This is a genomic window from Bordetella genomosp. 13 (genome assembly GCF_007679965.1).
Taxonomy (GTDB): domain Bacteria; phylum Pseudomonadota; class Gammaproteobacteria; order Burkholderiales; family Burkholderiaceae_B; genus Bordetella.
Genome location: NZ_VEHL01000001.1, coordinates 224,819 through 280,562, shown reverse-complemented (window position 1 = coordinate 280,562; position 55,744 = coordinate 224,819). Strand labels below are relative to the sequence as shown.

The 55,744-nt window shown below is 69.0% G+C and carries 51 protein-coding genes (1 of these 51 only partly in view); 16 read left to right on the top strand and 35 right to left on the bottom strand.

Translation table 11 applies throughout. The features are described 5' to 3' along the window. Nucleotides 1–17 precede the first annotated feature (17 nt). A complete protein-coding gene (locus FS845_RS01310; protein ID WP_144630178.1) occupies nt 18–941 on the top strand; it encodes a c-type cytochrome in 924 nt (307 codons plus the stop codon). Nucleotides 942–1,034: 93 nt separating this feature from the next. On the opposite strand, the gene FS845_RS01305 is transcribed toward FS845_RS01310, so the two are convergent. From FS845_RS01305 to FS845_RS01290, 4 genes are all read right to left on the bottom strand, one after another. Next, nucleotides 1,035–2,558, bottom strand: a complete 1,524-nt coding sequence (locus FS845_RS01305) for a 3-hydroxyacyl-CoA dehydrogenase (protein WP_144630176.1) — start codon at nt 2,556–2,558, stop codon at nt 1,035–1,037. A gap of 51 nt (nt 2,559–2,609) precedes the next feature. Further along, nucleotides 2,610–3,836, bottom strand: coding sequence for a CaiB/BaiF CoA transferase family protein (locus FS845_RS01300; RefSeq protein ID WP_144630174.1), 1,227 nt, complete (start codon nt 3,834–3,836; stop codon nt 2,610–2,612). A gap of 166 nt (nt 3,837–4,002) precedes the next feature. Then, nucleotides 4,003–5,151: an acyl-CoA dehydrogenase family protein gene (locus tag FS845_RS01295; protein ID WP_144630172.1), complete on the bottom strand. Its 1,149-nt coding sequence runs from the start codon at nt 5,149–5,151 to the stop codon at nt 4,003–4,005. Nucleotides 5,152–5,195: 44 nt separating this feature from the next. Continuing rightward, nucleotides 5,196–5,810 carry a TetR/AcrR family transcriptional regulator gene (locus FS845_RS01290; protein WP_144630170.1) on the bottom strand — a complete coding sequence of 205 codons (615 nt, stop codon included), beginning with the start codon at nt 5,808–5,810 and terminating at the stop codon, nt 5,196–5,198. 148 nt (nt 5,811–5,958) lie between these two features. Between FS845_RS01290 and FS845_RS01285 the strand changes: the two genes are divergently transcribed. Both FS845_RS01285 and FS845_RS01280 read left to right on the top strand, forming a co-directional pair. Beyond that, complete coding sequence (locus FS845_RS01285) at nt 5,959–6,951, top strand: NAD(P)H-dependent flavin oxidoreductase (RefSeq protein WP_144630168.1); 993 nt, start codon at nt 5,959–5,961, stop codon at nt 6,949–6,951. Beyond that, nucleotides 6,948–7,724 carry an enoyl-CoA hydratase-related protein gene (locus FS845_RS01280; protein ID WP_260986095.1) on the top strand — a complete coding sequence of 259 codons (777 nt, stop codon included), beginning with the start codon at nt 6,948–6,950 and terminating at the stop codon, nt 7,722–7,724. Before FS845_RS01285 ends, FS845_RS01280 begins: the two co-directional genes overlap by 4 nt. A gap of 66 nt (nt 7,725–7,790) precedes the next feature. Here FS845_RS01280 and FS845_RS01275 read toward each other — a convergent pair whose 3' ends face one another. Beyond that, complete coding sequence (locus tag FS845_RS01275; RefSeq protein WP_144630166.1) at nt 7,791–8,624, bottom strand: enoyl-CoA hydratase/isomerase family protein; 834 nt, start codon at nt 8,622–8,624, stop codon at nt 7,791–7,793. 142 nt (nt 8,625–8,766) lie between these two features. Here FS845_RS01275 and FS845_RS01270 point away from each other — a divergent pair, with 142 nt between their 5' ends. After that, entirely contained in the window at nt 8,767–9,621 is an 855-nt protein-coding gene (locus tag FS845_RS01270; protein WP_144630164.1) for an NAD(P)H-hydrate dehydratase, read from the top strand. Nucleotides 9,622–10,051: 430 nt separating this feature from the next. Further along, the gene (locus FS845_RS01265) at nt 10,052–10,285 is read left to right on the top strand and encodes a hypothetical protein (protein WP_144630162.1); all 234 of its coding nucleotides are present in this window, start codon (nt 10,052–10,054) and stop codon (nt 10,283–10,285) included. 481 nt (nt 10,286–10,766) lie between these two features. On the opposite strand, the gene FS845_RS01260 is transcribed toward FS845_RS01265, so the two are convergent. From FS845_RS01260 to FS845_RS01240, 5 genes are all read right to left on the bottom strand, one after another. Then, on the bottom strand, nt 10,767–11,537 hold the full coding sequence (locus FS845_RS01260) for a glycosyltransferase (protein WP_144630160.1): 771 nt from the start codon (nt 11,535–11,537) through the stop codon (nt 10,767–10,769). Further along, entirely contained in the window at nt 11,534–12,118 is a 585-nt protein-coding gene (locus tag FS845_RS01255; RefSeq protein ID WP_144630158.1) for a class I SAM-dependent methyltransferase, read from the bottom strand. The genes FS845_RS01260 and FS845_RS01255 overlap by 4 nt, the downstream gene beginning before the upstream one ends. Further along, nucleotides 12,115–12,873: a PIG-L deacetylase family protein gene (locus FS845_RS01250; protein ID WP_144630156.1), complete on the bottom strand. Its 759-nt coding sequence runs from the start codon at nt 12,871–12,873 to the stop codon at nt 12,115–12,117. The genes FS845_RS01255 and FS845_RS01250 overlap by 4 nt, the downstream gene beginning before the upstream one ends. After that, nucleotides 12,861–13,904 carry an acyl-CoA dehydrogenase family protein gene (locus FS845_RS01245; RefSeq protein WP_260986094.1) on the bottom strand — a complete coding sequence of 348 codons (1,044 nt, stop codon included), beginning with the start codon at nt 13,902–13,904 and terminating at the stop codon, nt 12,861–12,863. The genes FS845_RS01250 and FS845_RS01245 overlap by 13 nt, the downstream gene beginning before the upstream one ends. A gap of 95 nt (nt 13,905–13,999) precedes the next feature. Further along, entirely contained in the window at nt 14,000–14,893 is an 894-nt protein-coding gene (locus tag FS845_RS01240) for a hypothetical protein (RefSeq protein WP_144630154.1), read from the bottom strand. Between the two features lie 451 nt (nt 14,894–15,344). Between FS845_RS01240 and FS845_RS01235 the strand changes: the two genes are divergently transcribed. The 3 genes from FS845_RS01235 to FS845_RS01225 all read left to right on the top strand — a co-directional run bounded on the left by FS845_RS01235 (nt 15,345) and on the right by FS845_RS01225 (nt 18,618). Next, on the top strand, nt 15,345–16,367 hold the full coding sequence (locus FS845_RS01235; protein ID WP_144630152.1) for a succinylglutamate desuccinylase/aspartoacylase family protein: 1,023 nt from the start codon (nt 15,345–15,347) through the stop codon (nt 16,365–16,367). Nucleotides 16,368–16,511: 144 nt separating this feature from the next. Then, complete coding sequence (locus FS845_RS01230) at nt 16,512–17,408, top strand: alpha/beta hydrolase (protein WP_144630150.1); 897 nt, start codon at nt 16,512–16,514, stop codon at nt 17,406–17,408. Nucleotides 17,409–17,490: 82 nt separating this feature from the next. Beyond that, nucleotides 17,491–18,618: a M20 family metallopeptidase gene (locus FS845_RS01225; RefSeq protein WP_144630148.1), complete on the top strand. Its 1,128-nt coding sequence runs from the start codon at nt 17,491–17,493 to the stop codon at nt 18,616–18,618. Between the two features lie 45 nt (nt 18,619–18,663). Here the strand turns inward: FS845_RS01225 and FS845_RS01220 are convergent, their stop codons facing one another. From FS845_RS01220 to FS845_RS01150, 15 genes are all read right to left on the bottom strand, one after another. After that, on the bottom strand, nt 18,664–20,742 hold the full coding sequence (locus FS845_RS01220; RefSeq protein WP_144630146.1) for a UvrD-helicase domain-containing protein: 2,079 nt from the start codon (nt 20,740–20,742) through the stop codon (nt 18,664–18,666). A gap of 13 nt (nt 20,743–20,755) precedes the next feature. Beyond that, complete coding sequence (locus tag FS845_RS01215; RefSeq protein WP_144630144.1) at nt 20,756–22,846, bottom strand: primosomal protein N'; 2,091 nt, start codon at nt 22,844–22,846, stop codon at nt 20,756–20,758. 349 nt (nt 22,847–23,195) lie between these two features. Next, nucleotides 23,196–24,272 (bottom strand): uroporphyrinogen decarboxylase, encoded by a 1,077-nt coding sequence (hemE, locus tag FS845_RS01210; RefSeq protein ID WP_144630142.1) that lies wholly within the window; start codon nt 24,270–24,272, stop codon nt 23,196–23,198. Nucleotides 24,273–24,334: 62 nt separating this feature from the next. Further along, on the bottom strand, nt 24,335–25,240 hold the full coding sequence (locus tag FS845_RS26740) for a helix-turn-helix domain-containing protein (RefSeq protein WP_260986093.1): 906 nt from the start codon (nt 25,238–25,240) through the stop codon (nt 24,335–24,337). Nucleotides 25,241–25,430: 190 nt separating this feature from the next. After that, nucleotides 25,431–25,856: a F0F1 ATP synthase subunit epsilon gene (locus FS845_RS01200; RefSeq protein ID WP_144630140.1), complete on the bottom strand. Its 426-nt coding sequence runs from the start codon at nt 25,854–25,856 to the stop codon at nt 25,431–25,433. 21 nt (nt 25,857–25,877) lie between these two features. Beyond that, nucleotides 25,878–27,278, bottom strand: a complete 1,401-nt coding sequence (gene atpD / locus FS845_RS01195) for a F0F1 ATP synthase subunit beta (RefSeq protein WP_144630138.1) — start codon at nt 27,276–27,278, stop codon at nt 25,878–25,880. Between the two features lie 42 nt (nt 27,279–27,320). Then, nucleotides 27,321–28,217, bottom strand: a complete 897-nt coding sequence (gene atpG / locus FS845_RS01190; RefSeq protein WP_144630136.1) for a F0F1 ATP synthase subunit gamma — start codon at nt 28,215–28,217, stop codon at nt 27,321–27,323. A 105-nt stretch (nt 28,218–28,322) separates the two neighbouring features. Further along, nucleotides 28,323–29,864 carry a F0F1 ATP synthase subunit alpha gene (gene atpA, locus FS845_RS01185; RefSeq protein WP_144630134.1) on the bottom strand — a complete coding sequence of 514 codons (1,542 nt, stop codon included), beginning with the start codon at nt 29,862–29,864 and terminating at the stop codon, nt 28,323–28,325. A 43-nt stretch (nt 29,865–29,907) separates the two neighbouring features. Further along, complete coding sequence (locus tag FS845_RS01180) at nt 29,908–30,447, bottom strand: F0F1 ATP synthase subunit delta (protein WP_144630132.1); 540 nt, start codon at nt 30,445–30,447, stop codon at nt 29,908–29,910. A 12-nt stretch (nt 30,448–30,459) separates the two neighbouring features. Beyond that, complete coding sequence (locus FS845_RS01175) at nt 30,460–30,930, bottom strand: F0F1 ATP synthase subunit B (RefSeq protein WP_144630130.1); 471 nt, start codon at nt 30,928–30,930, stop codon at nt 30,460–30,462. A gap of 131 nt (nt 30,931–31,061) precedes the next feature. Then, a complete protein-coding gene (gene atpE / locus FS845_RS01170) occupies nt 31,062–31,304 on the bottom strand; it encodes a F0F1 ATP synthase subunit C (protein WP_003815363.1) in 243 nt (80 codons plus the stop codon). A gap of 137 nt (nt 31,305–31,441) precedes the next feature. Next, nucleotides 31,442–32,323: a F0F1 ATP synthase subunit A gene (gene atpB / locus FS845_RS01165; protein WP_144630128.1), complete on the bottom strand. Its 882-nt coding sequence runs from the start codon at nt 32,321–32,323 to the stop codon at nt 31,442–31,444. A gap of 68 nt (nt 32,324–32,391) precedes the next feature. Continuing rightward, on the bottom strand, nt 32,392–32,808 hold the full coding sequence (locus FS845_RS01160; protein ID WP_144630126.1) for an ATP synthase subunit I: 417 nt from the start codon (nt 32,806–32,808) through the stop codon (nt 32,392–32,394). Nucleotides 32,809–33,163: 355 nt separating this feature from the next. Further along, a complete protein-coding gene (locus tag FS845_RS01155; protein ID WP_144630124.1) occupies nt 33,164–34,702 on the bottom strand; it encodes a DUF1254 domain-containing protein in 1,539 nt (512 codons plus the stop codon). A gap of 284 nt (nt 34,703–34,986) precedes the next feature. Continuing rightward, nucleotides 34,987–35,763, bottom strand: a complete 777-nt coding sequence (locus FS845_RS01150; protein ID WP_144630122.1) for an enoyl-CoA hydratase — start codon at nt 35,761–35,763, stop codon at nt 34,987–34,989. Nucleotides 35,764–35,796: 33 nt separating this feature from the next. On the opposite strand from FS845_RS01150, the gene FS845_RS01145 reads away from it, so the two are divergent. Continuing rightward, nucleotides 35,797–37,593: a M61 family metallopeptidase gene (locus FS845_RS01145; protein ID WP_144630120.1), complete on the top strand. Its 1,797-nt coding sequence runs from the start codon at nt 35,797–35,799 to the stop codon at nt 37,591–37,593. Nucleotides 37,594–37,640: 47 nt separating this feature from the next. Here the strand turns inward: FS845_RS01145 and FS845_RS01140 are convergent, their stop codons facing one another. After that, nucleotides 37,641–38,534 carry an NAD(P)/FAD-dependent oxidoreductase gene (locus FS845_RS01140; RefSeq protein WP_144630118.1) on the bottom strand — a complete coding sequence of 298 codons (894 nt, stop codon included), beginning with the start codon at nt 38,532–38,534 and terminating at the stop codon, nt 37,641–37,643. A gap of 271 nt (nt 38,535–38,805) precedes the next feature. Here FS845_RS01140 and folB point away from each other — a divergent pair, with 271 nt between their 5' ends. After that, nucleotides 38,806–39,165, top strand: a complete 360-nt coding sequence (folB, locus tag FS845_RS01135) for a dihydroneopterin aldolase (RefSeq protein WP_066410603.1) — start codon at nt 38,806–38,808, stop codon at nt 39,163–39,165. Between the two features lie 12 nt (nt 39,166–39,177). Then, the gene (gene ttcA, locus FS845_RS01130) at nt 39,178–40,188 is read left to right on the top strand and encodes a tRNA 2-thiocytidine(32) synthetase TtcA (RefSeq protein ID WP_144630116.1); all 1,011 of its coding nucleotides are present in this window, start codon (nt 39,178–39,180) and stop codon (nt 40,186–40,188) included. Between the two features lie 163 nt (nt 40,189–40,351). On the opposite strand, the gene FS845_RS01125 is transcribed toward ttcA, so the two are convergent. Genes FS845_RS01125 through apaG form a run of 5 tightly spaced genes read right to left on the bottom strand, consistent with a single transcriptional unit; the run spans nt 40,352 to nt 45,105 of the window. Next, nucleotides 40,352–41,317 (bottom strand): D-2-hydroxyacid dehydrogenase family protein, encoded by a 966-nt coding sequence (locus tag FS845_RS01125; RefSeq protein ID WP_144630114.1) that lies wholly within the window; start codon nt 41,315–41,317, stop codon nt 40,352–40,354. A 46-nt stretch (nt 41,318–41,363) separates the two neighbouring features. Beyond that, complete coding sequence (locus FS845_RS01120; protein WP_144630112.1) at nt 41,364–42,167, bottom strand: DsbC family protein; 804 nt, start codon at nt 42,165–42,167, stop codon at nt 41,364–41,366. A gap of 38 nt (nt 42,168–42,205) precedes the next feature. Further along, on the bottom strand, nt 42,206–43,375 hold the full coding sequence (locus FS845_RS01115; RefSeq protein WP_144630110.1) for a UbiH/UbiF family hydroxylase: 1,170 nt from the start codon (nt 43,373–43,375) through the stop codon (nt 42,206–42,208). After that, nucleotides 43,372–44,682: a murein transglycosylase A gene (locus tag FS845_RS01110; protein WP_144630108.1), complete on the bottom strand. Its 1,311-nt coding sequence runs from the start codon at nt 44,680–44,682 to the stop codon at nt 43,372–43,374. Before FS845_RS01110 ends, FS845_RS01115 begins: the two co-directional genes overlap by 4 nt. Before the next feature lie 48 nt (nt 44,683–44,730). After that, nucleotides 44,731–45,105, bottom strand: a complete 375-nt coding sequence (gene apaG, locus FS845_RS01105) for a Co2+/Mg2+ efflux protein ApaG (protein WP_144630106.1) — start codon at nt 45,103–45,105, stop codon at nt 44,731–44,733. A gap of 145 nt (nt 45,106–45,250) precedes the next feature. Between apaG and rpe the strand changes: the two genes are divergently transcribed. From rpe to FS845_RS01080, 5 genes are all read left to right on the top strand, one after another. Further along, on the top strand, nt 45,251–45,955 hold the full coding sequence (rpe, locus tag FS845_RS01100; RefSeq protein ID WP_409929242.1) for a ribulose-phosphate 3-epimerase: 705 nt from the start codon (nt 45,251–45,253) through the stop codon (nt 45,953–45,955). Between the two features lie 47 nt (nt 45,956–46,002). Further along, entirely contained in the window at nt 46,003–46,713 is a 711-nt protein-coding gene (locus FS845_RS01095; protein WP_144630102.1) for a phosphoglycolate phosphatase, read from the top strand. Between the two features lie 35 nt (nt 46,714–46,748). Continuing rightward, complete coding sequence (locus tag FS845_RS01090) at nt 46,749–49,493, top strand: excinuclease ABC subunit UvrA (RefSeq protein ID WP_144630100.1); 2,745 nt, start codon at nt 46,749–46,751, stop codon at nt 49,491–49,493. A gap of 263 nt (nt 49,494–49,756) precedes the next feature. Next, entirely contained in the window at nt 49,757–51,277 is a 1,521-nt protein-coding gene (locus FS845_RS01085) for an anthranilate synthase component I family protein (protein WP_144630098.1), read from the top strand. A 160-nt stretch (nt 51,278–51,437) separates the two neighbouring features. Beyond that, the gene (locus FS845_RS01080; protein ID WP_144630096.1) at nt 51,438–52,772 is read left to right on the top strand and encodes a PQQ-dependent sugar dehydrogenase; all 1,335 of its coding nucleotides are present in this window, start codon (nt 51,438–51,440) and stop codon (nt 52,770–52,772) included. A gap of 88 nt (nt 52,773–52,860) precedes the next feature. On the opposite strand, the gene FS845_RS01075 is transcribed toward FS845_RS01080, so the two are convergent. The 4 genes from FS845_RS01075 to FS845_RS01060 all read right to left on the bottom strand — a co-directional run. Further along, nucleotides 52,861–53,142, bottom strand: coding sequence for a peptidylprolyl isomerase (locus FS845_RS01075; protein WP_144630094.1), 282 nt, complete (start codon nt 53,140–53,142; stop codon nt 52,861–52,863). Between the two features lie 214 nt (nt 53,143–53,356). Next, a complete protein-coding gene (locus tag FS845_RS01070) occupies nt 53,357–54,355 on the bottom strand; it encodes a Bug family tripartite tricarboxylate transporter substrate binding protein (RefSeq protein WP_144630092.1) in 999 nt (332 codons plus the stop codon). 53 nt (nt 54,356–54,408) lie between these two features. Continuing rightward, entirely contained in the window at nt 54,409–55,227 is an 819-nt protein-coding gene (locus FS845_RS01065) for a citryl-CoA lyase (protein ID WP_144630090.1), read from the bottom strand. A gap of 2 nt (nt 55,228–55,229) precedes the next feature. Further along, nucleotides 55,230–55,744, bottom strand: partial view of a CaiB/BaiF CoA transferase family protein gene (locus FS845_RS01060; RefSeq protein WP_144630088.1) — the end only. 700 nt of this gene lie beyond the right edge of the window; the window shows 515 of its 1,215 coding nt (coding positions 701–1,215); its start codon lies beyond the right edge, outside the window; its stop codon occupies nt 55,230–55,232.

The following is a 55,744-nucleotide window of genomic DNA, read 5'->3' as shown; positions in this document are numbered from 1 at the left end:
GTTACGCAGGAAAGGCTATGAGCAACGAGCAACAGGCAGAACATCAAGAACACGCATCCCTGATCAAAACGCCCAAGCAGTTGGCGGTCACGATCATCCTGTCTTTCATCGTCCCCATTGCAGTCATTCTTCTGTTGGTGAACTACGTCACCTCCGCCGACAAGGTGGGTGCGGGTTCCGACACGATGACTCCCAAGGCCATCGAGAAGCGCATCATGCCGGTCGCCGGCTTCGAGCTGGTCGATGCCAACGCGCCCAAGGTCTTCAAGACGGGCGAGCAAGTCTTCCAATCCACCTGTACCGCCTGCCACACGTCGGGCGCTGCCGGCGCGCCGAAGCTGGGCGACAAGGCCGCGTGGGCGCCGTTCATCAAGACGGGCTTCGACGAGATGCTGAAGGTCGCCATCCACGGCAAGGGCGCGATGCCGGCCAAGGGCGGCAATCCCGGCCTGGACGACTTCGAGATCGCGCGCGCCGTGACCTACATGGCGAACAAGTCGGGCGGCGATTTCCCCGAGCCGAAGGAACCGGAGAAGAAGGAAGAGAAGACGGCTGAAGCGCCGGCTGCGGCTGAAGCGCCTGCAGCCGCAGCGCCTGCCGCAGCGCCTGCCGCAGCCGCCGCGCCGCAGCAGGCCCAGGCCCCTGCCCCGCAGCAACAGGCGCAAGCCCCCGCCGCCGGCCAGCAGCAAGCCGCCGTCAACCCGGCCGGCGAGAAGCTCTACAAAACCACCTGTTTCGCCTGTCACGGCACGGGTGCCGCCGGCGCCCCCAAGCTGGGCGACAAGGCCGCCTGGGCGCCCTATGTGGCCACCGGCCTGGACACCATGGTGAAGGTCGCCACGCAAGGCAAGGGCGCGATGCCGCCCAAGGGCGGCGCCATGAACGCCTCGGACGCCGACTTCCGCGCGGCCGTCGAGTACATGTACAACGCGGCCAAGTAGGCCAGGCTGCGCGGGGCTCCACTTCACCTCTGACGCAAAAAGCAGAACAGCCGGCCCATGGCCGGCTGTTCGCATTGCCGCGCAGCGCCTTGCCTACGCCCGCGCCGCGTCCCGCAGCGACAGGCCCAGCTGCACGCGCCGCTGCAGCCACAGGCTGGGGCGGTAGCGCATGTCGCCGGTGACGCGCTGCATGTTGCGCAGGATCTCCAGGATGCGCGCGCTGCCCAGCTCGTCGCCCAGCGTCAGCGGGCCGGCCGGATAGCCCAGGCCCAGGGTCACCGCCAGGTCGATGTCTTCCGGCGTGGCGATACCCTGCTGCGCGATGTCGCACGCGACGTTGACGATGCTGGCCACGATGCGCTGCGCGACGAAGCCGGCGGAATCCTGCACCACGCTGACCGGCGCCCCATCGGACGCGCACAGCGCGTGCGCCGCGTCGCGCCACTCGGGCGCCGTGGCCGGCGACACCATCAGCGTGCGGCGGCGCGTGGGCTCGAAGGCGTGCAGCGTGTCCAGGCCCACCGTGCGCGCGGCATCCAGGCCCTGCTCGGTCACGCTGGTGGAGACGTCTTCGCCGAACGGCGTGACGATGATCAGCGCGTCGGCCGGCGGCTTGGCCGCGGCCACGGGCTCGACGCCCAGCTTGCGCAGCAGCTCGGCCGCTCGCGCATGGCCGTCGGCGTGCCGGGGGCTGATCCAGGCCTTCAGGCCGGCCTTGGCCGCCGGCACGGTCGGCTCGGCGGGCACCTGCTTCTGGCCGTCCTTGTAGACATAGAAGCCCTCGCCCGCCTTGCGTCCCACCAGGCCGCCGGCCAGGCGCACCGTGGTGATGGGCGAAGGACGGAAGCGCGGCTCGTCGAAGAACTGGCGATAGATGGATTCCATCACCGGATGCGACACGTCCAGCGCGGTCAGGTCCAGCAGCTCGAACGGGCCCATGCGGAAACCCGCCTGCTCGCGCATGATGGCGTCGATCTGGCTGAATGTGGCCACGCCTTCCTGCGCGGTGCGCAGGCCGTCGATGTTCATGCCGCGGCCGGCATGGTTGACGATGAAGCCGGGCATGTCCTTGGCGCGCACGGGCGTGTGGCCCATGCGGCGCGCCAGTTCGGCCAGCGCGTCGCCGGCGGCCGGATCGGTGCGCAGGCCGTCGATCACCTCGACCACCTTCATCAGCGGCACGGGGTTGAAGAAGTGGAAGCCCGCCACGCGCTGCGGCTGCTTGCACGCGGCGGCGATGGCGGTGATGGACAGCGACGAGGTGTTGGATGCCAGGATGCAGTCGGCAGCGACGATGCCTTCGAGCTTGGCGAACAGCTCGCGCTTGACGTCCAGGCGCTCGACGATGGCCTCGATCACCAACTGGCAATCAGCCATGGCTTCCAGGCCCGGGGCCGCCACGACGCGCTCGAGCGCGGCCTGGGCATGCGCCTCGCTGAGCTTGCCCTTCTGCGTCAGCTTGTCCCAGGTCTGGCGCAGGGACTCGCGCGCGGCCGCGATGGCGTCGGCACTGGTGTCGTACAGCCGCACCGTCACGCCCGCCTGCGCGGCGATCTGGGCGATGCCGCGCCCCATGGCGCCGGCGCCCACGACGCCGATCGTATGCATGTCCTTCATCGTATGGCTCCTCGTCTTCTCAATGGTTGGATGGCCGCGGGCGCGGCGGCTTCAGCCGCCTTGCGCCAGCGCCTGGATATCGGCGTCGGACAGGCCGAGGCGCTCTTGCAGCACCTGCCGCGTGTGCTGGCCCAGCAAGGGCGGCGCGTGGCGATACTGCACCGGGCTGCCGGAGAACTTCAGCGGGCTGGCGGCGATGGGCACCTTGCCCGCGGTGGGATGCGGCAGTTCCAGCCGCATGTTGCGCGCCAGCACGTGCGGGTCCTGGTAGACCTGGTCCAGCGTGTTGATGGGGCCGGCCGGCACATTGGCGGCTTCCAGTTCGGCCAGCCAATGGTCGCGTTCGCCGGTGGCCATGCGCTCGGCCAGCAGCGGCACCAGCGTGTCGCGGTTCTGCACGCGCTGCGGGTTGGTGGCGTAGCGCGGATCGGCGGACAGCTCGGGCAGGCCGATGACGCGGCAGTAGTTGCGGAACTGGCTGTCGTTGCCGACGGCCACGATGAGGTGGCCGTCGCGCGCGGCGAACACCTGGTACGGCACCAGGTTCTGGTGCGCGTTGCCGGCACGGCGCGGAGCATTGCCCGACGTCATGAAATTAAGGTTCTGGTTGGCCATCATGGCCACCTGGCAATCGAGCAGCGCCATGTCCAGGTGCTGGCCCAGGCCGCTGCGCGCGCGCTCGTGCAGCGCGGCCAGGATGCCCACGGTGGAGTACATGCCGGTCATCAGGTCTGCCACGGCCACGCCGGCCTTCTGCGGGCCGCCGCCGGGCAGGTCGTCGCGCTCGCCGGTGATGCTCATCAGGCCGCCCATGCCCTGGATCATGAAGTCGTAGCCGGGGCGGCTGGCGTACGGGCCGGTCTGGCCGAAGCCGGTGATCGAGCAGTAGATCAGGCGCGGATTGATCTTGCTCAGGCTGTCATAGTCCAGGCCGTACTTGCGCAGGCCGCCCACCTTGAAGTTCTCGACCAGCACGTCGCTCTGCGCCGCCAGTTCGCGCACCAGCTCGGCGCCGCGCGGCGTGGCGATGTCCAGCGCCACCGACAGCTTGTTGCGGTTGGCCGAGAGGTAATAGGCGGCCTCGGTGGTGTTGTTGCCGTGCTCGTCCTTCAGGTACGGAGGGCCCCACTCGCGCGTATCGTCGCCCGCGCCGGGCCGCTCGATCTTGGTGACCTCGGCGCCCAGGTCCGCCAGGTTCTGGGTGCACCAGGGTCCGGCGAGCACGCGGGTCAGGTCCAGCACGCGAATGCCGGTCAGGGGAGCGGAGCGTTGCGACATGGTTCAGGCAATGTGTAAGAAGGGTAATCGGGCATATTAGCCCCGCGCGCCGCGGGGCATATTCCGTTTTGCGCACGTTCTTGTGCCACGCGGACACAAGCAGGACACGGGCAGGACAGGAACGGGCCGCGAGCGCCGCACGACGGCCCGCATACGGCGCGCCGCGTCAGCGATGCGCCTTCAGCAGCTCGCGCGCGATCACCACCTGCTGCACCTGCGACGTGCCCTCGTAGATGCGGAACAGGCGCACGTCGCGGTAGAAGCGTTCGACGGCATACTCGGCCATGTAGCCCGCGCCGCCGTGGATCTGCACCGCGCGGTCGGCCACGCGGCCCACCATCTCGCTGGCATAGAGCTTGCAGCAGGCGGCTTCCAGCGTGGTGTTCTCGCCGCGGTCGCGCTTGCGCGCGGCGTCCAGCACCATGCAGCGCGCGGCATACAGCTCGGTCTGGCTGTCGGCCAGCATGGCCTGCACCAGCTGGAAGTCGGCGATGGGCTGGCCGAACTGCTTGCGCTCCAGCGCATAGCGGGCCGCGTCGCGCACCAGGCGTTCGGCGATGCCCACGCAGAGGGCCGAAATGTGCAGGCGGCCCTTGTCCAGCACGCGCATGGCGGTACGGAAACCCGTGCCTTCCTTGCCGCCCAGCAGGCTGGACGCGGGCACGCGGCAGTCGTCGAACACCACGTCGCAGGTCAGCGCGCCGGCCTGCCCCATCTTCTTGTCGGGCTTGCCCAGCGTCAGGCCTGGCGTGCCGGCCTCGACCAGGAAGCACGAGATGGCATCGGCGCCGCGTTCCTGCGACGTGCGCGCCATGACCGAGAACAGGCCCGCGATGGGCGCATTGGTGATGAAGCGCTTGGTGCCGTTCAACACGTAGTGATCGCCGTCGCGCACGGCGCTGGTGCGCAGCGACATGGCGTCCGAGCCGGCCTCGGGCTCGGTCAGCGCGAACGAGCCGATCAGCTCGCCGCTGGCCAAGAGCGGCAGGTAGTGGTTGCGCTGCTCGTCGGTGCCGCTCATCACGATGGACTGCGAGCCGATGCCGATGTTGGTGCCCGCCAGCGAACGGAACGCGGGCGAGGTCTGGCCCAGCTCGAACACCACGCGCACTTCCTCTTCCATGTTCAGGCCCAGGCCGCCGAAATCGGGCGAGATGGACAGGCCGAACAGACCCAGTTCGCGCATCTCCCGGACGATGTCCTCGGGCATGACGCCGGTGGACGCCAGCTCGTCCTCGGCGGGCACCAGGCGTTCGTCGACGAAGCGGCGCACCGCGTCCAGCAGCAGGGTCAGGGTTTCGTTGTCCAGGGCCATCGCGATTCCAGGCGTAGAAAGAGAGAGAAGAGTAAAAGGCCGCGTCAGGGACGCAGGCCGTGCGTGATCAGGTCGAAATAGCCGTCGGCGATGCGCGTGGCGCTGTCGCCCTGGCCGGGCTTGTACCAGCGCACCATCCAATTGAGCATGGACAGCACCGCGCGGCCCGTGGCGGCCACGTCGACAGCGCGGAAATGGCCTTGCGCCAGGCCTTGCGACAGCAGCTCGCGCAGCAGGGCCTCGTAGCCGTCGCGCAGGAGCGCGGCATCGGCGCGCTCGGGCAGCGCCATGCCGGAATAGCCGATCAGCATGGTGACGAATTGGGCATGGTGGCGCTCGAAGAACCCCGCGTGGGCCTGCATGAACGCCCGCAGCCTGGGCAGGCCCGGCTCGGCCTGCGCGACGGCGGCCCGCACGGCGGCCGACAGCCCCTGCAGGGTCTCCAGGATGATGGCGTCGTAGATGTCCTGCTTGGTGGGGTAGTAGTGGTAGATGGCCGCCTTGGAAACGCCCAGTCCGCCCGCCAGGTCGGCGATCGAGCTGTTCTCGTACCCGCTCTGCGCGAACAGCCCCGCGGCCGCGGCCAGGATGCGTTCGCGCGGGGCTTCCAGCGTGGGCGGACGGCCGCGGCGGGCGGGAGGATTGGACGGTTGTGCCATGGACGGAAATCGCGCGTTTCGCGCATTGACAGGGCGACGGGGCCTGCCGTTAAATTTGTGGAGCGATTTAATTACCGGACGACCGGTAGATAATTATAGGACGGCCTGCCGCATTCGGACAATCCCCCGTCCCCGTCGAGGAGCTTGCATGCAATCACCCGCCGTATCCGCCCGCCCCGCCGCCGTCACCGAGCTGTACGCCCAGCTGACGCTGCCCGTGGTGTGCTCGCCCATGTTCATCGTGTCCAACCCCAAGCTGGTGCTGGCGCAATGCGCGGCCGGGGTCCTGGGATCCTTTCCCGCCCTGAATGCCCGCCCTCAGAGCCTGCTGGACGAATGGCTGGACGAGATCGACGCGGGCCTGCAGTCGCTGCGCGAGGCCGAGCCGCGCCGCAAGGTCGCGCCCTACGCGGTGAACCAGATCATCCACACGTCGAACGACCGGCTGGAGCACGACCTGCAATCGTGCGAACGCCACAAGGTGCCCTACATCATCACCAGCCTGCGCGCGCCGGGCGACGTGGTGGCGGGCATCCATGCCTGGGGCGGCAAGGTGTTCCACGACGTGACCACCCTGCGCCATGCCGAAAAGGCGCTGGAGGCGGGCGTCGATGGCCTGATCCTGGTCAGCGCCGGCGCGGGCGGCCATGCGGGCACGCTGAACCCGCTGGCGCTGGTGTCCGAGGTGCGCCGCTTCTACGACGGCCCGCTGATCCTGTCGGGCGCCATCGCCACGGGCGATGCCGTCCTGGCCGCGCAGGCCATGGGCGCGGACTTCGCCTACATCGGCACGCGCTTCATCGCCAGCGCCGAGGCCAACGCGGCCGAGGGCTACAAGCAGGCCATCGTCGACGCCGGCGCGTCGGACATCCTGTACACGCCTTTCTTCACCGGCATCCCGGGCAACTACCTGAAATCCAGCATCGTCGCGGCCGGGCTGGACCCGGCCGCCCTGCCCGCCCCCGAGGCCGGCGCCTCGAACTTCGGCACCTCGCGCACCAAGCCCTGGAAAGACATCTGGGGCGCGGGCCAGGGCGTGGGCGCCATCGACAGCGTGCTGCCGGCCGGCGAGATCGTGGCGCGGCTACATGCCGAATACACGGCCGCGCGGGCGCGCCTGGACGCCGGAGCCTTCCGGTGAGCACGCCGCGTCACGAGCCGGACCCGGATACCGGCATCGCCGTCACGCGCGACGGCGCGGTGCTGACGCTGACCATCGACCGCCCGGAACGCCGCAACGCCCTGCACGTGGCCGCCTATGCCGAACTGGCTGCGCAGTTGCGGCGGGCCACCGACGACGACGGCCTGGCGGCCGTGATCCTGACCGGCGCCGGCGCGCACTTCACGGCGGGCAACGACCTGCGCGACTTCCAGGCGCAGGCGGACCGGCCGGCGGGCGACAGCGCGGGACTGGCCTTCCTGCGCGCGCTCATCGACCTGGACGTGCCGGTGATCGCGGCGGTGGAAGGCTATGCGATCGGCATCGGCGTGACGCTGCTGCAGCACTGCGATTTCGTGCACGCGGCCGAGAACGCCACCTTGCGCATGCCGTTCGCGGCGCTTGGCCTGTGCCCGGAAGGCGGGTCGAGCCTGCTGATGGCGCGGCTGGCGGGCGCGCGCAAGGCGGCCGAATGGCTGCTGCTGGGCCGCGCCTTCGACGCCCGCGAGGCCTGCGAGGCGGGCCTGGTCACCAGCGTGACGCCCGCGGGCGGCGCATTGGCGGCGGCGCGGGCCACCGCCGCGCAACTGGCGGCCTTGCCCGCGGGCGCGCTGCGCACCAGCAAGGCGCTGATGCGGCGCGCCGACCGCGCCGCGCTGCACGATACGCTGTCGGTGGAGGCCGACGCCTTCCGCCAGCGGCTGGGCACGCCGGAAGCCCAGCAGGCCTTCGCGCGGTTCTTCGCGAAATCGTAGTTCGACCGAAGGCCGCGGCGTGGCACCGGGACGCGGCAGCGCCACGGCAAGCGCGGCCGCGCGCCTCTAGAACGGCGCGTTCGACGTGAAGTTCGGCGGCCGGCGTTCGCGCAGCGACTGCAAGCCCTCGCGCACGTCCGGTCCCGAGAACCCCATGAATTCCAGCGCCAGCGAGGTATCGAAGCTGGGGCCCGCCTGCCGCAGCCAGTTGTTCAGCGCGTATTTTGTCCAGCGGATGGCCGTCTGCGATCCCGTGGCCAGCCGCGCGGCCACCTCGAAGGCGCGCGGCAGCAGGTCGTCCTCCTCCACGCACAGCGACACCAGGCCGATGCGTTCGGCCTCCACGCCGCTGACCGTCTCGCACAGCAGCAGGTAGTACTTGGCCTTGGCCATGCCGCACAGCAGCGGCCACACGATGGCCGCGTGGTCGCCGGCCGCCACGCCCAGGCGGGTGTGGCCATCGATGATGCGCGCGTCGCGCGTGGCGATGGAGATGTCGGCCAGCAGGCCCGCCACCAGCCCCGCCCCCACCGCCGCGCCGTGCATGGCCGACACGATGGGCTTGCTGCAGTTGATCACGTTGTAGACCAGGTCGCGGGCCTCGCGCCACACGCGCGCCCGCACCTCGAAATCGTCCGCCATCTGCTCGACCAGGTCCAGGTCGCCGCCGCCGGAGAAGCCCTTGCCCTCGCCGCGCAGCACCACGGTGCGCGTGTCGGGATCGGTATCGATGTCGCGCCAGATGTCGGCCAGCTCGCGATGCATGCGGTCGTCGGCGGTCGACAGGCGGCCCGGCTGATGCTGCGGCGACCCCATGATGACCTCGAGCACGCCATGCGGATGCCGGCGCAGCTTGAGCGATTGGTAGTGGGCGTAGTGATCCAGTTCGGGGTTGAGCATGGTGGTCTCCTCATGGGTTCTGCGGCGCCAGGGCGCGGCGTTCTTTCGCGGGACCCTGCGCGCGGATGCGCGATGCCGGGGCCTCCTCACATCAGGCACTATAGAGGCATCGCCACCGCCCGCCTGCCCGGCTTATCAGCCAATGAACACTACCCCGGTCCCCATCGTGCGCGAGCACCTGTCCGCCCTGTTCGCCCCGCGCGCGCCCGACTCGCACAAGGGCACACACGGCACGCTGGCGGTTCTGGGCGGCGGCCCCGGCATGGCCGGCGCGGCGCTGCTGGCGGCGCGCGCCGCGCTGCGCACCGGCGCCGGCAAGGTGTTCGTGGGTTTCGCGCAGGAGGCCGCGCCGCTGGCCTGCGATCCCCTGCAGCTGGAATTGATGCTGCGCGACGCGCGCGGCCTGCTGGCCGACGCCGGCCTGGGCATCACTACCTGGGTGGCCGGCTGCGGCCTGGGCACGGGCCCCGTGGCCGTGCAACTGCTGGCAGCCCTGTTCGCGCAGCGCGGCCAGGCCCCGATGGTACTGGATGCCGATGCCCTCAATCTGCTGGCGCAGGGCGCGCTGCGGCCCGACTGGGGACTCGCCCCCGTGGTGCTGACGCCCCACCCGGCCGAAGCCGCGCGCCTGTTGGGCAACACCACCGCGCGGATACAGGCCGACCGGCCGGCGGCGGCGCGCGAACTGGCCCTACGCCATGGCGCGTGGATCGTCCTGAAAGGCGCGGGCACGCTGGTTTGCAGCCCGCATGGCGATTGCGCCATCAACACCACCGGCAATCCCGGCCTGGCCACCGCCGGCACGGGCGACGTGCTGGCGGGCATCGCGGGCAGCCTGATCGCGCAGGGTATCGCACTCGAGCAGGCCGTGCGGGGCGCCGTCTGGCTGCACGGCGCGGCCGCCGATGCCCTGGTCGGAGCAGGCATCGGCCCGATCGGACTGACCGCCGGCGAGCTGGCCGATGCGGCGCGGCGCTTGCGCAACGCGGGCGGCTGAGGGGCCGCAGTCGCCTTCGACGGCCCCGGCGCTATCTCGATGCCGTCGCCGTCCGCATGGTGGCGCAGCCGAGGGGGCTGCGTGTCGCGGTGCATCTCGGCAGGTCGCCCGCCTGGAAGGGGTTGGAGGCGCCGAAACCTGCAGCGCTCCGCGACCAGAGCGAGATGGCGTCAGTGTGTGTCGCCATGATGTCGGCGCATGCCGATACGGGTACGGGCCACCGCACGCCTCGGGCAAGCCATTGAATTCACACGGAATGTGGATAGACCAGCGGCTGTCTGGCGGATGTGCCCGCTCTACGGATTTCGATCTCCTGCCAAGCAAAAAGTGCGTTTAAACCACAACTAGGGTTTTCCCCTAAATTTCGCTTGCGTCTGGTCTAGGGTTATCCCTATAATCGTTTCTACTGATAGACCAACTGGAGTCCACCATGAGCGACCTGAGCCTGAACACCAATAGCCGTCTGACCGATGCGCTGGAACGTGACCTGCTGCGCGGCGCAATGGAAAACCCTTCGTCCCTGCGTGCCCAAAACGTGCTGAAGTCCGCCGTTTCGGGTGTTGCCCGCGCGATCGGCAATCTGTTCGCCTTCTTCGACGAAGTTCAAGAAACGATGAACCGTGCACGCGCCCAAAACGCGCGCTTCACGGGTTCGCACTGGTAAGCCGTCCTGACGCGAGTGCCCGGCGGCGACCGATCTCCCGCCTTTCGGGCCACACACGTCACAGCGGTCATGCGGCCCGGCCTCACCCGCGCCGCCCGCCGTGTCCTCGCGCGCAACATTGCCCGGACGCGGCGCCCGTAGTCGTGCAGTAGTTGTCGTGTTGTAGCAGTGCAGTTGTTGTTGAACCGTAAGCAATGCCGTAGTTGTCGTATGCAGTGGCAGTACCGTAGTTGTGGTGTTTTTGCAGTAACGATGCAGTTGTTGTTGAGCAGTTGGCAATACCGCAGTTGTTGTTGAACCATAGGCAGTGCCGTAGTTGTCGTATGCAGTGGCAATACCGTTGTGCAGTCGTTGTTTTTTGCGGTACCTGAGTTGTTGCAGTAACGCACTCAGCAGTTGCAGTGCGCAGTAAGGCAGACGCCCTTGGGCCCTTGTTCAGGCCCTGGGGCGTTTGTTTTTGCACGCGGGAAATGTCGCAGCGCTAGCCCGACAGGCAGACCACCTCGTCCATCGGGCCTTCCAGGCTGCGAGCCCCGCCGGGGACGTCGCCAGGCAGCTCGCTGTGCACGTCGCGGACGGCGCTGCGCATGCCCCCTTCCCACGCCCGCCGCAGCGTCGTGGCGAAACCGCCCGTGACGCGCGAATACGCGCGCGCGCTGGTCGTCACGCGGGGCCGGGCCGACCAGGCGATCACCGCGCCCGCCTCTTCGAAGCGATCCACCAGCGCCTGGTCCTCGCTGCAGGCCAGGGCCTGGAAACCGCCGATGCGCAGATAGGCCTGCGCGTCCATGCCCAGGTTGGCGCCATGCACGTGCCGGTGCCCGTCCCGGTCCTGGTAGGCCGCGAGGAAGCCCGCCCGCGCCGCCTCGGCGTGCATGCCATGGCTGTCCCAGTCCATCACTCCCACCGTGCCGCAGACCACTTCGGCCTGCAACGCCAACTGATCCGCCAGCCACGACGCGGACACCTCGGTATCCGCGTCCGTGAAGGCCAGCCAGCGCGCGCCCGCAGCGATCAGGTGCGCCGCGCCGGCGGCGCGCGCGACGCCCACGTTGCGATGCTGGCCATGCAGGCACGTGACGCCCCACGCGCCCGCCCGCTGCGCGGTGCCGTCGTCGCAGGCATCGAGCACCACCACGATCTTCACCGGCTCTCCATTCAAGCCGGGATGGCGTGCCGCGACCAAGACCGACGCGAGACAGCGGTCGATGTAATCCTCTTCGTTGTGCGCGGGAATGCAGATGCCGATCATGTGGCGGATTCTCCCGGCTTGCGCCAGACGTCGAGCCTGAAGCGTGCATCCTCGTGCGTGACGATGCGTCCGAAGCCGGACAAGGCATCGACCCGGGCATGGATGCGCGAGGTGGACTGGCGGCGGTCGTGGAAATCTTCCGTGTAGTGGCACATGGCCCAGTCCGCGCCAGGCGCCAGCGAGCGCAGGCAGTGGCACAGGAAGAGGTCCAGCACCTGGTCGCTCAGGTAGTAGGCCAGTTCCGACACGACCAGCAGGTCGACGGCGCCCCGCGTCGCCGCCGGCCACTGATGCGGCAGCTGCAGCACTTCGGCGGTCACATGCTGGACGTCCTCCTCCTCGATCCACTTGCAGCATCGGGCGATGGCGGCGGGCGATCCGTCGACCGCCTGCACTCGCTCGCATCGCCCGGCCAGGCGGCGCGCCGCCTCGCCCTCGCCGCATCCCAGATCCAGCGCCAGGCCATAGCGCTCGCGCGGCAGGCAGGCCATCAGCACGTCGAGCTTGCGGCGTTCGTACCAATCGGTGCGCAGCTTCCACGGATCGGAGGCGCTGCGATACATGGCGTCGAAGTCGGTCATCGCAACAGCACCTCGTAGGGTCGCAGCATGCGCGCCAACGCGAACGCCGGCAGGATGGGCGCGCTGCCCGTGGTGGGATCCGGCTCCAGCTGGCTGCGGAACTGCCGCACGGCGCGCCGCTTGGCCTGCAGGTCCGAATCGTCCAGGGCCAGCGCCACCGCTGCCTGCCACGGAAAGCTGTCGTCCCGGGGATCGGCCCAGTGCCATCCCCAGATCGGCGCTTCGAAACCGCGGCATCCCCGGCCCTGCGCGGCGGCCAGTCCCGCACGGCCTGCCGCCTCGTGGTCGGGATGGCCGTCCAGTCGCCATGGCACGATCACCATGTCGCCGGGCGCGAAGCACTCGGCCAGGCGCTCGGCCAGTTCGTGTTCGCGGGCGTTCGCTTCGCCATCGGGCACGGCCAGCCGGCTGCGCGTGGCGGGCACGCCGAGTTGCGCCAGGGCCTGCTCGCTTTCGTGGGTACGTATCCCGGCCAGTTGCGCCGCCGTCCACAGCCGCGACTGGGGATGGCTGGCCTCGCCATCCGTCACGGCGATGACGTGAATCCCGGCGCCCAGCCGATGCATCTGGCGGATGAGGCCGCCACAGGCCAGGATTTCGTCGTCGGGATGCGGCGCCACGACGTGCACCGTGCGGCTGTCCGCCAGCAAGTCGACCGCATCGACGGCGGGCAGGGGATGGGATTGCAGCCAGGCCTGCCAGCAGGCCTCGGACGTGCCTTCGCCGAAGATCAATCGGGGAATCACAGCGTCCATGCATGCTCCAGGGGTTGCGCGGCGATTGCCTTGCCGTGCGCGGCGAGATCGCGTTCGGCGTGGCTTTGACGGATGTAGACGGGCAGGTCCGCGAACAGCCGCGCCAGGCACGCGTCCTTGCACAACGGGCCGGCGCCGAAGGCGCGCGGCGCGCGCTCGAGTACCACCTGCACGGCGGCTTCGACCGCCAGCCGAGCCCGCTGCACGGCACGCATGCAAGCATCGTCGGGGGTGGCATCGATCTGCGCGGCGGCCTCGCGCATCAGGCTGGCGGCCTGCGCCAGCGCCACGTCCAGTGCCCCCAGGTGGGTCTGTGTGTACACATCGTCGGGACGCCGCTGGGCAAGTCCATGCACGCGCGCGGCGATGCCCGAGGCGCCGCCATGCCAGCAGGCCGCCACGCCGGCGGCGCCATGCATGAAACCCGGTCGCTGCACGTAGGCGTGCGGCGCGCCCACCGGCACCGCGCGGGCGCCGTCGAACACCACGTCCACGCTGGCCGTGCCCGCCATGCCGACGGCGTGCCAGCCCTGGGACGTCACGCGCACGCCGGGTTGCGCCATGTCCACCGCGGCCAGGCACGGCTCGCCTTCATCGTTCCAGCCGCTGACGACGGCATGCGACACCCACTGCGCCGCGGAGCACCACGCCTTCGTGCCGTGCAGGTGCACCTTGCCTGCCCCGGCGGGACGGATGTCCAGTCGCCGATCGGGCGGCTCCGCGCACCACACTGCCCAGGTCTGGCCGGGGCCGACGGATGCGTCACCCTCTAATTCATGCAGGATGGCCAGGGCGTCGGCATGGCTTTCCAGCAGCTTGGACAGCACCAGATCGTGCGCGCCCACGGCGGCCAGGATGCGCCAGCGCGCTTGCGTGTCTCCCGAGCCGGGATGCGGCAGCGCGCCCCAGCCAGCGTGCACCAATTGCTTCAATGCCGCGCCGGCGTGCTCGCTGCCGGCCAGTCCTTCCAGGCAATCCGTCAGTCTCGTCGTCTCGCGCTCGCCGGGCGTCGCGCCGTCCTTGTCGGCCATGATCATCGTTGTCGAGGAGTCCGAGGAAACAGCCGGCCCGGCGGGCGGCCGTCATCCGGCCGCCCGAGGAGCGAACTGCGATGGTGTGATGCGACTTACCGGTCGCGCGCGCGGCCACCCCAGGTGGCGGCCAGGCTGGCAACGAAGGCGCCGATCAGCAGCGAGGCAAATGCCCACATGGCGAACGCCGCGGCGGCCTTGCGGGCGGTATCGGCGGCTTCGCGGGCCGTCTGCTCGGCCTTGTCCGCCGCCTCGCGAGCCTGCTGGGCCAACTGGTCGACGCGTTGCTGCGCCGTCGCCTCGTCCACGCCCGCGCGGCGCGCCACCAGCTTCACCAGGTAGGCGCGATCCTGTTCCGACAGCTTGCCTTGCGTCAGGCTGTTGGCCAGGATGCGGCCGACTTCCCGGCGCGGATCGCCATTGGTTTCCGGCGGCGCGGCATCACCCGGACGCAACAGCGTGTCGGTGAAGTAGTCCAGCGAAAAACCGGACGTGTCCGGCCCCCCTGCACGCTGGGCCATGGAGACGGCCGCATTGCCCGCGGAACCGGCGACGGCGCCCGTGGCGCGGCCCGCCGTGTTCAGCAGCGACCCGGCCGCCGCGCCCAGCATCATCACGGCCAGCACGGCGCTCAGCGCCCAGACCAGGAAGCCGTGCGCGGTGTCGCGGAAGTAGATTTCGTCGGCGGCCGCGTCGGTCCAACGCGTGCGCAGCCGGCCGGCGACATAACCCGCCACGCCGTAGGCGATGATCTGCGTGACCAGCAGCCATACGATGGTGCCGATCGCCAGCGCGCCGCCCGAGGCGCCTTCCTGTTTCCACGGCGACATGGCCAGGAAGCCCAGGCCCGACCCGCCGACCAGCAGCATGGTCGATAACGCCGCGGCGATCACCGCTCCGGCGATGACTGCGCCCCAGGACACGGCCGAGCCGTTCGATGCCACGGCAGCCGGCGCATAGGCGGCCGTGGGCGTTGTGGTGCTCTGCATGATGTTCTCCTTGCGGTTAGGCGTCTGGGCCCGCTCAGTGCCAGAACAAGGCGAGCAGGATGATCACGGGAATCGGCACACCCAGCATCCATAGAAGAATCGATCGCATAACCCCTCCTTCGCTTTGCATGAAACTCATTGACGGCCACCGGTCGGCAGCCGCTTCCGGCGCCACCGACAAGACGGTGTCCCCGGATTGCCGGCTTTCAGCAAACGGCGTGCCTGGCCCGCGTAGCGGGAGAAATCACCGGCAGCGGCCGGCAGCTCGGTCCATCGATGGTGTGCAGGCCTGGAAGCGCCCGAACTGGATATCGACGCCGCCCCTGCGCGGCGCGATCCGGCGGGCATGACGCCGCCTGCGCCGCATTGCCGTTGCGGCAGGGCATCGCCGCCTCCTAGAATGGCTCCATCCATAAAAAACGGCGCGCTCGCCTGCCACGGCCCTCGGGCCATGCATGCGGCGAGCGTCCCGCCCTCGGCCGCCTATCGCGGCCCAATCCCTGGCACTCCCGGAGCCGCCATGTCCACCCCCCGCCCTTTCGAATTGGCCTGTCCCGACCTGACAGCCGAACGCACCGGCAATACCGATACCCCCGGCGTCTGGCATTTCGACTCGGGCGCGCCCGGCCGGCACGTGCTGATCACCGCGCTGATCCACGGCAATGAACTGTGCGGCGCCTGGGCCCTGAAGACGTTCCTGGCCAGCGGCCTGCGCCCCGCCCGGGGCAAGCTCACCATGGCCTTCTGCAACCTCGCCGCCTTCGACCGCTTCGATCCCGAGAATTACCTGCGCTCGCGCCTGGTCGAGGAGGACATGAACCGCGTCTGGAGCGCAGAGAAGCTGGCCGATCCGTCCACGCACGAACGCCGCCGCGCCGCCGAACTGCGCCCGTGGGTGGACCAGGCGGACTGGCTGCTGGACCTGCACTCCATGAGCAATTCCGACGTGCCGCTGCAGCTGACCGGCCTGTTGCCGCGCAACATCGAACTGGGCCTGCAGTTGGGCACGCCTTCCAAGATCATCGCGGACGCCGGCCACGCGGCGGGCGTGCGCATGCGCGACTACGGCCGTTTCGGCGAGCCCGGCGACAACGGCACGCGCTCGTTGCTGATCGAATGCGGCTTCCACGGCGCCCCCGCGGCGCGCGACGTGGCCATCGACCAGATGGCGCGCTTCCTGGCCGCCTCGGGCGCGTTCGACCGCGCCGAGCTGCCCGCCGGCTGGTTCATGCCCGACGCGCCGTCGCAACAGGCCCTGGAAGTCACGCACGCCATCGCGCGCAAGAACGAGAATTTCCGCTTCGCCCAGCCATGGCAAGGCCTGGAATGCCTGCCCTCGGCCGGGACCCTGATCGGATGGAATGACGACGAGGAAGTCGTCACGCCATACGACAACTGCGTGCTGATCATGCCGTCGCTGGGACAGCCCCGGCCCGGCGTGACGGTGGTGCGGCTGGCGCGGGCCATTGCGTAACGGCCGAAGCGGCGCCGTGCGAATTGGCCGGGCCGCGGTCGGCCGGGCCGCGATCGGCCGGGCCGCGCTCGGCTCCCCATGGCCCGGTAAACTCTCTGCACGCCGGCCGGCATGCGCGCCGGCGACCCTGCTTCCATAAGACCAATGAACCCTCTGGATCTTTCCAACGCCGACCGCATCGCCCTCGAACTGGGCCATGCGGGCCGCAATGCCATCGCCTACGTGGACGAGGACCGTAACTCGGATCGTCCGTTCACGCTGCATACCTACCGCCCCTACGGCTACACCCCCGACCGCCCGGTTGTGATCGTGCAGCACGGCGTGCTGCGCAACGGCGCCGACTACCGCGACTACTGGATCGAGACCGCCGACCGGCACAAGGTGCTGATCGTCGCGCCGACCTTCTCCGAAGCCATCTGGCCCGGCGTGGACGCCTACAACAACGGCCGCGTGTTCAGCGCGGGCGGCAATCCCCGCCACGTCGACGGCTGGGCCTACGCGCTGCCGGCCCGCGTGCTGGCCGACCTGCGCGCGGGCGAGATCAGCGATTGCAAGGCGGTCTATCTGTTCGGCCACGCCGGCGGCGGGCAATTCGTGCACCGCCTGCTCAGCAGCCAATCGTCCGAGCCCTACCATGCCGTGGCGGTGGGCAACCCCGGCTGGTACAGCCTGCCCACGCTGGAGCTGCCGTTTCCGGAGGGCCTGGGCAAAGTGGGACTGACCGACGCGCACGTCGAGCGCCTGCTGGCCTATCCCCTGCTGATCCTGGCGGGCGACCAGGACATCGCGACCGAAGGGCCGTACCTGCCGGCCGAGCCGGCTGCGCTGCGCCAGGGCGCGCACCGCTATGCGCGCGCTCATCACTACCTGGAAGCCGGCCGCGCCGAGGCCGTGCGCCGTGGCGTGCCGTGCAACTGGACGCTGCAAAGCGTGCCTGGCATCGGCCACGATGGCCGCGCCATGTCGGCCGTGTGCGCCAGCCTGTGGTTCGATGGCGGCATGCCGGACGCCCAGACGCTGGCCCGCCTGGCCGCCGGCTGACTTCATCCCGAACCGCCCCGCCCGGATGGGGTCATCAGCGTTCACCAGGGCGATGGCGCGGTCACAGACCAAAAGGCACACAATGAGCACGCTACCCGACACCGCCCGCCTGATCGACGGCATCCAGGAATGGATGCGCTGTGAGTCCCCCACCAACTCGCCCGCGGGCGTCACCGCCATGGCCGAGATGGTGGCCGCCTTCGCCACCAGCCTGGGCCTGCGCGTGGAACTGACGCCGCTGGGCCCGCGCACCGGTCCGCTGCTGTACGCGACCAACCGTGCCGCGGGCGACGAGCGTCCCGGCATCCTGGTCCTGGCGCACCTGGACACGGTGCACCCCATCGGCACGCTGGACCAGAACCCGATCCGCATCGAGGGCGACAGGCTGTACGGCCCCGGTGGCTACGACATGAAGGCGGGCCTGTACCTGGCGCTGTCGGCGATGACGGGTCTGGCCGAGCCCGGCGCCACGCGGCTGCCGGTGGACTTCCTGATGGTGCCGGACGAAGAGACCGGCAGCCACGCCTCGCGCGAGCACACCGAGCGCCACGCCCGCCATGCCAAGTACGGACTGGTGTGCGAACCGGCCCGCGCCAACGGCGGCAAGTGCGTCACCGCGCGCAAGGGCACCGGCATGCTGCGCCTGGGCGTGAAAGGCCGCGCCGCGCATGCCGGCGTGCAGCACCAGCTGGGCCGCAGCGCCATCCGTGAGATGGCGCACCAGGTACTGGCGCTGGAAGCCATGACCGACTACGAACGCGGCGTCACCGTCAGCGTGGGCACGATCGAAGGCGGCACCACCACCAACACGGTGCCGGCGCTGTGCAACTGCGTGGTCGATTTCCGCGTGCCCGACATGGGCGCCGCCGAGGACGTGCTGCGCCGCATGCGCGAGCTGTGCGCCGTGGGGCCGGACATGGAGCTGGACATCGACGTCGAGCTGAATCGCCCGCCCATGGTGAAGGACGCCGCGGTCACCGCGCTGCTTGACCTGGCCCGCGGCTATGCGCAGCAGGCGGGCTTCGTGCTGGAAGACGCGCCGATGACCGGCGGCGGCAGCGACGCCAATTTCACCTCGGCCTTCGTGCCCACGCTGGACGGCCTGGGCGCGGACGGCGACGGCGCTCACACGATGCACGAGCACATCCTGGTGTCCACGCTGGAAATGCGCGTGCAGTTCTGGAATCTGCTGCTGCGCGAACTGGCATGACCGGACAGGCGGGCGGTTGGACGCGCGTCCTGCCCCGCCGTCAGGTCAGGACGGCTTGTTCAACAGCGCCTTGAGCATGCCCAGGCGTTCCTTGGGGCTCATGGCGCGCGTGGTGTCGTCTTCCTGCGGCTTGGCCTGCTCCAGGCCCATTTCCTCGATGAAGCGCGAGGGTTCGCAGACGCGGTCCTCTCTTGCACGGCGACGGCGGCGGCACCAGCTCAGGTGCAGGGTGCGCTGGGCGCGCGTGATGCCCACGTACATCAGGCGGCGCTCTTCCTGGATGCGCGTGGCCAGCGTCTCGGCCGCCCGCTCGGGGTCGCCCGTATCGTCGTCTTCCTTGCCCAGGTGCGGCAGCAGGCCTTCCTCGACACCCGCCAGGTACACGTGCGGATACTCCAGGCCCTTGGAGGCATGCAGCGTCGACAGCTTCACCGCGTCGGGCTCTTCCTCGTCGCCGCGTTCCAGCATGGTGACCAGCGCCACGTGCTGCACCAGGTCGACCAGCGCCATGTCGTCTTCCTCGGCCTTGCGCTTGAGCCAGCTGACCAGTTCCAGCACGTTCTGCCAGCGCGTCTGCGCGGGCTTTTCGTCGAACATGTCGTACAGGTAGCGCTCGTACTGGATGGCCGACAGCAGGTCGTCCAGCAACGGACCGGCCGGTTCCCGCGGACGGGCCTCCGCCACCGTGGCGGCCGGCTTGCCGGCGCGCCATTGCATGCGCTGCACGAACTCGGCGAAGGTGCGCAGCGGCTCGAGCTGGCGCGGCTGCAGCAGCGATTCCAGGCCCGTTTCGCCCACCGCATTGAGCAATGAGATGTGCCGTTGCGCTGCGTAGGTGCCGAGGGTCTGCAGCGTGCCCTGCCCGATGCCGCGCTTGGGCGTGGTGGCCGCGCGGATGAAGGCGGGATCGTCCTCCTCGTTGGCCAACAGGCGCAGGTAGGCCAGGATGTCGCGCACCTCGGCCTTGTCGAAGAAGCTCTGCCCGCCCGAGATGGTGTACGGAATCTTCAGGTTGCGCAGCGCCTGTTCCAGCACGCGCGCCTGGTGATTGCTGCGATACAGGATCGCGAAATCCTTCCAGTTGTTCTTGCGCTCGAATCGAGACGCCGAGATCTTCATGCCGATGGACTCGGCCTCGTGCTCGTCGCCATCCATGGGCGAGATCGTGATGGGCTCGCCCCAGCCCAGGTCGGACCACAGCTTCTTCTCGAACAGCTTGGGATTGCGTTCGATGACGCTGTTGGCCGCGGCCAGGATGCGCTGCACCGAGCGGTAGTTCTGCTCCAGCTTGATCAGCTTGAGCTGCGGATAATCGCTGGGCAGCTTGGCCAGGTTCTCGATGGTGGCGCCGCGCCAGGCGTAGATGGCCTGGTCGTCGTCGCCCACCGCCGTGAACATGGCGCGGTCGCCCGTCAGCAGACGCACCAGGCGATACTGGCACACGTTGGTGTCCTGGTATTCGTCGACCAACAGGTAGCGCACGCGGTTCTGCCAGCGCGTACGCACGGTCTCGTTGCTGGCCAGGATCTCGGCGGGGATGCGGATCAGGTCGTCGAAGTCGACCGCCTGGTAGGCGGTAAGCGTGGCCGCATAGCTGCGAAACACGATGGCCGCCTCGACTTCGGTGGGCGTCTTGGCCAGCCTGGCCGCCTCGTCGGGATCGATCAGTCCGTTCTTCCACAGCGAGATGATGGACTGCACCTCGCGCAGGCGGCCACGGTCGGTGGTCTGCAGCAGCTCCTGGATGATGGCCATCGCGTCGTCGGCGTCCAGGATGGAGAACTGCGGCTTCAGCCCCGCGCTGGCGGCCTCTTCGCGCAGGAAGCGCACGCCCAGCGCATGGAAGGTGCTGATGGTCAGGCCGCGCGCCAGCTTGCCGTCGACCAGGGTCTTCACGCGCTCGGCCATCTCGCGCGCGGCCTTGTTGGTGAAGGTGAGCGCGACGACGTTGCGGCCCATGTAGCCGCAGTCGCGCAGCAGATAGGCGATCTTCTGGGTGATGACGCGCGTCTTGCCGCTGCCCGCGCCGGCCAGCACCAGGCACGGACCGTCCAGGTACAGCACCGCCGCCCGCTGCGCGGGATTCAGGCCGGCCGGGACGGAGTTGGGCTCAGGGGCTGACATCGCGGATAGGCACCTAGATTTCCAGAGGATCGACTTCGAGCTGCCAGCGCACGCGCGACTCGGCGGCCACGTGCGGCAGCCAGGCAGACCACGCCGTCAGGAAGGCCTGCAGCGCGGGACGGCTGGTGCTTTCGACCAGCAGTTGGGCCCGTTCGACGTGGGCCACCCGCACCACGCGCAACGGTACGGGATCGTACCGCGTCACGAGGTCCAGCGCAGGCAGGCTGGCCTCGTCGGCCACGTCGCGGGCACGCTGCAGGAACGCCAGCGCCTGGGCCAGCTCGCGCGCCTCGGCCGTCAGCAGGGCCTGGTAGGCGAAGGGCGGCAGGCCGGTTTCCTCGCGCTCCTGCAGCGAGTGCCGCGCGAAGCCGGCGTAGTCGTGGCGCACCAGCGCCTGGTAGACCGGCTGCTCGGGATAGCCCGTCTGGATGATGACCTCGCCGCCCGCGGTGTGGCGCCCCGCGCGCCCGGCCACCTGCATCAGTTGGGCGAACAGGCGTTCGGGGGCGCGGAAGTCCTGCGCGAACAGCATGGAGTCGGCGTTCAGCACCCCGACCAGCCCCAGCCGCGCGAAATCATGGCCCTTGGACACCATCTGCGTGCCCACCAGGATGTCGACCTCGCCGGCATGCACGGCCGCGAACAGCGCCTGCGCGCTGCCCTTGCGGCGCGTGCTGTCCGCATCGATGCGTGAGATGCGCGCCTGGGGAAAGAGTTCGGCCAGGTGTTCCTCGACGCGCTGCGTGCCCCGCCCCATGGGATTGAGGTCCTGGTCGCCGCATTCGGGGCAGGCGCGCGGCACCACGGCCTGGTAGCCGCAATGATGGCAATGCAGCCGATAGCCGCCCGCGCCGCCGCCGCGATGCAGCACCGTGAACGCGGAGCAGCGCGGGCAATTGCTGACCCACGCGCAGGAATTGCAATGCAGCACCGGCGCATAGCCGCGCCGGTTCAGGAACACCAGCGCCTGCTCGCCGCGCGCGATGCGTTCGCCGATGGCATCGACCAGTTGCGGGGACAGGCCCTGCTTCAGCTGCAGCCGCCGCGTATCCACCAGGCGGATGCGCGGCAGGCTGCTGGCGCGCGCGCGATTGGCCAGCGCCAGGCGCAGGTAACGGCCGCGTTCGGCGTGATGCCAGGTTTCGAGGGCCGGCGTGGCCGAGCCGAGCACCACGGGGATGTCCAGATCGCGCGCGCGCCACACCGCCAGGTCGCGCGCCGAATACCGCAGGCCCTCCTGCTGCTTGTAGGAAGGATCGTGCTCTTCGTCGACCACGATCAACCCCAGCTCGGGCATGGGCGCGAAGATGGCCATGCGCGTGCCCAGCAGCATGCGGGCCTGCCCGCGCTGCGCGGCGGCCCAGGCCTGGATGCGTTCGCCGTCGGCCAGGCCGCTGTGCAGCACGGCCACGGCTTCGGCGCCGATGATGGATTCGAGCCGCGCGCGCAGGGCGTTTTCCAGCTGCGGCGTCAGGTTGATCTCGGGGACCAGCAGCAGCACCTGGCGGCCCGCCGCCAGCACGCGCTGCGCGGCGCGCAGGTAGACCTCGGTCTTGCCACTGCCCGTGACGCCGTGCAGCAGCACGGGCTTGAACGCTTGCAGCGCGCAGATGGCATCCACGGCGGTCTGCTGCTCGTCGTTCAGCGCGGGCGCCTGGTCGGGCACGGCGGCGGCGGTACCGCGCGGCTTGCGCGCGTCGCGCCGCGCCACCGGCCCCAAGCCCGAGCGCTTGCCCTGATAGGCCGATGGCTTGCGCAACGGCGGGGGCAGCACGGGCAACATCACTTCGCCCAGCGGACGCTGGTAATAGTCGGCCGCGAAGCGCGCCAGCTTCAGCCAGCGCGCGGAAAACGGCGGCAGATCGCGCAGCACCTGCTCGACGTCGCGCACCTGGGCCGCGTCGATCGAGGGGGCGTCGGGCAGCTCGACCACCACGCCCACCAGCTTGCGCCGGCCAAACGGCACGATCACGCGCAGGCCGACCTCGATCGCCTCCATGCATCGGTAATCGAACGGCCCCGGCAATGGCACATCCAGCGCCACGCGCACCCAGGAGGGTGCGGGCGCCAGGGCAGCGGGATCAGTAAGTACCGGTACGGTCATAAGGGTGAGATCGGCGACGGCAGGCGGCAGAACTTAAAGTGAATTCTGGATGTCTCGGCTAAACGGCTGACCGGGCTTGGCGAACGATTTCGCGGCACGGTCGACCGGAAGGCCTGTGGATAACATTGGGGAAAACATGCCGCGCCGCACTAAACTTAAGCAACACTTGTTGCTAGCACGTTTACAGCCCTTCTTGCAAATCCCATATTTACATTGAAAAAACAATGGGTTATGGAAATTTTCAAGAATGCGCTATAGGTTCCACGGGTAAACCTAAGCGAGGGAAGATTTGTGCACAACTCGGTGCCTGGAGCACGCATCAATGGCCGCCCAGCAATGAAGCGAGCACTTACTGTGCGTGGTAGCGCCGGCTGTATGCATGCACTTCATCCACCAGTTCGCCTACGACATCAGGCGGAGTGTATTGGGAGATTCCGTGGCCCAGGTTGAAGACATGGCCACCCTGCTTGACCGCACCGAAAGCATCCAGCGCGCGCCGCGCCTCGGCCCGGACGGCTTGCGCGCCACCGAACAGCGTCATGGGATCGAGGTTGCCCTGCAGCGCCACGGCATCCGCCACGCGCTGGCGTGCCTGCCTCAGGTTGACGGTCCAGTCCAGGCCGACCGCATTGCAGCCGCAGGCGGCGATGTCTTCCAGCCAGATGCCCCCGCCCTTGGTGAATACGATGACGGGCACTTCCTTGCCTTCGTGCTGGCGCTTCAGGCCCGCCACGACCTTGCGGGTGTACGCCAGCGAGAACTGCTGGAACAGCCCATCGGCCAGCACGCCGCCCCAGCTGTCGAACAGCATGACGGCCTGGGCGCCCGCCTCGATCTGCGCGTTCAGGTATTGACGGGTGGCCTCGGCGTTGACCTCGAGCATGCGGTGCAGCAGGTCGGGACGCGCGTACAGCATGGACTTGATCTGGCGGTAATCGTCGCTGCCACGGCCTTCGACCATGTAGCAGGCGATGGTCCAGGGGCTGCCGGCAAAGCCGATCAGCGGCACCTTGCCGTCCAGTGCGCGGCGGATGCTGGTGACGGCGTCGAACACGTAGCGCAGCGAATCCATGTCGGGCACGGCCAGGCGCGCCACGTCGTCTTCGTTGCGGACCGGGCGGGCGAAACGCGGGCCCTCTCCCGCCACGAAATCCAGCCCCAGGCCCATGGCATGCGGCACGGTGAGGATGTCGGAGAACAGGATGGCGGCATCGAGGTCGTAGCGCTGCAGCGGCTGCAGCGTGACCTCGGTGGCGTAGGCCGGGTTCTGGGCAAGCCCCATGAAAGATCCGGCGCGCGCGCGCGTGGCGTTGTACTCGGGCAGGTACCGGCCCGCCTGGCGCATCAGCCAGATGGGCGTGTAGGGCACCGGCTGGCGCAGCAGCGCGCGCAGGAACACATCGTTTTTCAGTGCGGGGAAGGACACGGCAAGCCTTTGGATTCTGAATCGGTGATTTTACTGCCCTGGCGCGGGACGCCCGCGGCGTCCTAGGCATCGGTACGTTCGCGATACGGCGCGGCTTCGATGCGGTACTTGCGCATCAGCGCCCAGAATGCCCGCCGGTGCTTGCTGGACGCCCGCGCCGCCTGCGCCACGTTGCCCTGATGGCGTTGCAACGCCTGTCGAAGGTAGTCGCGCTCGAAGCCTTCGACGACGCGCGCCTTGGCCTGCCGGAAGGGCTCATGCGGAGCCTCGTCCGGCGGTCGATCGAGGTCGGCGTCGTCGTCGTCGTGCTCCGTGGACGGGCGCGAGACCGTACGCTGCGATTCGGCATGCGCGTCCTCCGCGAACCGCCGTGACCCGATATGTCCGCGCGGACCACGCCCCGCGACAGGCGGCTGCCCGGCGTGCCGGGACGACGGATGCGCCGCCTCGCTGCCGCGCAGGTAGGCTGGCATGGCCTCTTGCACCATGCCGCGCGGGCACGTCGCGCCCTCGAACGCGCTCAAGTCGGCATAGGACGCCGCATGTGACGCAGTCTTGCGCCGAACCGCCATGCGCAGCAACCGCGCCCGCAGCTCCTCGGCGCACAGGGGCACCCGCAGAAAGTCGGCCACGCCCAGCGCCAGCAGATCGGCCAGCGCGGGCGCCCTGACCTCGTGCGCAAGCACGATGATGGGCGTGCGCAACACGCCCTGGGCGCGCAGCAAGGCCAGCCGCGCCCACGGCAGAGTGGCGGGCTCGACGGGCAGCAGGCAGGCGTCGTAGCGCTGCAAGGGCAGCGCCGCGGCGGCGATGAGCGTGGCCGGATCGGCCTCGGGCCCCGCCCCGTCGACCAAGGCATGGGGATGCAGGCTCAGCCGTTCACCGGACAACGCCGGCCGCGCCCAGGCCGGGACGCCGGCAACGCCCTGGGGTCCCACCAGCACGGCACATTCGAAACGTTCGCGCATGTCGCATTTCCTGGAAGCAAGATCAGGAACGCAGCTTACGGACTGCCGGCCGCGCGCGAAATTCGTAATTCACGCACTGCGGGAACTACGTACGCCGACACGAGACGGACGCCGAAATGAAAAAAGGAGCGTACGGATACGCTCCTTTTCCTGCTGGACGTCAGGACGGGCTTGCGCCCGCCGGGCCGTCTCAGTGACGCGTGGCGGGCGCGCGCATCTTGCGCGCGGCGGCCACTTCGGCGGTCAGCGCGGCCAGTTCGGCCTCGACCACGGCGATGTCCGCCTTGTCCTTGGCATTGCGCAGGGCCTCTTCGGCCTTTTCGCGCGCCGCCACGGCACGGGCTTCATCCAGGTCCGCGGCGCGGATGGCGGTGTCGGACAGCACGGTGACGCTGCCCGGCTGCACTTCCAGGATGCCGCCGGCCACGAAGATGTTCTCTTCGCTGTTGTCCGGACGCACGATCTTGACCGTGCCCGGACGAATGCGCGAGATCAGCGGCGTGTGGCCGGGCAGGATGCCCAGCTCGCCCGACTCGCCAGGCAGCGCCACGAACTTTGCCTCACCGGCGAAGATCGATTCTTCCGCGCTGACGACGTCCACTTTCAGGGTAGCCATATCGGATCCTTATAACGGCGCTTATTGCAGCTTCTTGGCCTTCTCGAAGGCCTCGTCGATCGTGCCGACCATGTAGAAAGCCTGCTCGGGCAGCGAATCGCATTCGCCGTTGACGATCATCTTGAAGCCGCGGATGGTTTCGGCCAGCGGCACGTACTTGCCCGGCGAACCCGTGAACACTTCGGCGACGTGGAACGGCTGCGACAGGAAGCGCTGGATCTTGCGCGCGCGGGCCACGGCCTGCTTGTCTTCCGGCGACAGTTCGTCCATGCCCAGAATCGCGATGATGTCGCGCAGTTCCTTGTAGCGCTGCAGCGTCTGCTGCACGCCACGAGCCACCTGGTAGTGCTCTTCGCCGACGACTTGCGGGTCGAGCTGGCGGCTGGACGAATCCAGCGGATCCACGGCGGGATAGATGCCCAGGGCGGCGATGTCACGCGACAGCACCACGGTCGAGTCCAGATGCTGGAAGGTCGTGGCGGGCGACGGGTCGGTCAAGTCGTCCGCAGGGACGTACACGGCCTGGATCGAGGTGATCGAGCCGGTCTTGGTCGACGTGATGCGCTCTTGCAGCTTGCCCATTTCCTCGGCCAGCGTGGGCTGGTAGCCCACGGCCGACGGCATGCGGCCCAGCAGTGCCGACACTTCGGTACCGGCCAGGGTGTAGCGGTAGATGTTGTCGACGAAGAACAGGATGTCGCGGCCTTCGTCGCGGAACTTTTCGGCCATCGTCAGGCCGGTCAGCGCCACGCGCAGGCGGTTGCCCGGGGGTTCGTTCATCTGACCGAACACCATGGCGACCTTGTCCAGAACGTTCGACTCTTCCATTTCATGGTAGAAGTCGTTGCCTTCGCGGGTACGCTCGCCCACGCCGGCGAACACCGACAAGCCGCTGTGCTGCTTGGCGATGTTGTTGATCAGTTCCATCATGTTGACGGTCTTGCCCACGCCGGCGCCGCCGAACAGGCCGACCTTGCCGCCCTTGGCGAACGGGCACACCAGGTCGATAACCTTGATGCCGGTTTCGAGCAGCTCGACCGACGGCGACAGTTCGTCGAAGGCGGGAGCGGCCTGGTGGATGGCGCGCTTTTCTTCCGAGGCGATGGGGCCGGCTTCGTCGATGGGACGACCCAGCACGTCCATGATGCGACCCAGGGTGCCCGTGCCCACCGGCACCGAGATCGGCGCGCCGGTGCCGGCCACGGCCATGCCGCGGCGCAGGCCGTCGCTGGAGCCCAGCGCGATCGTGCGGACCACGCCGTCGCCCAGCTGCTGCTGGACTTCGAACGTCAGGCCCTGCTCCGCGAACGAGGAACCCTCGTCGGCCAGCGTGAGCGCTTCGTAGATCTTGGGCATCTGATCGCGGGGGAACTGAATGTCCACCACGGCGCCGATGCACTGAACGATGGTTCCGTTGCTCATGTCGATTCCTTGCTTGATAGCTTGTGACGGGTTGCGGCCTGCTTAGACAGCGGCCGCGCCCCCTACGATTTCCGAAATTTCCTTGGTGATCGCCGCCTGACGGGTCTTGTTGTAGACCAGTTGCAGCTCACCGATGACCTTCTTGGCGTTGTCCGACGCCGCCTTCATGGCGACCATGCGGGCGGACTGCTCGGACGCCATGTTCTCGGCCACGGCCTGGTACAACAGGCCTTCGACGTAGCGCTGCAGCAGCGCGTCGATCACGCTCTTGGCGTCGGGCTCGTAGATGTAGTCCCAGCTGTATTCCGATTTGATCTGCACGTCCGCGTCGGCGCCGCCCTGGAAGGGGTCTTCCAGGGAGTCGTTCAGCGGCAGCAGGCGCAGGAACACGGGTTCCTGGCGCATCGTGTTGATGAAACGCGTCGTCGCGAGGTACAGCGCGTCGATGCGGCCCTCGAGGTAGTCGTCCAGCTGCACCTTGATGGCGCCCAGCAGGCGGTCCATGTCGGGCTGATCGCCCAGGTGGACTTCCTGCGAGACCAGCTTGGCGCCGATACGCGTCAACAGGCCCAGACCCTTGTTGCCGAAGGCCGTGGTCTGCACCGCAACGCCCTTCTGCTGGAATTCCTTGAGCTTGGCCAGGGTGACGCGGCTGACGTTGGTGTTCAGACCGCCGCACAGGCCCTTGTCCGTCGTGACCATCACCACGCCCACGGCCTTGACTTCACGCTCGACCAGGTAGGGGTGGGAGTACTCGGGATTGGCCTGCATCAGGTGCGCCGCGATCTCGCGCACCTTGGTGGCGTACGGACGGCCAGCGCGCATCCGTTCCTGCGCCTTGCGCATCTTGGACGCGGCGACCATTTCCATCGCCTTGGTGATCTTGCGCGTGTTCTGCACGCTCTTGATCTTGGTTCGGATTTCCTTGATTCCGGGCATTGCGCTTTCCTGTTGATTCGGCCGGGACCGGCTTGCGCCGGGCTGATTCCGGTCTGACCCTCGCGGGGAGCGAACGAACGCTCTCCCGCCTAGATCAGACGTGCCTTAAAAAGCACCGTGCTTCTTGAACTCCTGGACCACCGAGGCCAGCGTGGCTTCGTCGTCCTTGGACAGTTCCTTCGTGTCTTCCACGCGCTGGATCAGGTCGGCGTGCTTGGCCTTCAGATGATCCTTCAGGGCCTTCTCGAAGGACAGCACCTGCGGCACGTCCACGTCGTCCAGGTAGCCGTTGTTGACGGCGTACAGCGACACGGCCAGTTCCCAGACCTGCAGGGGCTGGTACTGCGGCTGCTTCAGCAGTTCGACCACGCGCTTGCCGCGCTCGAGCTGGCGGCGGGTGGCGTCGTCGAGGTCGGAAGCGAACTGCGCGAACGCGGCCAGTTCACGGTACTGGGCCAGATCGGTACGGATACCGCCGGACAGCTTCTTGACGACCTTGGTCTGGGCGGCACCGCCCACGCGGGACACCGAGATACCGGCGTTGATGGCGGGACGCACACCCGCGTTGAACAGGTCGGTTTCCAGGAAGATCTGGCCGTCGGTGATCGAGATCACGTTGGTCGGCACGAAGGCGGACACGTCGCCGGCCTGCGTTTCGATGATCGGCAGGGCCGTCAGCGAACCGGTCTTGCCCTTGACGGCGCCGTTGGTGAACTTCTCGACGTACTCTTCGTTGACGCGGGCCGCACGTTCCAGCAGGCGCGAGTGCAGGTAGAACACGTCGCCCGGGTAGGCTTCGCGGCCCGGCGGACGGCGCAGCAGCAGCGAGACTTGACGGTAGGCCCAGGCCTGCTTGGTCAGGTCGTCGTACACGATCAGGGCGTCTTCGCCGCGATCGCGGAAGTATTCGCCCATCGTGCAGCCAGCGTAGGCGGCCAGGTACTGCATGGCGGCCGAGTCGGAGGCCGAGGCGGCCACGACGATGGTGTATTCCAGCGCGCCGTGCTCTTCGAGCTTGCGCACGACGTTGTTGATCGTCGATGCCTTCTGGCCGATGGCGACGTACACGCAGGTAACGTTCTTGCCCTTCTGGCTGATGATGGTGTCGACGGCAACGGCGGTCTTGCCGGTCTGGCGGTCGCCGATGATCAGCTCGCGCTGGCCACGGCCGATCGGCACCATGGAGTCGATGGCCTTGACGCCGGTCTGCAGCGGCTGCGACACCGAGCGGCGGGCGATCACGCCCGGCGCGACCTTTTCGATGATGTCGGTCTGCTTGGCGTTGATCGGGCCCTTGCCGTCGATCGGGTCGCCCAGCGTGTTGACCACGCGGCCACGCAGTTCGGGGCCGACGGGCACTTCGAGAATGCGGCCGGTCGTCTTGACCGAGTCGCCTTCCGACACGCCCGTGTAGTCGCCCAGAATCACGGCGCCGACGGAGTCGCGCTCGAGGTTCAGGGCCAGGCCGAACACGTTGTTGGGGAATTCGAGCATTTCGCCCTGCATCACGTCCGACAGGCCGTGGATGCGGGTGATGCCGTCCGTCACGGACACGACGGTGCCCTGGGTGCGAACGTCAGTGGAAGCGCCCAGGCCCTCGATGCGGCTCTTGAGCAGTTCGCTGATCTCGGAGGGATTGAGTTGCATATTGACTCCTGGAATCCTGATTGGGTCTGGCGTGCCGGCTGCGTCAGGCGGCCAGCTTGTCGCGCATGCGAGCCAGCTGGGCTTGAACGGAAGTATCGAGCACCTGGTCTCCGACGGCCACGCGCACGCCGCCGATCAGCGAGGGATCGACGATGACGTGCGGGCGCAGCTTGAGACCGAATTTGACTTCGAGCGCGGCGACCAGATCAGCGACCTGGGCCTCGTTGAGTTCGAACGCGCTGGTGATCTCCGCCTGCGCCGTGCCTTCGTGACGATTCTTCAGCGCGGTGAACTGGCTGGCGATGACCGGCAGCAGCAGCAGGCGGTCGTTCTGGACCAGCAGTTCGATGAAATTGCGCGCGGCCTGCGGCAGGCGGGTCTTGACCAGCCCGACGAAGACGTCGGCGCGTTGCGCATCACCCAGACGCGGGTCGGCCAGAGCCTCGCGCACATCGGGGTTGCCGGCGATCTGGGCGAGTTCGTCTACCAGATCGGCCCAGCCCGCGAGCCCGGCCTGGTCGTCGCGAGCCGCGGCGAACAGGGCCTCGGCGTACGGACGGGCGACAGTGGAAAGTTCAGCCATCTTGGCGTTCCCTTAGAGCTGCGCCTTGAGCTGGTTCAGCAGCTCGGCGTGGGCTTGGGCATTGACCTCGCGCTTGAGGATCTGCTCGGCACCCTTGACGGCCAGGGCGGCGACGTCGTCGCGCAGTGCATCGCGGGCGCGTTGCACTTCCTGGGCGGCATCCTGCGCGGCTTGCGCCACGATGCGGGCACGCTCGGCCTCGGCTTCGCGACGGGCTTGCTCGATCACCGAGGCGGCCTGTTTTTCGGCCTCGACGATGCGGGCATGGTTCTCGGACTTGGCAGAAGCCTCGATGAGGCTGGCGCGCGCCTGAGCCTGGGCCAGATCGGCTTTGCCCTTTTCAGCAGCAGCCAGGCCATCGGCGATTTTCTGGCGGCGCTCGTCCATCGCCTTCGTCAGGGGCGGCCACACGAATTTCATCGTGAACCAGCCCAGAACGAAGAACACGAGCATCTGGAAGAAGATTGTCGCGTTCAGATTCACGGTCGTTCCTTAGACACCTTGCTCGGTCCGCCGAAGGCGGACCCGGAGCTTTCGATACTTTGCCGGTGGCGATGCCGTTGCCTGCATCACCACCGGCGGGGAGCCCGCTGCGCCAGGCAGCGGACGATGCCTTAGCCGACGAACGGGTTGGCGAAGGCGAACAGCATGGCGATACCCACACCGATCAGGAACGCCGCGTCGATCAGACCGGCCAGCAGGAACATCTTGGTCTGCAGGGCGTTCATCAGTTCGGGCTGACGAGCCGAAGCTTCCAGGTACTTGCCGCCCATCAGTGCGATGCCGATGCAAGCGCCGATGGCGCCCAGACCGATGATGAGACCGCAAGCGAGAGCAACGAAAGCAACGTTGGTCATGACAACTCCTTGGTTAGAAATCTGAATTCAGAATTGATTGGGAAAACGGGAACTGCTTGAATGCAAGAAACTCTTTTGCAAGAAACTCTTGCGGCCCGGCACGTGCCGGGAGGCACGCACCGGAGGAACCGGAAAAATTAGTGGCCTTCGTGAGACTGGCCGATGTAGACCAGCGTCAGCATCATGAAGATGAATGCCTGCAGCAGCACGATCATGATGTGGAAGATCGCCCACACCGAACCGGCCAGCACCTGGCCGATGCCCAGGCCGATGCTGGTGCCGTTGAAGCCGGTCCAGGCACCGCCCAGCAGCGCGATCAGCATGAACACGAGTTCGCCGGCGAACATGTTGCCGAACAACCGCATGCCCAGCGACACGGACTTGGCCGCGTACTCGATCAGGTTGAGCAGGAAATTGAAGGGAGCCAGCACGACGGCGCCGATGCCGTGCGCATGGAAGGGAGCCGTGAACAGTTCCTTGACGAAGCCGCCCGGGTGCTTGATCTTGATGCCGTAGTAGAACATCAGCAGCAGCACACCCAGCGACATGCCCATGGGCACGTTCAGGTCGGCCGTGGGCAGGATGCGGTGGTAGTACAGCATGTCGCCGTGATGGGCGCCCAGGCCCGTCCAGCGCCAGATGGACGGCAGCAGGTCGACCGGGATGAGGTCGAGCGCGTTCATCAGGACGATCCAGAGGAAGACCGTGAGGGCCAGCGGAGCCACGAACAGGCGGCTCTTGGCGTTGGTGACGATGCTCTTGGCCTGGTCGTCGACCATGTCCACGACCATCTCGACGAAGGCCTGGAAACGGGTCGGCACGCCGGCGGTGGCGCGACGCGCGGCCATCCACAGGAACAGGACGACGATCGCACCCATCAGGATGGACCAGAACAGCGAGTCGTAATTGATGACTTCGAACTGGGCGATGGCGGTCTGCTTCTCGCCCAGATTGTTGAAGTGCACCAGATGGTGCTGGATATACTCGGACTGAGGCGACGCGCCGCTGGCTGCAGCCATGTGAAACCCACCCTTTTGCTGTGCTTTCCGGACTGGAGGCCCGGACTACCCACGATTGTTAAATACTGCTATGACAGCTTGCGCGACAACAACAGCAGAAGATAGCCCTTCAGGGTGAGGATGAGGCCCAGCAGAACCGCCGGCCACACCAGCCACTCGCGCGCCAGCCAGGACAACAGTCCCAGCAACAACGCCGTTGCGAACAGCTTGATCAGCTCACCGAAGAGAAAGGCGAAAGGGTTGCTTCGTGCAGACCTAGCGACACCCACCAGGAGACGCAGCGCGAACAGCGCATTGGGCACCAGATATGCCACCGCCCCGAGTAATGCCGACAGCCCCGCAGCCGCCCCCGCAAATATCCCCGCTATTGTTGCCGCTGCGAGTCCCATCGCCGCCTGGGCGGCTAGAACCAGGAGAATTTCCCGGCATGCCCGTGCATTGAGCGCCGTGCGGTCCGCATCGGTCAGTACCAAACTCTTTTGCACAAGCTTGCCCCCTCAGCCCCAACAGGGCAGGACGTCGCGCCGGCGACTGAAAACGCTTCCGGCGCTGCTCCGTACCCCTTCCCATTGCGGCAGGTGTCATCCCACGTCGGATTTTTTTGCCCGATATTGGGTTGCTACCTAGGGTGTATCCCCTTGCTTTTTCCGCAAGCGTCAAACCCGCGAAGTATAGCGTGTTTTGGACAGGCACAGCAAATTGCAAGGCGGCTGTCAGTACGCCTCGAAGACGGTGCGACAGCGGCCCTGCAGGGGTGCCGATCGGGGATGGAAGGGACGAAAAAGGGGCCGCCCCAGAGGGAACGAAGGCGGGACGGCCGACGCCGTCCCGGCCCGTGCGTCAGTCCTCGCGGACCGGCGGCGGACCCCACAGGCCGTCCAGCGCCGTGTTGCGCGGCGCATACAGACGCATGTTCAACATGAAGTTGCCCTGCTGCGGGGCGGGCAGCCAGTTGGCCTGCTTCTCGCGCGAGGGCGGATCGCGGCGGATGTAGATGTCCAGCGAACCGTCCTTGTTGTAGACCAGCGGGTCGGTGCTGGTCACTGCGTAGCGGCCGATGGGGTTCTGCGTGAAGCCTTGGCGGGCGTCGTAAAGGATCAGCGTCCAGTAGCCGTCGACCGGGGGCAATTGGCCCTTGTCGAAGTGCAGCACGTAGTCCTCGTCGCTGTTCAGCGGCTCGCCTTCGTCGTCGATGGCGGTGACCGGGTACAGCACTTCTTCCGGCGTGCTGGCGCCCAGGCCCGCATAGGCCACGGCGGCGCGGCGCGTGTAGTCGGTCCCGTAGGTGCCGATGCCGCTGCGCACGACGGTCCAGCCGTTGACCGGACGGCCCAGCGTGTGCACCGCGTCGGCGATGCGGCGGCCCGCCAGCGGCTTGGCTTCGGCCAGGGCCTGCTGCACCGAGGGCTCGAGCGCGCCGAACGAAAACGCCTGGCCGCGGCCGAAGCCGATGCGGCGCAGGCGGTCCAGCATGGGATAGTCGTTGGCATGCGGCGGATTGGCGCGCACCAGCTCGTCGAACAGCGTGAAGTAGCTGGCGGCGTCCATGGCGGCGACCTGCTCGGCCGGCGTGCCCTGCCCGCTCCAGGCCGGGTTCACCTGGCCGGCCGGCGTGCTGTAGCCACGGCCCCAGCCGCTCAGCGGCGCGGCCACCAGGCCGCTCTGGAACTGGTTGACGGCGGCGTAGTCGGCCGGACTGGCGGTCTGCACGCGTCCGATCATCCAGCCCTGGCTGGTGGGACTGCGCACGACGTCGACGCCCGGCGGCAGCGTGCCGTTCCAGGACGGGCCGACGATGGCGAAGGTCTGCGCCACGTTGCCCGAGGTGCGCGTACCGCGCGCGGCGTACATGTCGGACCACATGTCGTGCAGCGACAGCAGGTAATAACGCTTGTCGGAAGCGGGCACCTGGATGATCAGCGGCTCGCGGCTCACGTCGTACCAGAGGCTGGAGTACAGCGCGTCCGTGCTGGGCCAGGCCACGTCGGTGGCGCGCGGATCCGGGTAGGCGGTGCGATGGCCGAACTGGTTCACCGGGGCGCGGCCGGCCAGCGGCGTCTGCACGTTGGTGGAGGCGCGGCGCGTCATCTCCATCAGCACCATCGGATAGGCGTAGATGTAGGCATCGACCGCGGCATCGCGCAGCTCGGCGCCGGTCATCGCCGCGACCGGGATGGCGGGAGCGGGCGCGGGCGCCGGAACCGGCGTCTGCGAGACCATGCGCATCGACGGCCGGGGCATGCCCGAGGCATCGGTCTGCGGGTACATGGGCGTGACCTGCGTCGACTGGGCATGGGCGATGCCAGCCAGGCTCGTGCTCAGTACGCCTGCCAGGACGGCCGCCTGCCAGCGGCGCGTGGGTAATGCATGAATACGCATGAGAGGCTCCTGCTTGTTGGATGACGAAGAGCCCGCGCTGCGACGGGAAGCGGCCCGGATGGGGTACGCCGGCGCGGCTCGATCGGAACGATGCCCGATCAGGATAGGCCGCGACGCTGCAACAGAGTGCTGCGCAAAAGTTTCAACGGGCAACGCGATTGGGGGCCGGATCAGCCGCAAACCTGGCGGCGCACCGGCGCGCCGCGCAATGGCGGCGCGGGCGGCGGGCCCGCCTGGGGTGACCGGAAGATGTATCCGCGGCCATCCCCTCGGCGTAACGACTTTTAACGGTGCTTGAAGACCGGAGGGCGTTTTTCGGCGAATGCAGCCATGCCTTCCTTCTGGTCGTCGGTGGCGAACAGCGAGTGGAAGACGCGGCGCTCGAACAGCAGGCCTTCGTTCAGCGGAGACTCGTAGGCGCGGTTGACGCACTCCTTGGCCATCATGACCGACGGCAGCGACATCGAGGCGATGACGGTGGCGGCCTCGATGGCCTCGTCCAGCAGCCGGTCGGCCGGGACGATGCGCGAGACCAGGCCGGCGCGCTCGGCTTCCTCGGCGCCCATCATGCGCGCGGTCAGCGTCAGGTCCATGGCCTTGGCCTTGCCCACGGCGCGCGGCAGGCGCTGCGTGCCGCCCGCGCCGGGGATGACGCCCAGCTTGATCTCGGGCTGGCCGAATTTGGCGGTGTCGGCGGCGAACAGCATGTCGCACATCATCGCCAGCTCGCAGCCGCCGCCCAGCGCATAGCCGGCCACCGCGGCGATGACGGGCTTGCGCACGCGCTTGAGGGTTTCCCAGTTGCGCGTGATGTAGTCGCTGCCGTAGACGTCCATGTACGACCAGCTTTTCATGGCGCTGATGTCGGCGCCGGCGGCGAAGGCCTTCTCGCTGCCCGTGATGACGACGGCGCCGATGTTCTCGTCCGCGTCGAAGGCCAGCAGCGCGGCCCCCAGCTCGTCCATCAGTTGATCGTTGAGCGCGTTGAGCGCCTTGGGCCGGTTCAGCGTCAGCAGGCCTACCCGGCCGCGGGTCTCGACCAGCACGAACGATTCGCTCATTGAATGTCTCCAGAGATGGGATGGGAATAAGATATGCGGATGAACGACGCACCCATAATTTACCGCCTGCAGCCTTACGATCCCGCCGGACACCGCTATCGCGTGTCGCTGACGGTGGCCAGTCCCGATCCCCACGGCCAGTGCCTGGCCTTGCCCGCCTGGATTCCAGGCAGCTACCTGATCCGCGATTTCTCGCGCCAGATCGAGACCCTGACGGCCCGCTCGGGCAGCCGCCCCATCGCCGTCGACAAGCTGGACAACCACACCTGGCGAGCCGCGCCATGCGACGGCCCGCTGCTCGTCGAATACACGGTCTATGCCTGGGACCTGTCGGTGCGCGGCGCGCACCTGGACGAAAGCCATGCCTTCTTCAACGGCACCAGCGTGTTCCTGCGCGTGCAGGGCCAGGACGAGCAGCCTTGCCTGGTCGACCTGCAGGCGCCGCGCGGCATCGATGGCTGGAAGGTCTACACCAGCCTGCCCGAAGCGCGCGGCGTGGCCGGCGCGGCACGGCGCCACGGCTTCGGCCTGTACCGCGCCCCCGACTACGATGCGCTGATCGACCACCCCGTCGAAATGGGCACGCCGCAGGTGGCGCGTTTCACCGCGCACGGCGCGGAGCACGAGCTGGTGTTCACCGGCGCGGTACCCCGCCTGGACCTGGCGCGCATCACCGAGGACGTGCGCCGCATCTGCGAGACGCAGATCGCGTTCTTCGAGCCGCGCACCCGGCGCGCGCCGTTCCTGGACAGCAGCGACCGCTACGTGTTCATGACGATGGTCACGGGCGACGGCTACGGTGGCCTCGAACACCGCGCCAGCACGGCCCTGATGGCCTCGCGCAAGGACCTGCCCGTGACGGGCCAGGCCGGGCAGGGAGAAGGCTACCGCACCTTCCTGGGCCTGGTCAGCCACGAATACTTCCATACCTGGAACGTCAAGCGCATCAAGCCGGCCGCCTTCGCGCCGTACCGCCTCGACCAGCCCAACCTGACGAAGCTGCTGTGGATCTTCGAGGGCTTCACGTCCTACTACGACGACCTGCAGCTGCTGCGCGCGGGCGTCATCACGCAGGCAGACTACCTGCGCCTGCTGGGCAAGACCATCACAGGCGTGGCGCGCACGCCCGGCCGCCACAAGCAGTCGGTGGCCGAGGGGTCGTTCGACGCCTGGACCCGCTACTACAAGCAGGACGAAAACTCGCCCAACGCGCTGATCAGCTACTACACCAAGGGCGCGCTGGTGGCGCTGGGCCTGGACCTGCTCATCCGGCGCGACAGCAACGGCACGTACTCGCTGGATGACGTGATGCGGCTGCTGTGGCAACGCTACGGCCGCGACTTCTATCGCGGCAAGCCGCAGGGCCTGGACGAGGAAGACTTCCCCGCGCTGGTGCGCGAGGCCACGGGCGTGGATGTGCGCCGCTTCGTGGCGCGCCATGCCTACGGCACCGCAGACGTGCCGCTGGCCGAGCTGCTGGCCCCGCACGGCATCGACGTGCAATGGAAGGCCGCCGCGGCCATCCCGGGCATGGACGTGCGCACCCGCAAGCAGGGCGACGGCCTTGCGCTGGCCACCGTGTTCGAGGGCGGCGCGGCGCATCGCGCAGGCCTGTCGGCAGGCGACGTGCTGGTGGCCGTGGACGGGCTGCGCGTGGATGCGCCATCGGGCCTGGACACGCTGCTGTCGCAGTATCAACCGGGCGAACGCGTGCGCGTGCACGTGTTCCGGCGCGACGAGCTGCGGGCCTACACGGTGCGGCTGGCGGCGCCGGCGGCGCTGGATTGCGTGGTGGGCGCGGCGGACCGCGGCGGCGTCCCGGCGCCGTAGGCGCGACCCGGCCGCGGTCTGGCCGCGGCCAAGCCGCAACGCGGCCGTCAGCCGCGCTCCCAGCGCCGCTGGATGTCCTTGGCCGCCACCACCCCGTCTGCCATCGCCGTGACCACGCACGGATGCATGCGGTTGGCCACTTCGCCGATCGCGTAGATGTCGGGCAGGCTGGTCTGCGCCGTGGAGAAGTCGGTCTGGATGTAGCCGCGTTCGCTGCGCGCCAGATGCAGGCCGTCGGCGAAGGCGGCCTGGGGTTCCCAGCCATAGAAGACCAGGATGAGGTCGTACGGCTTGCCGTCGACGGTGCGCGCGGCGGGATCGACCTCGTAGGCGCCGACGTGCACATTCTCGCGGCCGGCGCGCGTCACCCATTGCTGCTGCGCGCGCACGGTGCGGGCGTACAGGTGCACGTCGCGGGCGCCGCGGTTGCGGACGTAGACGAAGTTTTCATAGGCGTTGTCGCCGCCGCCCAGTACGGCCACCTTCAGGCCGGTGTAGTCCTGGGCCACGATGGGCGAGCCCGGGCCGACCAGCACGCCTGGCCACGAGGCTGTGGAAGGATGGCCCGGCAGGCCGCGGGCACGCACGCCCGAGGCGATGACCAGCGCGCGGCCGCGCAGCGACCGCCCCTGGGCGTGGCCGCCCAGGGCCACCTCGACGCCACCCTTGGCGGGACGCGCCTGCAGGGCCGGGGCGCGCAGGTGCAGCGGCACGCCGGCCTCCTGGACGCTGCGCGCGATATTGGCCGCGCCGTGCTGGCCGGTCTGGCCGGGCAGCACGGCGATCCAGTCGTCGCGGAAGGGATTGTCGTTGCCCAGGCCGCCCAGGCGGTCGGAGGCCTCGACCAGCACGGGCGCCAGGCCCAGCCGCGCCAGCCAGATCGCGCACGAGGCGCCGGCCGGCCCCCCGCCCACGATGACCGCGTCGTATACCTGCTGCATGCTGTGTTTTCCTGAAAGCTGAGGCGGCCCGTGGGTCGGGCCGTGCCTGGCGGCGCGGCGTGCGCCCGGCCAGACTGCCCCCGATTGTAGTCAGCGGGCGGCGGCGGAAGCGCCGCGCCTCTCGCCGCGCCCAACGGGAAGCACGGCCGGACGACGACGCCTGTCCGGCCGCGCGGGCCGCGAGCGTGCAGGCCGCACACACCCGGCGGCCCGCATGGTCGGCCGGCCGCCCCTTTACAATGCACGCTTCCCCCCATCAGGTTTTCCGATCATGGCGACACGCCGCATCATCATTTCCCGGCTTGCGCTGGATGCCCGCATCGGCATTCTCGAACACGAGCGCCGTGCCACCCAGCCGCTGCACATCGACGCGGAGTTCGACGTAGACATCCGCCGCGACGTGGACGACCACGACATCCACAGCGTGCTGGACTATCGCAGCCTGCGCGACGCCATCGTGCAGGAATGCACGCAGGCCCACGTCAACCTGATCGAAACGCTGACCGAACAAGTGGCCGAGCGCCTGCTGGCCGATTTTCCCGACATCCGATCGCTGCGGCTGCGCATCAGCAAGCCCATGGCTTTCTCGGACTGCGACGCCGTGGGCGTCGAGATCCAGACCAGCCGCTAGCGCCCCATTGCCATGAACGCCATCGACGCCCTCCCCGACCTGGCCGTGCCCGACGCGCCCCCCGCCGCTGCTCAAGCCGCTACGCACGTCCCGAAACCCGAACGCGTGCGCTCGCCCGCCGAAGACCGCGCCCGCCACGAAGGCAACAAGCTGACCAAGCGCCTGGCGCGCGAAACCACGCGCGCCCTGTCCGACTACAACATGATCGAAGCGGGCGACCGCGTCATGGTGTGCCTGTCGGGCGGCAAGGATTCGTACGCGATGCTGGACATCCTGATGACGCTGCAGAAACGCGCGCCGTTTCCGTTCGAGCTCATCGCGGTCAACCTGGACCAGAAGCAGCCCGGCTTTCCGCCCGAGATCCTGCCCAACTACCTGACCAACCTGGGCGTGCCCTTCCACATCGAGACGCAGGACACATACTCGATCGTCACGCGCGTGATCCCCGAGGGCAAGACCATGTGCTCGCTATGCTCGCGGCTGCGGCGCGGCATCCTGTACCGCGTGGCCGACGAGCTGGGCGCGACCAAGATCGCGCTGGGCCACCATCGCGACGACATCCTGGGCACGTTCTTCCTGAACCTGTTCTACGGCGGCAAGCTCAAGGGCATGCCCCCGAAACTGGTGTCCGACGACGGCCGCCACACGGTGATCCGCCCGCTGGCCTACGTGCCCGAGCGCGACCTGATCGCCTATGCCGAGCTGAAGCAGTTCCCCATCATCCCGTGCAACCTGTGCGGCTCGCAGGAGAACCTGAAGCGCAAGGAAGTGACGCGCATGGTGCAGGAATGGGACCGCAAGCATCCGAACCGTTCTTGGAATGTGTTCAATGCGCTGTCGCGCGTGGTGCCCTCGCACCTGATGGATCGGGAGCTGTTCGATTTCGTGGGCCTCAAGCCCACGGGCACGCCGGACCCCGATGGCGACACGGCCTTCGACCACGTCGATCCGGAAGCCGCTTCGGCGCAGCCCTGCGACGAGCCGTCGGATGCGCTGGCGGAACAGCGCATCGTGTTCCGCTGACGCGCAGCCGTCACCACGCACGCGGCGTACTTGCGCCGCGGAAAAGAAAATGTTGCGGCCTGCAAGGTACGACCTGCAGGCCGCGGCATTTTCCTGGCGGGGCCGCGGAGCCAGCCTGCCAGGGACGGCCGCGTCCGATGCGGGCGGCGGTGCCTGCCAGGGCTTACGACGCCGGGTTCAGCACCCGCACCGGGCTGCCCGCCGCCCAGGCCGCGATGGCCTCGACGGCGCTGCGGTAGAAGGCCTCGAAATTGGGCTGGCTGACGTAGCCCAGGTGGGGCGTCAGCACCACGTTGTCCAGCGCACGCAGCGGATCGGTGGGCGGCAGCGGCTCGGTCTCGAACACGTCCAGGCCCGCGCCCGCCAGGCGCTTCTTGCGCAGGGCGTCCAGCAGCGCATCGTTGTCCACCAGGCCGGCCCGCGACGTGTTGACCAGGAAGGCCGTGGGCTTCATCGCGGCCAGCATCTCGGCATCCACCGTGTGCCGCGAACGCTCGCTGAGCACCACGTGCAGGCTGACCACGTCGGACGTGGCGAACAGCTCGCGCTTGTCCACGCGCTTGACGCCAGCTTCGGCGGCGCGCTCGTCGGTCAGGTTGGGGCTCCAGGCCACCACGTCCATGCCGAAGGCCAGGCCCACCTTGGCCACGCCGGTGCCCAGCTTGCCCAGGCCCACCACGCCCAGGCGCCGGCCGGACAGCAGCAGCGGCATGCCCGTCTGCCACAGGCCGCGGCGCATGTTCTCGTGCTCTTGCGGGATGTGCTTGAACAGCGCCAGGATCAGGGCCCAGGCCAGTTCGGCCGTGGCGTTGTGGCCGTCGGCGCTGCCCGGCGCGCCGCACAGCACGATGCCGCGGCGCGTGCAGGCCTCGCTGTCGATGGAATTGTTGCGCAGGCCGGTGGTGACAAGCAGGCGCAGCTTGGGCAGCGCGTCGATCAGTTCGGCGGGAAACGCCATGCGCTCGCGCATCGCCAGGATCACGTCGAAGTCCTGCAGGGCCGCCGCGCGCGCCGGCCCGGGGGGCAGCGGATCGCGGAAGGTCTTCACCCGCACCTGCGGGCCCAGCTTGCTCCAGTCCGCGTAGCGCTCGGCTACGCCGTGATAGTCGTCGAGGATGGCGATCTGCATGGGGTTGTCTCCGTGTTTCCCGTTGTCGCGCAAGAGGCTGACGGCGTCATCGGCGTCCGTCCAGCCGGGCCTGAAATTGGTCCAGGGGCATCGCGCCGCTGACGCGCGAGCCGTCGTCGAAGAACATCGTGGGCGTGCCGCGCACCATCAGGCGCTTGCCCAGTTCGAGCACCTGCTGCGTGGGCGCGTCGCACGACTTGGACGCGGGCGTCTTGCCGCGGATCATCCAGTCGTTCCAGGCGCGCGCGGGCTCGGAGGCACACCAGATGTCGCGCGACTTGACGGTCGAATCGGGCGCCAGGATGGGATACAGGAAGGTGTAGATGGTGACGTCGTCCAGCGTCTCGATCGTCTTGTGCAGCTGCTTGCAGTAGCCGCAGTTGGGATCCTCGAAGATGGCCACGCGGCGCTTGCCGTTGCCCCGCACCTGCTTGACGGCCAGTTCCAGCGGCAGCTCGGCCAGCGGCACTTCGCCCAGTCGCTCCTGACGCTCGGCGGTGACGTTGCGGCGCGACATGGCGTCGATCAGCGTGCCCTGCATGACCCAGCGCACGTCCTCGTCGGTGTAGACCAGTTCCATGCCCAGCTGCACCTCGAACAGCCCATAGGGCGTGCGTTGCACGGCGGTCACCTCGGTATCCGGGAAACGCTCGATGAAGCGCTTGCGCACGCCGTCGGCCACGGGGTCGGGCGCGGGCGTGCGGGTGGACCTGGCGCCCGCGGCAGGCTTGTCCGCGCCGCTGGTGGAATAGCTCTTGCCGGACTGGCCGGCCGGCTGAGCCTGCACGGCGCCTGCCATGAACAGGGCGCACAGGGACGCCGCCACGCTGAATGCAATGCGAAACTTCATGATGACTCCTGGTGCAACGGCGCAAGCCGGCGTGATGCTCAGTTGCGCGAGGCCCCCTCGATGAGTTGGCGTTTGATGAAAGGCAGGGCGTCGACCGCCTGCATGCCGGCATTGCGCAGCCAGGCCAGCGGGGCGTTGCGCGCGCCGAACAGGCGGTGCAGGCCGTCGGTGGCCATGCGCATCGCCAGCACCGGCTCGGCACGGGCGCGCTGGTAGCGCTGCAGCACGCGCGGATCGCCGGCGGGACGGAAGGCCTCGCGGCCGCCCACGGCCCGCGCCAGGGCTTCGACGTCGCCCAGGCCCAGGTTCAGGCCCTGGCCGGCCAGCGGATGCACGCGATGGGCCGCGTCGCCGGCCAGCGCGATGCCGGGTCCGGTCATCTGGGCCTGCTCAAGCGTCAGCGGAAAACCGTGCAGGGCGCCACGCATGCGCAGCCGGCCCAGGCGGCCGTGCGAGGCCTCGGCCAGCAGGCGTTCGAGTTCGGCGGCCTGCGCCTCGCGCGGCAGGGCCTGCAGGGCCTCGGCGCGTTCGCCACGGATGGACCACACCATGGAGACCTGCGGCCCGTCGGCGGTATCGGGCAGCGGCAGCAGGGCCAGCACGCCATCGTCGCGGAACCATTGGAAGGCGGTGCCCTGGTGCGGCAGGTCGGCGTCCAGGTGCGCCACCAGGCCGGTGTCGCCGTAGGGCCGCGCCTGATGGCGCAGGCCGGCCGCCTGGCGCAGCGGCGAGTTGGCGCCGTCGGCGCCCACGAACAGTTCGGCCTGCAGGTGCGCGCCGCCCTCGGTCTCGATGCTGCCCTCGCGCCAGCCGACGCAGCGGTCGTCCAGCCACGGGATGCCGAAGACGCGCACGGCCTGGATCAGCACGCGCTCGATCTCGCCGGACTCGACGATCCAGGCCAGGCATTCCTGCGCGGCCTGCCAGGCATGCAGCGTGACGTGGCCGTCGCCATCGCCGTGGATGTCCATGGCCTGCACCGGCGCGACGCGGCCGGCGGGCAGCGAATCCCACACGCCCAGTTCGCCCAAAAAGCGGCGGCTGGCAGGCGAGATGGCATAGACACGCGGATGATAGGCGTCGCCCTGCGCGGGGGGCACCTCGCTGCGCGGCGCCAGCACGGCCACGCGCTGGCCGCGGCGCGCCAGGGCCAGCGCGCTGGCCAGCCCGACGATGCCCGCGCCGCAGACGACGATCTGGTGTTTCATCGCGCCGAGGGCTCCCCGGCCTGCTTGGGCCACAACAGCCACATCTGGCCGCGCTGCTTCATGCGGCCCGCCATGGCGCCGGCCTCTTCGCCGGAGCCCCAGTAGAAGTCGGCGCGCGCCGCGCCCGTGATGGCCGTGCCGGTGTCCTGCGCGAACACCAGGCGCTGCAGTGGGGACTGCGAGCCGGGCATGGTGGTCGACAGGAACACCGGCGCGCCCAGCGGCACGAAGCGCGCATCGACCGCGATGGAGCGGCCCGGCGCCAGCGGAATGCCGTAGGCGCCGCGCGGACCCAGCGCGGGGTCGGCGATGGCTTCTTCGCGGAAGAACACCACGGCCGGATTGGCGTTGAGCATTTCCTGCACGCGGGCCGGATTGCGCTTGGCCCAGGCGCGGATGTTCTGCATGGACGCCTGGCTGGCCGGCAACTCGCCACGATCGATCAGCCACTTGCCGATGGAGGCATAGGGCTGGCCGTTGTGGTCGGCATAGGCCAGGCGGATGGTGGTGCCGGAATCGGGCCCGTCGGTCAGCTGGACGCGGCCCGAGCCCTGCACCTGCAGGAAGAAGTTGTCGACGGGGTCGTTCACCCAGACGATCACGGGAGGCTTGCGGTCGCCGCTTTCAATGGCCGCGCGTGTGTCGTAGGGCACCACCCGCGAACCCTCGAGCTTGCCGCGCACGCGCTTGCCGGCCAGGTCGGGATAGATGGAACCCAGGTCGACGGTGAGCAGGTCGGACGGCACCGCGTACAGCGGCCACTGGTAGGCGCCGCCGCGGCGGCGCGAGGCGGACACCAGCGGCTCGTAGTAGCCGGTGACCGTGTTGGACGCGGGCTGGCCATCGGCGGCATTGACGCGCCAGGGCTGCAGATAGGCCTGCAGGAAGCGGCGCACCGCGGCGCCGTCGCCCGCGGCCGGGGCGCGCGAGGCATCGGCCGCGGCCGCGCAGACGGGCTGCCAGGCGCGCGGCGTGGCGCGCGCGGGCACGGCCAGGTTGCCGCTGGTCGGCCGCATCAGGCCCTTGCAGTTGCGCAGGAACAGCGGCCAGAACTCGGACAGCTCGTCGTTGCTCCAGCCCGGCATGTCGGTCCAGGCGGCGCGCGCATAGCGGCCAGCCAGCTGGCGCGGCGCGGAATCCGGCAGCGACGACAGGGACGGGACGTTGAGCGGGCCGTCGGCGGCCGGCACGGCCGCGCCTCCGGCGGAGGACGTGCCGCCCGACGGCCCGCCCGCGGGCGGCACGTCGGACGTCGCGCAGGCGGCCAACAGCCCGGCCAGCAGGGAAACACTGAGAAATCGCTTCAAACGCTGCTTCATTTAACGGTGAGGACAGAACATCGGTAAGCCCGGCGATCAGTGCAGGGTGCGCGGCATGGCCAGCAGGAATTCGGCGATCGGCACCTCGAAGGGGATGCCGTTCTCGCCCACGCAATGATAGGTGCCGCGCATGGTGCCCACCGGGGTGGGCAGCGGGCAGCCGCTGGTGTATTCGAAGGACTCGCCCGCCGCCAGCAGCGGCTGCTGGCCCACCACGCCCAGGCCGCGCACTTCCTGCACGTGCTGGTTGCCGTCGGTGATGATCCAGTGCCGGCTGATGACCTGCACGGGATTGGCGCCGGCATTGGTGATGCGCACCGTATAGGCGAACATGTACTGGTGCTGGGCGGGATCGGACTGCTCCGGCACGAAGCGCGGCGTAACGGACACCGTCAGGTCGTAGGGTTTCACTGGATATCCCTGGGAAGGCGCGCACCTGGCCGCGCGCGGCCGGGCTGGACGGGGGCTGGCGCCGGCTCGGGCCGGCGCCCGGTGCCCGCGCCCGGGCGTCAATCTACAATAATTGCACATTATGCCCCCGGAACTTCGCAAAGCCATGTCCTCGACCCCGGCCGCCACCCGCATCGCCCCCAGCATCCTCTCCGCCGACTTCGCCCGCCTGGGCGAAGAGGTGCGCAACGTCGTCGCCGCCGGCGCCGACTGGATCCATTTCGACGTGATGGACAACCATTACGTTCCCAACCTGACCATCGGCCCGATGGTCTGTTCGGCCATCCGCCCGCACGTGAACGTGCCCATCGACGTGCACCTGATGGTCGAACCGGTCGACGAGATCATCCCCATGTTCGCCAAGGCGGGCGCCGACATCATCACCTTCCACCCCGAAGCGTCGCGCCACGTCGACCGCACCCTGTCGCTGATCCGCAGCCACGGCTGCAAGGCCGGCCTGGTGTTCAATCCCGCCACGCCGCTGTCCTACATGGACTACGTGATGGACAAGCTGGACCTGGTGCTGCTGATGTCGGTCAACCCCGGCTTCGGCGGCCAGTCGTTCATTCCGGCCACGCTGGCCAAGCTGCGCGAGGCGCGCTCGCGCATCGACCGCTGGGCGCAGGCCGGCGGCCAGCCGATCCTGCTCGAGGTGGACGGCGGCGTGAAGCCCGACAACATCGCCGACATCCGCGCCGCCGGCGCCGACACCTTCGTGGCCGGCTCGGCGATCTTCGGCCAGCCCGACTACGCCGCCGTCATCCAGAGCCTGCGCGCCGAGATCGCCAAGGGCGAAGGCCGGAGCGTCTGACCCTGACACGGCCCGCGCGCGCGGGCCACATCGAAGGAGCGCGCTGAATGGCACGCATCGAAGCGGTCCTGCTGGACCTGGACGGCACCCTGCTGGACTCCATTCCCGACCTGGCCGACGCCGCCAACGCCATGCGCGTGGAACTCGGCCTGGTGCCCCTGCGCCTGGACGTGCTGGCCACGTTCGTGGGCAAGGGCGTGGACAACCTGGTGCGCCGCACCCTGGCCGGCAGCCTGGAAGGCGAACTGGCCGACGGCGATCTGTACGCCCGCGGCCGCGAGGCCTTCTTCCGCCACTACCATCGCGTCAATGGCGAGAAGGCCAGGGTGTTCGACGGCGTGGTGCCCGGCCTGCTGGCCATGCGCGAGCAGGGCCTGAAGCTGGCGGTGGTCACCAACAAGCCCACCGAGTTCACCCTGCCGCTGCTGCAACGCACGGGCCTGGCGGGCTTCTTCCCCGTGGTGGTGTGCGGCGACACCTGCGCGCGGCGCAAGCCCGATCCCGACCAGGTGCTGCACGCCTGCGAGCAGTTCGGCGTGGCGCCCGGGCGCGCGGTGACCATCGGAGACTCGATCAACGATGCGCAGGCAGGCCGCTCGGCCGGCACGCGCGTGCTGGCGGTACCCTACGGCTACAACGAAGGCATGGACGTGCGCATGCTGGACGTGGACGGCATCGTCGACACGCTGGTCGACGCGCAGCGCGTGATCGCCGAATGGAACGCCGAGCCGGCGGAAGGAAACTCCGCGGCCGCGTGACCTGCCCCCGTCCAGGGCAGGCGTTACGATAGGGCATGACTAGGACCTCTTCTGGCACACCTCCTCGTGCGACGCAGGACGGGGGCTTCGTGCAGGTGCGCGGCGCGCGCGAGCACAATCTCAAGGACGTCGACGTCGCCATCCCGCGGGACGCGCTGGTGGTGTTCTCGGGGGTCTCCGGTTCCGGCAAGTCCTCGCTGGCGTTCGGCACCATCTATGCCGAAGCGCAGCGGCGTTACTTCGAGTCGGTGGCGCCCTATGCGCGGCGCCTGATCGACCAGGCGGGCGTGCCCGACGTCGACGGCATCGACGGCCTGCCGCCCGCGGTGGCGCTGCAGCAGCAGCGCGGCGCCAGCAACGCACGCTCTTCCGTGGGCAGCGTCACGACCTTGTCCTCGCTGGTGCGGATGCTGTATTCGCGGGCGGGCGCCTATCCGCCCGGCCAGCCCATGCTGTATGCCGAGGACTTCTCGCCCAATACGCCGCAGGGGGCTTGCCCCGCCTGCCATGGCCTGGGCCACGTCTACGACGTGACCGAGGACATCATGGTGCCGGATCCCTCGCTGAGCATCCGCGAGCGCGCCATCGCCTCCTGGCCGCCCGCCTGGCACGGGCAGAACCTGCGCGACATCCTGGTGACGCTGGGCTATGACGTCGACCGGCCTTGGCGCGAGCTGCCGAAGAAGGACCGCGACTGGATCCTCTACACCGAGGACACGCCCACCGTGCCGGTGTACGCCGGCTTCACCCCGGCCGAAACGCGCGCGGCGCTCAAGCGCAAGGAAGAACCAAGCTACATGGGCACCTACACCGGTGCGCGGCGCTACGTGCTGCACACCTTTGCCCACACCCAGAGCGCGCTGATGAGAAAGCGGGTGTCGCGCTTCATGGAAGGCAAGCCGTGCCCCGCCTGCCAGGGCAAGCGGCTCAAGCCCGAGGCGCTGTCGGTGACCTTCGCCGGCGTGGACATCGGCACGTTCATGCAGATGCCGCTGGACCCGCTGGCGGCCCTGCTCGAGCCCATTGCCAACGGCGATTTCAGCGCCCACCGCCCCGGCGCGAGCGCCGACGGCCAGGCCACGCGCCGTGACCGCGCCGCACGCGCCGCCACCGGCCGCGCCGTCCATGCGGTATCGCCCGACGTGCGCCGCACCTCGGCGCTGTCCGAGGAAAAGCGCCTTGCCGCGCAGCGCCTGGCGGGAGGCGTGATCGCGCGCCTGCGGCGGCTGCAAGAGCTGGGGCTGGGCTACCTGACGCTGGACCGGGCGACGCCGACCCTGTCGGCCGGCGAGCTGCAGCGCCTGCGGCTGGCCACGCAGCTGAGCTCCCTGCTGTTCGGCGTGGTCTATGTGCTGGACGAACCCTCGGCGGGACTGCATCCCTCGGACAGCCAGGCGCTGTACGACGCGCTGGACACGCTGCGCGACGCCGGCAACTCGGTGTTCGTGGTGGAGCACGACCTGGAGCTGATGCGGCGCGCGCAATGGCTGGTGGACGTGGGACCGGCCGCCGGCGAGCAGGGCGGCCGGGTGCTCTACAGCGGCGCGCCCGAAGGCCTGCGCGAGGTCGCCGAATCGCGAACCGCGCGCTACCTGTTCGACGAGATTCCCCCCAACGGCAGCCGCCGACGCGAGGCCGGCAGCTGGCTGGAACTGCGGCAGATCCATCGCCACAACCTGCATGGCGTGGACGCGCGCATCCCGCTGGGCGTGCTGACCGCGGTCACCGGCATCTCCGGCTCGGGCAAGTCCAGCCTCTTCGCGCAGGCCCTGCCCGAGCTGGTCCGGTCGCACCTGGGCCACGAGCCCGAGGACGATCCCGCCGATGGCGACACCCGCGACGGGCCGGCCGTGATCGCGGCCACGCGAGGCCGCCTGGGCGGAGACGTGGACGCCGTGCAGCGGCTGGTGCAGGTCGACCAGAAGCCCATCGGGCGCACCCCGCGCTCCAACCTGGCGACCTACACCGGCCTGTTCGACCACGTGCGCAAGCTGTTCGCCGCCACGCCGGACGCGCGGCGCCGCCGCTACGATGCCGGCCGGTTCTCGTTCAACGTGGCCAAGGGACGATGCGACACCTGCGAAGGCGAAGGCTTCGTCAGCGTCGAACTGCTGTTCATGCCCAGCGTGTACGCGCCGTGCCCCGCATGCCACGGGGCGCGCTACAACGAGGCTACGCTGAAGGTCCGCTGGAACGGCCACACCATTGCCGAAGTCCTGGACCTGACCGTGGACGCCGCGTGCGGCGTCTTCGCGGGCCAGGACGCGGTGGAGCGGCCGCTGCGGCTGCTGCGCGACATCGGGCTCGGCTACCTGCGCCTGGGCCAGCCGGCGACTGAACTGTCCGGCGGCGAGGCGCAGCGCATCAAGCTGGCCACCGAGCTGCAGCGCAGCCAGCGGGGCCGCAGCCTGTACGTGCTCGACGAGCCGACCACCGGGCTGCATGCCTCGGATGCCGACCTGCTGATGGTGCAGCTGCAGCGCCTGGTGGATGCCGGCAATACGGTGGTGATGATCGAGCACGACATGCGGGCGGTCGCGCAGGCCGACTGGGTGATCGACGTCGGGCCCGGCGCGGGCGACGCGGGCGGCCAGGTCGTGGCGGCCGGCACACCGCGGCAGGTGACACACGCGGCGGACAGCCGGACCGCGCCGTTCCTGGCGCGGGAGCTGGCCCGCGCGGACGCCGGCGGCGACGGTCCGGTCCAAGCCGCCGGAAGCGCGAGGGCCACGCCCCGACGCCGCGGACAGCGAACCGCCCCGCGAGATGTCGGCCAATGAGTGGTATATTGGTTGCGCATTTTCTTCCACGCTCACTGCCCATTCCATCGATGAACGCCCCGGTCCCCGTCCTGACCCCCGCAAACGCCTGCTGGCGTTGGTGGCGCTCGTTCTCCGGGTGGCGGTAAGTCGTTCCCGGCATTGGCGCCGCGTCGCCGATGCCGCACAGCAAGACACCGAACCCGGACCCCTGCACAGGACCGGGTTTTTTGTTGCGTGCGCCCGGTTCCTCATCCTGATCCCAGAAAAAATCGAGATCCGACATGACCGAACTTGAATTCAAGGCGCTGGCCGCCCAAGGCTACAACCGGATTCCGCTGGTGGCGGAAACCTACGCCGACCTGGACACGCCGCTGGCCATCTACCTGAAGCTGGCCCATAGTGGACCGAACGCGGGTGCCATGACATGCCTGATGGAATCCGTGGTGGGCGGCGAGCGCTTCGGCCGCTATTCCTTCATCGGCCTGCCGGCCCGCACCGTGATCCGCGCCAGCGGCACGCTGACCGAAGTGCTGCACGACGGCCGCGTGGTGGAAACCCACGAGGGCGATCCGCTGGCCTTCATCGAGCAATACCAGAGCCGCTTCAAGGTCGCGCTGCGGCCCGGCATGCCGCGCTTCTGCGGCGGCCTGGCGGGCTATTTCGGCTACGACACCGTGCGCCACATCGAGCCGCGCCTGGGCCCCGCCGTGAAGCCCTTCCCCGCCGGCATGGACGGCGGCACGCCGGACATCATGCTGCTGCACGTCGACGAGCTGGTCATCGTCGACAACCTGGCCGGCCGCATCTACCTGATGGTGTACGCCGACCCGGCGCAGCCCGAGGCCTACAGCCGCGCCCAGCATCGCCTGCTGGACCTGCGCGCCCGCCTGCGCAAGCCCGTGGACATCCCCTACAGCCACGCCAGCATGCAGACCGAGGAACGGCGCGACTTCAAGAAAGAGGACTACCTGGCCGCGGTGCACCGCGCCAAGGAATACATCGCCGCCGGCGACCTGATGCAGGTGCAGATCGGCCAGGTCATCTCCAAGCCGTTCCGCGACGCGCCGCTGTCGCTGTACCGCGCGCTGCGTTCGCTGAATCCCTCGCCGTACATGTACTTCTGGAACTTCGGCGATTTCCAGGTGGTGGGCTCGTCGCCCGAGATCCTGGTGCGCCAGGAACGCATCGTCGAGGACGGCACGCCGAAATCGCAGATCACCATCCGCCCCCTGGCCGGCACGCGCAAGCGCGGCGGCACGCCGGAGGAAGACGCCGCGCTTGCGCGCGAGCTGCAGGCCGATCCGAAGGAGATCGCCGAGCATGTCATGCTGATCGATCTGGCCCGCAACGACGTGGGCCGCGTGGCGCGGACCGGCACGGTCAAGGTCAGCGACACCATGGTGATCGAGCGCTATTCGCACGTGATGCACCTGGTGTCCAATGTGGCCGGCACGCTGGATCCGTCCATGAGCAGCATGGACGTGCTGCGCGCGGCCTTCCCCGCGGGCACGCTGACGGGCGCTCCCAAGGTGCGCGCCATGGAGATCATCGACGAACTCGAACCGGTGCGCCGCGGCATCTACGGCGGCGCGGCGGGCTACCTGAGCTACGGCGGCGAGATGGACGTGGCCATCGCCATCCGCACCGGCATCATCAAGAACGGCATGCTGTACGCGCAGGCCGCCGCCGGCATCGTGGCGGACTCGGTCCCGGAAGCCGAATGGGCCGAGACGGAAGCCAAGGCCCGCGCAATGCTGCGCGCGGCCGAACAGGTGCAGCACGGCCTGGACGACCCGCTGTAGCGCGATCCGGCCGGCGCGGGCGCACACGCGAGGCCCGCGCGGGCCGCTTGCGCCGCCCGGCCCCCGAGGACTTGCGCGAATCGCGGATTCCGCCTAAATCCTCGTAGTGACCTGGCCGGACGCGCGACGCGCATCCGGCGCAACCTACGAGGAGCGGCAGATGAAGCAAGCACTGGTCGGCATCGCAAGTTCAATCGCAGTCCTGGCGGCGGCGCCCGCGCCGGCCCAGCAGGACGTGCTCACCGGTCGTGCGGCGTACGGCGACTGGCGCGCCGACGCGCCGGGCACGATGCGGCACATCCGCCCCGCCGACGTGCCGGCGGCCGATGGCGCCTCGGCACGCGCCGCCGCCTCGCGCATCGCCGACAGGCCGGCCGATGCCGTGCCCAAGAGCATGCCCGGCTTCACCGTGGAAATGCTGGCCAGCGGCCTGGACGGCGTGCGCGTGCTGCGCACCGCGCCCAACGGCGACATCTTCGCCGCCCTCAGCGACGACGGCCGCATCGTGGTGATCCGCCCGCAGGCAGGCGGCAAGGCCCAGGTCTCGACCTACGCCCAGAAGCTGGACGATCCCTACGGCATGGCCTTTTATCCGCCCGGCCCCGAGCCCAGGTGGCTGTACGTGGCGCAGCCCGGCAGCGTGGTGCGCTATGCCTATCGCAACGGCGACCTGAAGGCCGCGGGGACGGCCGAGACGGTGGTGGCCAGGCTGCCCACCGGTGGTCACTGGACGCGCGACATCGCCTTTTCCGGCGACGGCCGGACGCTGTACGTGGCGGTGGGCTCGAACGGCAACGTGGGCCAGAACATGGGCCAGCGGCCTGCAGACCTGGCCGCGCACGAGAAGACGCACGGCGTGGGCGCGGCCTGGGGCCCCGAGGAAGGCCGCGCCAGCGTGCTGGCGTTCGACCCGGACGGCAAGAACCGCCGGTCCTATGCCAACGGCATCCGCAACTGTTCGGGCCTGGCACTGCAGCCCGGCACGGACGCTGTCTACTGCGCCACCAACGAGCGCGACATGCTGGGCGACGACGTGCCGCCCGACTACGTGACCCGCGTGCAGCAAGGCGGCTTCTACGGCTGGCCCTGGTACTACATCGGGCAGAACGAGGACACCCGTCCGGCCGGCGGCAAGCGCCCGGACCTGGCCGGCAAGGTGGTGGTGCCCGACGTGCTGGTGCAGTCGCATTCCGCCCCGCTGGGCATCGCCTTCAATCCGGGCGGACAGTTTCCCGACGAATGGAAGGGCGACGCCTTCGTCGCGCTGCACGGCTCGTGGAACCGCGCCACGCGCACCGGCTACAAGGTGGTGCGGCTGCCGTTCAAGGACGGCAAGCCGACCGGGCAGTACCAGGACTTCGTGACCGGGTTCGGCCTGAACGACGGCGAGGTGTGGGGACGGCCCGTGGGCGTGACGTTCGCCCGGGACGGCTCGATGCTGTTCAGCGAGGACGCCAACGGCACGGTGTACCGGGTCACGTACAAGCGGCCGTAACGGCCGTCCAAGAAAAAACCCTCCGTGTCGCGGAGGGTTCGCCGGTTGCCGGTCCGGCGCCTGCCGGACGGCATCGGGCGGCGCGAACTCAGTCTTCGCGGCTGGTGACTTCGACCAGGTGGTAGCCGAACTGGGTCTTCACCGGGCCTTGGACCACATTGATGGGCGCGCTGAACACCACGGTGTCGAATTCCGGCACCATCTGGCCCGGGCGGAAGGTGCCCAGGTTGCCGCCGTCGCGGCTGGAGGGGCAGCTGGAGTTGTCGCGGGCCACCTGCGCGAAATCGGCGCCATTCTCGATGGAGGCCTTCAGTTCGTTGCACTTGGCTTCGGTGGACACCAGGATGTGGCGGGCGGAGGCGTGGGTCATGGGAAGCTCCCTTTATTCAGTCCAAAACGCCATATTGCCCTAAAAAAATGGCGCTGTAGCGATCCGCCGATCCAGGACGGCCGCTACAGCGCAAAGGTCATGCCAACGCTCGGCCTGCCCCGCCCGCGCGCGGAGGGGCAGTACCAATGTCCGCCGCACGCGCGGCCAGCCCGGCGAAGGTTGCATACCGGCCCCGCGCCAGCGGACATATCCGTCAATCGACCTGGGCGCCCGACTTCTGCACCAGGTCGGCCCACTTGGCCACTTCGGCCTTGCCGAAGGCGTCCAGATCCGTCGCCGAGCCCTTCTCCATGCCCTGCGCGGCCAGCTTGGACTGCACGTCGGCGTTGGCCAGGGCGGTGGCGGCGGCGTCGCGCAGCTTCTGCAGCGCCGGCGCCGGCGTGGCCTTGGGCGCGTACATCATGAACCAGGCCACCAGGTCGAAATCGCTGTTGGTCTGCTCGGCGATGGTCGGCAGGTCGGGCAGCGCCGCGCTGCGCTGGGCGCCGGAAGCGCCCAGGGCGCGCAGCTTGCCCGCGCGGATGTGCGGCAGCACGGCGGTGGGGTGGTAGAACATGAACTGCACCTGGCCCGACATCACGTCGGACATCGCCAGACTGCCTTCCTTGTAGGGCACGTGCACCATTTCGCCGCCCAGGCGGGACTTGAGCAGTTCGCCGGCCAGGTGGCCCGACGTGCCGCTGCCGGCCGACGCGAAGCTGACGCCGGGCGGCTTGGCCGCGGCGGCGGCCAGGTCCTTCAGGGTCTGGTAGGGCGAATTGGCGCCGACCACCAGCAGGGTCGGGGTCTGGCCGACCAGCGACAGCGGCGCGAAATCGGCGATGGGGTCATAGGCCAGCTTGCGGTACAGCGCCTTGTTGATGGCGTGCGTGCCCACGGTGCCCATCACGATGGTGTAGCCGTCGGCGGGCGCACGCGCCACGAAGTCGGTGCCGATCGAACCGCCCGCGCCGGCGCGGTTCTCGACGATGACGGATTGCCCCAAGGACTTGCCCATGGCGTCGGCCATCACGCGCGCGACGATGTCCGTCGACGTGCCCGGGCCGAACGGCACGACCATCTTGATCGGCCGGGTGGGAAAATCCGCCGACTGCGCGGCCGCGGGGAACTGGCTCAGCAGCCCGACGGCCAGGGCCAGGCCCAGCAGCGACCGGCGCAGCGCGGGCCTTGCGGTGGATTTGATGGAAACCATGGGTGACTCTCCTCTCTGTACTGTTCTGCTTTTTATGCCCGGGATGGGCGGGATCAGTGCGATTCGGGGGGCGTGCCGAAACCGGCGGGCAGCTCGCCGTCGTACTGCACTTCGCGAGCGGCCTGGTAGGACAGCGCGAAGCCGATGGATTGCTCCAGCTCTTCGTTCAGGTGCGCGATCAGGCCCGCGGTGCGCGCCAGGATCGGCACGCCCTTCAGGGCCAGCAGCGGAAAGCCCACGCCCAGCAGCACCGCCGGAATGGCGGCCGAGACGTTGAGCTTCAGTTCCTTGCCCAGCACCTGCGGGATGGCGCGCTCGACCGCTTCGGCGATGTCGATGTAGGCCAGGCTGGCGCCGGCTTCGCGGGCCACGTCGAACAGGCGGCCCACGCGCGGGTCGCGTTCCTTGTGCAGCGGGTGGCCGTAGCCGGGAATGGCGCGGCGCGCGGCGCGGTACTCCTGCAGCACGGCCAGCGCGGCCTCGTCGTTGTCCGTGCCGTCGGCCTTGGCGCGGGCCTCGATCTCGTGGAACATCCTGCCGGCCGTCTCGGACGCGCCCAGGATGACCGAGCCGCAGCCCAGGATGCCGGCCGCCACGGCGCCCTGCAGGGCATCGGGGGCGGCCGCCAGCGTCATGCGGCTGGCCTGCACGCTGGGCACCAGGCCGTGCTCGGCGATGGCGACCAGCGTGGCGTCGATCACGGCCGTGGCGGCCGCGTCGGGACGCCGGCCGGTCAGCAGCAGGTGGAAGTAGTCGGTGAAGGAAATCTTGCCGATCAGGTCCTGGCACAGGTCCTGGCCGCGCACCACGATGGTGTGCTCGTCGGACGTGCTGATGGACGTGCGGGGGACGGTGGTCTTGCCGATCTTCATGTTCACTCCTTGGGGGCGGCGGCCGAGCTGGACGCGGCGCGGGCGATGGCCAGTTCGGCGCGCACTTCGTCGTTGTGCTCGCCCAGGATGGGCGGCGGCACGACGTGCGTGGGACGCACCCCGTCGAAGCTGACGGGCGAACGCACCGTGCGCCATTCGCCCAGGACGGGATGGTGTCCTTCGATCTCGAGTTCCATGTGACGGGCCTGCGGGTCCTGCAGGGCCTCGCTGGTGTCGTACATCGGCGCGTGCGGCACGTCCTCGGCCTGCAGGCGCGCGCACCACTCGTCGCGAGGGCGCGTGGCGAAGATGCCGCCCAGCAGGTCGATCAGTTCTTCCTGGTGCTGGATGCGGCCCTCGCGCGTGGCATAGCGCGGATCCTCGAACAACCTGGGGCGCTCGATGGCCACGGCCAGGCCGCGCCAGAATTTCTCGGGCGAGGACATGTGCAGCGCGACCCAGCGGTCGTCGCTGCAGCGCAGGGTGTACGACTGCGACACGCTGGGGCGGCTGTACG

What these genes read in the sequence shown, in the direction of transcription:
- FS845_RS01180 (WP_144630132.1), bottom strand. Translation starts at nt 30,447, where the DNA reads ATGGCTGAACTTTCCACTGTCGCCCGTCCGTACGCCGAGGCCCTGTTC.
- FS845_RS01120 (WP_144630112.1), bottom strand. Translation starts at nt 42,167, where the DNA reads ATGAAGTTTCGCATTGCATTCAGCGTGGCGGCGTCCCTGTGCGCCCTG.
- atpG (WP_144630136.1), bottom strand. Translation starts at nt 28,217, where the DNA reads ATGCCCGGAATCAAGGAAATCCGAACCAAGATCAAGAGCGTGCAGAAC.
- FS845_RS01225 (WP_144630148.1), top strand. Translation starts at nt 17,491, where the DNA reads ATGAGCACGCTACCCGACACCGCCCGCCTGATCGACGGCATCCAGGAA.
- FS845_RS01145 (WP_144630120.1), top strand. Translation starts at nt 35,797, where the DNA reads ATGCGGATGAACGACGCACCCATAATTTACCGCCTGCAGCCTTACGAT.
- FS845_RS01275 (WP_144630166.1), bottom strand. Translation starts at nt 8,624, where the DNA reads ATGCTCAACCCCGAACTGGATCACTACGCCCACTACCAATCGCTCAAG.
- FS845_RS01065 (WP_144630090.1), bottom strand. Translation starts at nt 55,227, where the DNA reads ATGAAGATCGGCAAGACCACCGTCCCCCGCACGTCCATCAGCACGTCC.
- FS845_RS01295 (WP_144630172.1), bottom strand. Translation starts at nt 5,151, where the DNA reads ATGGCCCTGGACAACGAAACCCTGACCCTGCTGCTGGACGCGGTGCGC.
- atpE (WP_003815363.1), bottom strand. Translation starts at nt 31,304, where the DNA reads ATGACCAACGTTGCTTTCGTTGCTCTCGCTTGCGGTCTCATCATCGGT.
- atpA (WP_144630134.1), bottom strand. Translation starts at nt 29,864, where the DNA reads ATGCAACTCAATCCCTCCGAGATCAGCGAACTGCTCAAGAGCCGCATC.
- FS845_RS01250 (WP_144630156.1), bottom strand. Translation starts at nt 12,873, where the DNA reads ATGGACGCTGTGATTCCCCGATTGATCTTCGGCGAAGGCACGTCCGAG.
- FS845_RS01150 (WP_144630122.1), bottom strand. Translation starts at nt 35,763, where the DNA reads ATGAGCGAATCGTTCGTGCTGGTCGAGACCCGCGGCCGGGTAGGCCTG.
- FS845_RS01305 (WP_144630176.1), bottom strand. Translation starts at nt 2,558, where the DNA reads ATGAAGGACATGCATACGATCGGCGTCGTGGGCGCCGGCGCCATGGGG.
- FS845_RS01300 (WP_144630174.1), bottom strand. Translation starts at nt 3,836, where the DNA reads ATGTCGCAACGCTCCGCTCCCCTGACCGGCATTCGCGTGCTGGACCTG.
- FS845_RS01290 (WP_144630170.1), bottom strand. Translation starts at nt 5,810, where the DNA reads ATGGCACAACCGTCCAATCCTCCCGCCCGCCGCGGCCGTCCGCCCACG.
- FS845_RS01075 (WP_144630094.1), bottom strand. Translation starts at nt 53,142, where the DNA reads ATGACCCACGCCTCCGCCCGCCACATCCTGGTGTCCACCGAAGCCAAG.
- FS845_RS26740 (WP_260986093.1), bottom strand. Translation starts at nt 25,240, where the DNA reads ATGCGCGAACGTTTCGAATGTGCCGTGCTGGTGGGACCCCAGGGCGTT.
- FS845_RS01240 (WP_144630154.1), bottom strand. Translation starts at nt 14,893, where the DNA reads ATGCAGAGCACCACAACGCCCACGGCCGCCTATGCGCCGGCTGCCGTG.
- ttcA (WP_144630116.1), top strand. Translation starts at nt 39,178, where the DNA reads ATGAACGCCATCGACGCCCTCCCCGACCTGGCCGTGCCCGACGCGCCC.
- FS845_RS01260 (WP_144630160.1), bottom strand. Translation starts at nt 11,537, where the DNA reads ATGATCGGCATCTGCATTCCCGCGCACAACGAAGAGGATTACATCGAC.
- FS845_RS01070 (WP_144630092.1), bottom strand. Translation starts at nt 54,355, where the DNA reads ATGGTTTCCATCAAATCCACCGCAAGGCCCGCGCTGCGCCGGTCGCTG.
- FS845_RS01115 (WP_144630110.1), bottom strand. Translation starts at nt 43,375, where the DNA reads ATGAAACACCAGATCGTCGTCTGCGGCGCGGGCATCGTCGGGCTGGCC.
- FS845_RS01270 (WP_144630164.1), top strand. Translation starts at nt 8,767, where the DNA reads ATGAACACTACCCCGGTCCCCATCGTGCGCGAGCACCTGTCCGCCCTG.
- FS845_RS01080 (WP_144630096.1), top strand. Translation starts at nt 51,438, where the DNA reads ATGAAGCAAGCACTGGTCGGCATCGCAAGTTCAATCGCAGTCCTGGCG.
- FS845_RS01085 (WP_144630098.1), top strand. Translation starts at nt 49,757, where the DNA reads ATGACCGAACTTGAATTCAAGGCGCTGGCCGCCCAAGGCTACAACCGG.
- FS845_RS01095 (WP_144630102.1), top strand. Translation starts at nt 46,003, where the DNA reads ATGGCACGCATCGAAGCGGTCCTGCTGGACCTGGACGGCACCCTGCTG.
- FS845_RS01140 (WP_144630118.1), bottom strand. Translation starts at nt 38,534, where the DNA reads ATGCAGCAGGTATACGACGCGGTCATCGTGGGCGGGGGGCCGGCCGGC.
- FS845_RS01090 (WP_144630100.1), top strand. Translation starts at nt 46,749, where the DNA reads ATGACTAGGACCTCTTCTGGCACACCTCCTCGTGCGACGCAGGACGGG.
- FS845_RS01255 (WP_144630158.1), bottom strand. Translation starts at nt 12,118, where the DNA reads ATGACCGACTTCGACGCCATGTATCGCAGCGCCTCCGATCCGTGGAAG.
- folB (WP_066410603.1), top strand. Translation starts at nt 38,806, where the DNA reads ATGGCGACACGCCGCATCATCATTTCCCGGCTTGCGCTGGATGCCCGC.
- FS845_RS01265 (WP_144630162.1), top strand. Translation starts at nt 10,052, where the DNA reads ATGAGCGACCTGAGCCTGAACACCAATAGCCGTCTGACCGATGCGCTG.
- atpB (WP_144630128.1), bottom strand. Translation starts at nt 32,323, where the DNA reads ATGGCTGCAGCCAGCGGCGCGTCGCCTCAGTCCGAGTATATCCAGCAC.
- FS845_RS01235 (WP_144630152.1), top strand. Translation starts at nt 15,345, where the DNA reads ATGCATGCGGCGAGCGTCCCGCCCTCGGCCGCCTATCGCGGCCCAATC.
- FS845_RS01125 (WP_144630114.1), bottom strand. Translation starts at nt 41,317, where the DNA reads ATGCAGATCGCCATCCTCGACGACTATCACGGCGTAGCCGAGCGCTAC.
- FS845_RS01215 (WP_144630144.1), bottom strand. Translation starts at nt 22,846, where the DNA reads ATGACCGTACCGGTACTTACTGATCCCGCTGCCCTGGCGCCCGCACCC.
- FS845_RS01245 (WP_260986094.1), bottom strand. Translation starts at nt 13,904, where the DNA reads ATGGCCGACAAGGACGGCGCGACGCCCGGCGAGCGCGAGACGACGAGA.
- FS845_RS01230 (WP_144630150.1), top strand. Translation starts at nt 16,512, where the DNA reads ATGAACCCTCTGGATCTTTCCAACGCCGACCGCATCGCCCTCGAACTG.
- FS845_RS01220 (WP_144630146.1), bottom strand. Translation starts at nt 20,742, where the DNA reads ATGTCAGCCCCTGAGCCCAACTCCGTCCCGGCCGGCCTGAATCCCGCG.
- FS845_RS01285 (WP_144630168.1), top strand. Translation starts at nt 5,959, where the DNA reads ATGCAATCACCCGCCGTATCCGCCCGCCCCGCCGCCGTCACCGAGCTG.
- FS845_RS01310 (WP_144630178.1), top strand. Translation starts at nt 18, where the DNA reads ATGAGCAACGAGCAACAGGCAGAACATCAAGAACACGCATCCCTGATC.
- FS845_RS01200 (WP_144630140.1), bottom strand. Translation starts at nt 25,856, where the DNA reads ATGGCTACCCTGAAAGTGGACGTCGTCAGCGCGGAAGAATCGATCTTC.
- atpD (WP_144630138.1), bottom strand. Translation starts at nt 27,278, where the DNA reads ATGAGCAACGGAACCATCGTTCAGTGCATCGGCGCCGTGGTGGACATT.
- rpe (WP_409929242.1), top strand. Translation starts at nt 45,251, where the DNA reads ATGTCCTCGACCCCGGCCGCCACCCGCATCGCCCCCAGCATCCTCTCC.
- FS845_RS01155 (WP_144630124.1), bottom strand. Translation starts at nt 34,702, where the DNA reads ATGCGTATTCATGCATTACCCACGCGCCGCTGGCAGGCGGCCGTCCTG.